Raw genomic sequence first — 56,547 nt, 5'->3', positions numbered from 1 at the left:
TATAGCCGGCAAGGGCCGCGCCATAGGCTTCCGGGTTGCGCAGCAGCGACGAAACCAGCGTGCACAGGCCAATCCAGACGGAGAGCGCCGTCACCAGCAGCCACGGATTGGTGCCGAAAACCGAGGTGATGCCGATCGCCGCAAGTCCACCGGCAAGCGTGCCGAGCAGCCGGTAAAAACCTTTCGCCAGCACCATGCCGGCAACCGGCTGGGCGACGATGAAGACCGTCATCATGGCCCATTGCGGGTGGTCGAGTTTCAGTGCGTAGGCGACGAGAAGCGCAATCAGACCGGCCGAAACGGTGCGCAGGGCGAAAATCCAATCCGAGCGGGTTGGCTGCGTCAGACCGGCAAATCTCGCGACAAAACCGTTGCGCAGCCGGTCCCAGGTCACACGCCCATCTCCGTATCTGGAAGAGCAGACTAGAACGGTGGACGCTTAGATATCCAGCACTTCCGTCGCGGCGAATTCGGCGCGTTCCTGGATGAAGCGGAAGCGCGCCTCGGGCTTGGTGCCCATCAGCGCATCGACCGTGTCCTTGGTCGCAGCCGCGGCATCGATCACGTCGACCCTGAGCAGCGTGCGCTTCCTCGGGTCCATGGTGGTTTCCTTGAGCTGCGAGGCCATCATCTCACCCAGGCCCTTGAAACGGCCGATCTCGACCTTGGCGCGGCCGGTGAACTCGGTGCGCAACAGCTCGTCCTTGTGCGCGTCGTCGCGGGCGTAGGCGACCTTGCCGCCTTGCCGGATCGAATAGAGCGGCGGCACCGCCAGATACAGGTGGCCGCCATTCACCAGGTTCGGCATTTCCTGGTAGAAGAAGGTGATCAGCAGCGAGGCGATGTGGGCGCCGTCGACGTCGGCGTCGGTCATGATGATCACGCGGTCGTAGCGCAAATCCTCGTCGCGATATTTCGAGCGCGTGCCGCAGCCGAGCGCCTGGATGAGATCAGAGATCTGCTGATTGGCGGCCAGCTTGTCGTTGCCGGCGCTGGCGACGTTGAGGATTTTGCCGCGCAGCGGCAGGACCGCCTGGCTGGCGCGGTCGCGCGCCTGCTTGGCCGAGCCGCCGGCCGAGTCGCCCTCGACGATGAACAGTTCAGCACCCGCCGCGGCATTCTGCGTGCAGTCGGCGAGCTTGCCGGGCAGGCGCAGCTTGCGCACCGCGCTCTTGCGCGACACTTCCTTTTCCTGGCGCCGGCGCACCCGCTCGTCGGCGCGGGCAATCACCCATTCCAGCAGCTTCGAGGCTTCCTGCGGATTGTCGGCCAGCCAGTGGTCGAAGGGATCGCGGATGGCGGTCTCGACGATGCGAATGGCCTCGATCGTCGCCAGCCGATCCTTGGTCTGGCCGACGAATTCCGGCTCGCGGATAAACACCGACAGCATGCCTGCCGCCGAGATCATGACGTCTTCGGAGGTGACGATCGAGGCGCGCTTGTTGCCGACGAGGTCGGCATAGGCGCGAAGCCCGCGCGTCAGCACATTGCGGAAGCCGGCCTCATGCGTGCCGCCTTCGCCGGTCGGGATGGTGTTGCAGTAGGAATTGATGAAGCCGTCGCCGCCGAACCAGGTCACCGCCCATTCGAGCGAACCGTGGCCGCCCTGCTTCTCGCTCTTGCCGGCGAAGATCTCCCGCGTCACCTGGAAATCGTCGCCGAGCGATGCCTTGAGGTAGTCCTTCAGGCCGCCGGGGAAATGGAACTCCGCCTTGGCCGGCGTCTGGTCCTTTTCCTTGATCAGCGACGGATCGCAGCTCCAGCGGATTTCGACACCGCCGAACAGATAGGCTTTCGAGCGCGTCATGCGATAGAGCCGCGCCGGCTCGAAGGCGGCGCCCTTGCCAAAGATCTGCTCGTCGGGATGGAAGCGGATCTTGGTGCCGCGTCGGTTGTGCACCTCGCCGAGCTGCTCCAGCCCGCTCACCGGAACGCCGCGCGAGAATCTTTGGCGGTAAAGCTGGCGCCCCCGCGCGACTTCGACCTCGAGATGGTCCGACAGCGCATTGACGACGGAGACCCCGACGCCGTGCAGGCCGCCGGAGGTCTCATAAACCTTGGAGTCGAATTTGCCGCCCGAATGCAGCGTCGTCATGATGACTTCGAGCGCCGGCTTCTTGAATTTCGGGTGCGGATCGACCGGGATGCCGCGGCCATTGTCGGTAACGGTCAGAAACCCGTCGGCCGAAAGCTCGACATCAATGAAGGTGGCGTGGCCGGCGACCGCCTCGTCCATCGAATTGTCGATGACCTCGGCGAACAGATGGTGCATCGCCTTGTCGTCGGTGCCGCCAATATACATGCCGGGCCGGCGCCGAACCGGCTCCAGCCCTTCCAGCACCTCGATGTCGGCGGCGCTATAGCCTTCGCTGCCATCCTTGGTCGCGGCAGGACGCTTTGTGGCCTGCACCAGCGGATCGGCCGGGCGCGCCGACGTCCGGGTTGGTTGCGGCTGCTTTTCCAGATTGCCGAAAAGATCGTTGTTGTCGTCCATGCCTGCCATAGAATCCGGTGCCGCGAATCACCCGCCGATACTGCCACGCTTTTCAGCGCCAAGCGACGGAAGTTCCTGTTACGTTCGGGGATTTAACCCCTTCTTATCCTAAAACCTTTCGATAACCAAGCCGGCGGAAATAGGTCCGCGCGGACGCTCCGGGATTCCTGAATCTTTAACAAAGCGGCCTAACGTGGGCCTCAACAAACAAAAGACCACATGCGTCAGGGGTTTAGTTGTGAGGGGCAAGGCCATAACGATGATCGGCATCGCCGCCGTTTTCGGCGCGATCTCGATCTTTGCCGCGGATTTCTGGGTCAAGAGCCAGGCCAAGGCAGATGCCGAGGAAAAGACGGCATCGATCCCGGCGCCCGTGACCCCAAAAGTTGAGTTCAAGACCATCGTCGTGGCCAACGCGCCGCTGCGTTACGGCATGGAACTCGACCGCGCGCAGCTCACCGAAATCCCGTGGTCGGAAGAGTCGGTGCCGCAGGGCGCCTTCACCACCATCAATTCCTTGCTCGCCGAAGGCAGCCGCGTGGTGTTGTCGCCGATCGAGATCAACGAACCGGTGCTGCTCAGCAAATTGTCCGGACCGAATGGCCGCGCGACGCTGTCCAACATGATGACGCCCGGCATGCGGGCGGTGACCATCCGCACCGACGAGATCGCCGGTGTCGGCGGCTTCGTGATGCCGGGCGACCGGGTCGACGTCGTGCTGACACGCGATGCAGGCGAAATCCAGGAAGTGGCCAAGAACGCGCAAGGCGCGGCCGGCTCCACAGTCACCTCCGAGATCGTCGTCTCCGACGCCAAGGTGCTGACCGTCGGGCAGGGCGCCGACCAGCGCCAGACCACGCCGCAGATCGCCAATTCCGTTACAATCGAGGTGACAACGGACGGTGCCCAGAAAGTGGCGCTCGCCCGCACCGTCGGCACCTTGTCGCTGTCGCTCCGCTCAGCCGCCGATGGTGGCACTGCCAAGGACGGCGTCACCACCATTTCATCCTTCGGCGGTTCGGTCGCGTCCGGCGTTCAGGCTGCGGCTGGCGCGCTGTTCACCGCCGCGACGAAGGAGCCTGAGAAGCCGAAATTCAAGACGATCATCGTGACGCGCGGCACGCAGGTCGAGGAATACCAGGTTCCTGCGCGGGACCAGCCATAACTGCCGGTGGGGACCGGGCGAGGGACGGGACAGATGTCGGGACTTCATGCATATCGGATGACGAAAGGGCTGCGCCCAATGCGGGCGCTTGCGATGGCGGCTTGCCTCGCCGCGGCCGCAATGCTCGGCCTCAGCGCGCCGGCCAAGGCCGACAATGACATCGTCTATGTGTCGTCGACCAAGAATGCGTCGATCAAGGTGGCCAAGGGCAAGCCGAAAACGATCATCACCAGTGCCGCCTTCTACCAGATCGTCATCGGCGATCCGGAGATCGCCAACGTCAACCCGCTGACCGACAAGTCCTTCTATGTGCTGGGCAACAATCTCGGCACCACCGGCGTTGCCCTGTTCGACGAGAACAAGCAGCTTGTCGGCACGGTCGACATCGAGGTGACCTTGGACACCGACCAGCTGGCCAGCACCATTCGCGCCAGCGTGCCGGATGCCAAGATCAAGGTCGGCTCGGCCAACGGCCGTGTCGTGCTGTCGGGCGAGGCCGATGACGCGGTCGCCGCCGAGAAGGCGAGCAAGATCGCCAGCCGCTTCTCCGGCAATGAGGAAGTGATCAATTCAGTCAACATCTCGTCCTCGCAGCAGGTTCAGCTCAACGTCCGCTTCGTCGAGATCAACCGCCAGGCCGGACAGGATCTCGGCGCCAAATACAGCGCCAATTTCGCTTACGGCCTTGGCGGGCGCGACGTCACCATCGAGCCGGGCACGGTGCCGGCGGCAGGCAATGGCGAGATCATCGGCCGGCTGCTGTCGAACGGCCTGTCGATCGACGTTGCCATCAAGGCGCTGGAGGAGCGCGGCCTTGCCAGGCGGCTGGCCGAGCCGAACCTGATCGCCCGGTCGGGCCAGACGGCAAGCTTCCTCGCCGGCGGCGAGTTCCCGATCCCGGTTTCCGAGGACAATGGCAAGATCTCCGTCAGCTACAAGAAATACGGCGTCAGCCTGGATTTCACGCCAACCGTGCTGAAGGACGGGCTGGTCAGCCTCGACATCGCGCCGGAAGTGTCCTCGATCGATGCCTCGGCCTCCTACAATATCGGTACGATCTCGGTGCCGGGCTTCATCGTGCGCCGCGCCAGGACGTCGGTCGACTTGAAGAACGGCCAGAGCTTCATGATCGCCGGCCTGCTGCAGTCGCAGAACGACATCACCACGTCGCGTCTTCCCGGCCTCGGCAAGCTGCCGGTGCTCGGCTCTCTGTTCTCGTCGAAATCCTATCAGCGGCGCGAGACTGACCTGGTGATCATCGTCACCCCCTATCTGGTCAAGCCGGTCGATCCGTCGAAGAAGTTGCTCGAGCCGACTGACGGCACGCAGCCGGCCAGCAATGTCGACTATTTCCTCAACAACACCGAAGAAGTGAAAGCGTCCGACGCCAACCGCGCCATGGCAATGGCCAGCGGCAGCACGGCCCAGTCGGCCCCGGTCACCACGGTCGGGCACTTCCTAGACCTGCCGAAGGATTGAAGCCATGCGCGTCGAACCATGCATTGCGCTGCTGCTCGCCGGCCTCGCCAGCGGCTGCACCAGCGACGACTATGTCCGCAGCGAGGGGACGACGACGGGCGCCGGCAACGCGCAGGCTGCCAATACGGCCATGCAGATGGTCGACCCCTGGAAATATGGCGTCCAGAACACCAGGCTGCTGGTGCCGGCGCAGCGCAGTGACGCCGCGGTGAACGCCGCCGATCAGGCGGCGGCCGCCAAGGCCGTGCAACCAACAGCGACAACCGATTGATTTGCCTGGTGATTTGACCGGGAATGACCTGACAGGCTGACAAATGGCAAGCGGCATCAAGACCAAGAAAATCCTGCTGGTGTCCAGCGACCGGACCTTTGTGCAGGATACGCGCATCGCGTTCGCGGCCTCGGAGGTGATCCAGCTTTCGACCGTGGAGAAGAACATTTCCGAACTGCGCGGCGAGGTCCAGGAAGCCGATTTCGGCGCGCTCATCGTCGACATGGATGCGGCAAAGCTGGAGGAGATCGAGTCGCTGCAGCGCATCATGCGCCGGCTCGAAGGCCGGGTTCCGGTCGTCGTCGTCACCCAGGAGTTCAACGCCGCCGCGGTCCGCATCCTGGTGCAGCTTCAGGTCGCCGACTTCCTGGTCAAGCCGATCACCACCGCCGATCTGGTGCGTTCGGTCGTGCGCGCGCTGCAAGGGCCGGGACGCGAGGAAAACACCGAGTCGCAGATCTACACCTTCATGCCGGCCGCCGGCGGCGTCGGCACCACGACGCTGGCGCTACAGACCGCCTTCCAGCTGCATCATTCGGTGACGCGCGGCGCGTCGACCTGCGTGGTCGACCTCAATTTTCAGCAGGGCGCCTGCGCCGAATATCTCGATCTCGAGCCGCGCTTCGACATCACCGAAATCGAGAACCAGCCCGAGCGCCTCGACCGGCAACTGCTCGACGTGATGCTGTCCAAGCATGCCAGCGGGCTCTGCGTGCTGGCGGCGCCGACGCGTCCGTCGGAAATGCGCTCGTTCAAGACCGATGTCGTGGTGCGCATGCTCGATCTCGTCTCGGCCTATTTCGACAATGTCGTCATCGACATGCCGCGGACCTGGTTTCCGTGGACGGAGACGGTTCTGCTTGGCTCCAACAAGCTCTACATCGTCGCCGAAATGACGGTGCCGTGCCTGCGCCACACACAGCGGCTGATCCAGGCGGTTTACGAGACGGCCGGCAAGGAGGTGAAGCCGAACGTCATCGTCAACCGTTTCGAGCAGAAGATGTTCGACAACGGCATCAAGCAGGCGGATGTCCAGGCAATCCTCGGCGAGCATTTCGTCGGCGGCATCGCCAACAATTATCGGCTTGTGCGCGAGGCGGTCGACCGCGGCGTGCCGCTGCACGAGATCGACCCGAACGCCAATGTCGTCAACGATCTGAAGAAGATCATCCTGCCGGAGGAAGCCGTCGCGACGCCGGAGAAATCACGCTCGCTGTTCGGCATCGGCAGGGGCCTCCTGAAGAGGAAAGCCGGATGACCAGTCGCTTCTCGACCTTGCAGAACCGTGACGTCCGTCCGCTGAAGCCGGCCGATGCGGGGCCGGTCGCACATCATGCGGTGGTCATTCCGACGATCCGCAAGGCGTTGCCGCCGAAACCGGATGCGACACCCGCCAAAAGCGCCAACAAGGTGCTCGACGCCCGCGTGCGCATTCACCGTATGCTGCTCGAGGAAATCAACCTTGTCGCGCTGGAGCGCCTGCCCAAGGAAGAGATGCGCCGGCAAGTGCAGGAATTCGTGTCGGAAAAGACCCGCCAGGAACGGATGGCGATCAACACCGTCGAGCTCGAGGCGCTGGTCGACGACATTGTCGACGAGATGGTCGGCCTCGGCCCGCTCGAGCCGCTGCTCAAAGACCCCGACATCAACGATATCCTGATCAACGGCCACCAGAACTGCTTCGTCGAAAAACGCGGCAAGCTGCAGCAGGTCCATATCCCGTTCAAGGATGAGGCGCATCTGTTGCGCATCATCAACAAGATCGTCGCCGCCGTCGGTCGTCGGGTCGATGAATCGCAGCCGATGGTCGACGCCCGTATGCTCGACGGCTCACGCTTCAACGCCGCCATCCGGCCGGTGGGCGTCGACGGGCCGCTGGTGTCGATCCGCAAGTTTTCCAAAAACAAGCTCGGCCTGCACAAGCTGGTCGAGTTCGGCGCCATCACCCAGAATATGGCCGAAGTGCTGGCCGCCGCCGTGCATGCCCGCAAGACCACCATCATCTCGGGCGGTACCGGCACCGGCAAGACGACGATGCTCAACGCATTGTCGGCCTTCATTCCGGAAGACGAGCGGCTGATCACCATCGAGGACGCGGCCGAACTGCAATTGCAGCAGCCGCATGTCGCCCGCATGGAAACGCGCCCGGCCAACATCGAAGGTCATGGCGAGCTGAAGCAGCGCGACCTGGTCAAGAATGCCCTGCGCATGCGCCCCGACCGCGTCATCCTCGGCGAGTGCCGCGGCGAGGAGGCCTTCGACATGCTGCAGGCGATGAACACCGGCCATGAAGGTTCGATGGCGACCATCCACGCCAACACGCCGCGCGACGCCATTTCACGCCTCGAGCAGATGCTGGGCATGACCGGCATGCCGATGACGGTGCAGTCGATCCGCAGCCAGATCGCCAGCGCGCTCGACCTTATCGTCCAGCTGACGCGCCTGTCCGACGGCAAGCGCAAGGTGACCAGCGTCGCCGAGGTGACCGGCATGGAAGGCGACGTCATCCAGATGCAGGAGATATTCCGCTTCGTGCGCACCGGCATGGAGGCCGACGGCACCATCCTCGGTCACTATGAGGCGACCGGCATTCGCCCGCGCTTTCTCGAGGATCTGCGCAATATGGGCATCGAATTCCCCGGCAGATATTTCGAACCCGGCCGGCCGCAGGAGTAGCGGCGTGTTCGAGAATTTCAGCCCGATCTATGTCGTCTATGCCGCGGCAGCGCTGACCGGCATCATGATCGCCGAAGGCTGCTATCTGCTTTATGCCGGCCGCAGCGATAAGCGGCTGGCGATCAACCGGCGCATGAAGCTGCAGGAAAGCAAGATCAGCCAGGAACAGGTGCTGATCCAGCTGCGCAAGGAGCGCGGCCTGGAAGCCGGCACGTCGCTGTTCTCGCCCGATCGTTTCCGCGCCTTGCGCACGCAGTCGGGCATGGTGATGCCTTTGCCGAGGTTCCTGACCATCACGACGGGCGTGGCGCTGGCGCTGATGCTCACCGTGCTCTGGTACGGCCTGCCGCTGCTGCTCGCCATCTTGTTGTTTGTGATGCTGGCAGCACTGCTGCCGGTGCTGGTGCTGCGTACCATGCGCAGCCGGCGGGTCAAGCGGTTCGGCGTGCAACTGCCGGAGGCGCTGGAACTGATCACGCGCGGCCTCAAGGCCGGGCATCCGGTTCCGGTGGCGATCTCCATGGTGTCGCGCGAGATGCCCGATCCGATCGGCAGCGAGTTCGGCGTTATCTCCGACGAGGTCACCTATGGGTCCGATCTGGTTTCGGCATTGAATTCACTGTTCGACCGGGTCGGCCAGGAGGATCTGCCGCTGTTCGTCACCGCGGTGTCGATCCAGACGAGTTCGGGCGGCAATCTGCGCGAGATCCTCGACGGGCTGTCGACGACGATCCGCGAACGCGGCAAGCTGCGCCGCAAGGTGCGCGCCATTTCGACCGAAGGCCGTATGTCGGCCTATATCCTGACGGCGGTGCCGGCGCTGCTCTTCACCGCCATCATGGTGTTGATGCCGCAATTCTATCAAAGCGTCTGGGATGTGCCGAAGACCTGGTATCTGCTGGGCGGTTCGGTGACATGGCTGATGCTGGGCAACATCATCATGTTCAAGATGTCGAACTTCCGGTTCTGACATGGAACAGGTGATCCAGTTCCTCGCCTCGCTGGCGCCGACGTCGATGATGCCGGTGGCTGCTTTGCTCCTGGCGGTGGGCGGTGGCGCGGTGGCGTGGCCGCTGGTGGTGGCCAAAGGCGACCGCAACGATCTCAAGCGCCGGCTCAAGGTCGATGACACGAAGGCTCCCGAGCAGGTCGAGGCGGCGCCGAAGAAAAGCCAGAGCGTCGTGCGCGAGAAGGCGGTGAAGCGGGCGCAGGAATTCTACGCCAAGAGCGATCCGGAAAATGTCGCCCGGCTGCGCATGAAACTGATCCAGGCGGGCTATATGGAGCCGCGCGCCGTCGGCACATTCTTCCTGATCCGCTTCGCCTGCCTCGTGGGCGCGGCGATCGGCGCGTTCCTGGTCAACCAGTGGATGGCGAGCGCCGATTCCACGGCGACCAGCCGCTGGACCTTCATCATCCTGTCGGGAGCCGCCGGCTATTTCGTGCCCGGCCTGGTGCTCAGCCAGAAGGTGCGGGAAAAGATGCGCGAATACCGCAACGGCTTTCCCGACTTCATGGATTTGATGATCGTCTGCTCAGATGCCGGCATGAGCATGGAAGCCGGCATCGAGCGCGTCTCGAAGGAACTGGCCAAGACCTATCCGTCGCTCAGCCAGAACCTGCAGCTGGTGTCGCTGGAACTGAGGGCTGGCCGCAGCCTCGACGATGCCTTGAAGGCGCTCGCCGATCGCCTCAGCCTGGACGAGGTGCGCTCCTTCGCCACGCTCCTGCAGCAGTCCAAGGAGCTCGGTACCAGCCTGGCCGGGGCGCTGCGCGTGTTCTCCGACGAAATGCGCCACAAGCGCATGTCGCTGGCGGAGGAAAAGGCACATGCCTTGCCGGCCAAGATGTCGGTGCCGGTGGTGGTATGCATCCTGCCGGTGGTGCTGATGATCGCCGTCATCCCGATCATCGTCAAAATGACTACCGCGCCGTAGATACGCCGGAGCCATCAGGCGACTTCCTGCGGTTACGCACTTCAATTAGCCCTGCCTGGATTTCGCGGGACCGGCCGGCGTGGCCGCTTCGGCAAAACCAGAGAATGAGTGATCAGCCAATGCGAATAGTCTTGTGCACCGTCTTCCTAAGCCTTGCCACGGCCGGCTTGTCGCCTGCGCAGGCTGCAGCCGGCGACTGCGGCGATGCTGCCACGCTGGTGCAGCAGGCCTATCCCAAGGCCCGAATGAGCGCCGACGGCGCCTCGTTCACACTTGAGCCCCACACCAGCATCTCCTTGACATCCCCACAATACGACTACGATACGCCAGGCCTGGTCTGCAAGATCTGGCCTGCCCATGACGATCTGCTGTTGGTTGCGGTGCCGCTGATCGACAGCGCCCAACCCAGCGACAGGCATGTCGGCGATGTGGAGATTCTGGTCGTCGACAGGAACAACCTGCAGGTGCGCCAGCGCCTGCTCCAGCCCGTGACCGACGATGCCATCGCCATCCGCAAGGTCGAATTCGATACCGGCCGCTATAGGCTGGCGCCCGAGATCACCGCCTTCGGCCTGAGCATCGACAGGGCAAACCATTCGCAGCCCAATCCCTTCAGAGAAACTGCCCTGCGGCTCTATGCCGTGGACGACGATGCCCTGCGATTGGTGCTCGACGGCCTGGTCGTGGCCGGCTTTGGCGGCGAAGGCGATGCCAGTTGCGCCGGATCCTTTCATTCCAGCCAGGTCAGCCTGGCGATGAGCCGGGCGAGCCATCACGGTTATCGCGACATCAGCGTGGTCGAGCGGACGGATACCGACGAACCCGCGATCGACAAGAATGGCGAGTGCCAGTCGCATCCCGGCAAATCGGTGACGCGGACCTACCGGCTGCGCTATGACGGCAGCCGCTATCCGGTTCCGGAGGCGCTCAAGGCGATGGAGCCCTGACAACGCGGCTGTTGCGGCCTGGTGGTTAATAGCTGGTGTGCCGGAAACCAAATTTTCAGCGCATTTCAGCACCGAAGCTTAATCGCTCTCCTGTACACATGATCCCAGAGAATGACCCGGTAAATCGGGCGATTGGGGCCAGGGCATGCGTCACAGAAGTTTCACGGCAATGGCCGCGCTAGCGGCCGTCTTGGCGGTCAGCGGTTGTACGACTGAGAACGTCGACAAGACCAAGACCACATCGATCCAACCGGCGGCAAAGGACGTCAGCACGTCCGACCTGGCGCAAGGCAAGGCGCAGTTCCGCGACGCCAACTACGGCCTTGCCGAACAGCATTTCCGCAAGGCTGTAGAGCTGAAGGCCGACAGTGCCGAGGGCTGGATGGGGCTGGCCGCGTCCTATGACGAGCTCGGCCGCTTCGACTTCGCCGACCGCGCCTACGACCAGTTGTTGAAGGTGGCCGGGCGCAAGCCGCAGATCGTCAACAATATGGGCTATTCGCAGCTGCTGCGCGGCAACAAGAAGAAGGCACGAGCCCTGTTGATGGAAGCAAGGGCCGGCATGGCTGACCCGACCGTTGTCAACGCCAATCTGGCGCTGCTCAACAAGGGTTGAAGCTTCGCAACCGTCGTTTGCGGTATCTGCCGCCATCTATCGACGGTTTGTAAACCCTGTCGGAAATTTGCACCGCAAGCCCGGCCAAAAACGGTATCTCGACGCGACTGCTCGCCTATGATGCGGTGCAACCGACGATCCCTGAAGGCTGTCGTTCACCCATGCTTGATTTCAGTTCGCTCCTGCTGGCAGCCGCGCTGTCAGGCACATGCCTGAGCATTACCATGTTTGCGATCTGGTTCACGGCGCCGCGCGCGCGCTTCGTGTTTACGGTGGCGTGCGGCATCCTGGTGCTTGTCGCCCATGTCATCGTCTTCTGGCGCTACACAAGGGAGCCCAATCCCTGGCTTTGCCAGGCAGCGCTGGTGCTGCTCAGCCTCGGTTTCCTTACCCTTTCGCTTTCGGCCATGCAGTATCTCGGCGTGCGCAATTACAGTCGCGCCGCCCTGCCGGCCCTGCTAGCGATGGCGATCTGCGCAGGCGTGACCTATCTCGGTTTCGACGGTGCCGGCTTCATCCTCACCTATGCGACGGTAACGGTGCTGCTCGCTTCGATCGGGGTGATGTTCTGGATCAAGGGCGGCGGTCATGATCGCGGCATTCTGCTGGTCGTCTCGGCGCTGAGCGGCGTTTGCGGGCTCTCCTTCGGGCTCTGCGGCGCGGTGCTTCTGGTCAAGGGCCAGTGGGTGCTCGGCGTCGCGCCCGACAATTGGGCCGAGCGGCTGAATTCCGTCGTCGCGGTCGCCTGCATGACGGCGCTCGGCGCGCTGACGCTGTCGCTGCACCATTTGCAGGCGCAGATCGAACTGAAGGCCGAGACCATGACCGACCCGCTGACCGGCCTGATGAACCGGCGGGCTTTGAACTCACTCTATGGCGAGCGCGTCTTCGGTCCGTTCATGTCGGTCGCCATGTTCGACCTCGATCATTTCAAGCGGACCAATGATGTCTATGGCCATCCGGTCGGCGACCGGGTGCTGTGCCGCTTCGCCGCGATCATCAAGAAGTATGACAGGGCCGGCGTCGACGCCTTCCGGCTGGGCGGCGAGGAATTCGCATTGGTCATGTCGCGGATGACCGAGGACAAAGCCTACGATCTCGCCAGCAAGATCGGCGTCGCTTTCGGTACGGAAGTGGTGCCGACGCCGCGCGGTCCGCTGCGCAGCAGCGTCAGCGGCGGCATCGGCTTTGGCGAGGAGGCCGGCAGCAGCCTCGACCACGTGCTGGCCGAGGCCGACAAGGCGCTCTACGMGGCCAAGAACGCAGGACGGAACCGCGTGCTTGTCCACGACCGCAAAAGCAAGGCCGACGGGCCGGCCTTGCGTTCTGCTTGATCCATTAGCTTTTCCGCAATTCCCAAGGGAAAGCGCTGCGCGCTTTTCCCGGGAAAACCGCGTCGCACTTTTCCTGGAATTGCTTGTAGCCTCTACTCGGCGGCGCCGAGATACTCCGACAGTGGCGGGCAGGAGCAGACGAGGTTGCGGTCGCCGGCGACATTGTCGATGCGCGACACCGGCGGCCAGTATTTGGCTGCTGTGTCGGCGTCGCCGGCGGGGTAGGCCGCTTCCAGCCGCGAATAGGGGTGGGTCCACTGGCCGGCAAGCGTTTCAGCCGCCGTGTGCGGTGCGTTGACCAGCGGGTTGTCCTCGAGCGGCCATTCGCCCTTCGCCACCTTTGCGGCCTCGCCAGCGATGGCGATCATCGCCTCGCAGAACCGGTCGAGCTCGCGCTTGGGCTCGGACTCGGTCGGCTCGACCATCAGCGTGCCGGCGACCGGGAACGACATTGTCGGCGCGTGGAAGCCGTAGTCGATCAGCCGCTTGGCGATATCGTCGACGCTGATGCCGGCGCTTTCCTTGAGCACGCGCGTGTCGAGGATGCATTCATGCGCGATGCGATCGTGCCTGCCCTTGTAGAGCAGCGGGAAGTGCGGCGCGAGCCGCGTCGCCACATAGTTGGCCGAGATGATGGCGGTCTCCGTCGCCTGCTTCAGGCCGGTGGCGCCCATCATGCGGATGTACATCCAGGTGATCGGCAGGATGGAGGCGCTGCCGAACGGTGCGGCCGACACGGCATGCGCCGAGCCTTCGGTGACGTGGCCCGGCAGATAGGGTTTCAGATGCGCCCTGACGCCGATCGGGCCGACGCCCGGACCGCCGCCGCCATGCGGAATGCAGAAGGTCTTGTGCAGGTTCATGTGGCAGACATCGGCGCCGATGTCGGCGGGCCGTGCCAGCGCGACCAGCGCATTGAGGTTGGCACCGTCGAAATAGACCTGGCCGCCATGCTCGTGGATAAGCGCGCAGAGGTGGCGCGCGCCTTCTTCGTAGACGCCGTGCGTCGAAGGATAGGTGAACATCAGTGCGGCAAGATTCTTCGAATGCTCGTTGGCCTTGGCCCGCATATCGTCCATGTCGATATTGCCATCCTCCAGGCAGCGCACGACGACGACGCTCATGCCGGCCATGGCCGCACTTGCCGGATTGGTGCCGTGCGCGGAGGAGGGGATCAGGCAGACGGTTCGATGGCCTTCACCGCGCGCACGGTGATAGGCGCGGATAGCGAGCAGGCCGGCATATTCGCCCTGGCTGCCAGCATTGGGCTGCAGGCTGACGGCGTCGAAGCCGGTAATCTCAGACAGCCAGCCCTCCAGTTCGCCGACCATGGCGCGATACCCCTGCGAATGGCTGGCCGGCGCGAAGGGATGCAGATTGGCGACGCTCGGCCAGCTCACCGGCATCATTTCGGCCGCCGCGTTGAGCTTCATGGTGCAGGAGCCCAGCGGGATCATGGTGCGGTCGAGCGCCAGATCCTTGTCGGCCAGCCGGCGCAGCAAGCGCATCATGTCGGTCTCGGAGTGGTTCTCGCGGAAGACCGGCTGGGTGAGGAATTCCTTGCCGCGCGGCTTGCCGGGCATCGCGCCTGTCTCGGCAGCACCAGGCTTGGCGCCGAACAGGGCGGCGATCGCCTCAAGATCAGCCTCGGTCGAGGTCTCGTCGAAGGCGATGCTGATGCGGTCGGCATCGATGACACGCAGCAACCGGCCATCCTTTTCAGCGGCAGCGTCGATCGAAGCTGCCTTGCCCTTCACCTCGGCCGTCACCGTGTCGAAGCGGCTTGAGCCGAGCACCGAAACGCCTGATGCCTTCAGGCCCACTGCGAGGCGGTTGGCGAGCTCATGGATGCGCGCAGCAATAGCCTGCAGTCCGGCGGGGCCATGCCAGATCGCATATGCCGTCGCCATGTTGGCGAGCAGCGCCTGCGCGGTGCAGATGTTGGAGGTCGCCTTGTCGCGGCGGATATGCTGTTCGCGTGTCTGCAGGGCGAGACGATAGCCTGGGCGGCCCTTGCTGTCGGTGGACTGGCCGACGAGGCGGCCAGGCATCAGCCGGGTCAATTTGTCGGAGACGGCGCAATAGGCGGCATGCGGGCCGCCAAAGCCCATCGGCACGCCAAAGCGCTGCATGGGACCTACGGCGATGTCGGCGCCGAGCTTGGCCGGCGCGTCAGTCAGCGTGAGCGCAAGCGGATCGGCGATAAAGACGACGACCGCGCCGGTAGCACGGGCCTTGTCGATCGCCGCCTTGTGGTCGCCATAGACGCCAAACGTGTCCGGCCAGGAGACGAGCAGGGCGGCGGTGTTGTCGTCGATGGTCTCGCCGTCGATCTCGATTCCGAGCGGCTCGGCGCGGGTGCGCACCACGTCCAGCGTCTGCGGGTGCGGTGTGCCGGCCAGCGCCACCTTGGTGCGCTTGTCGCGGTGATGGCGCAGCGCAATGCCGACCGCTTCGGCGACGGCAGTGGCTTCATCGAGCAGCGAGGCCGATGCCACCGGCAGGCCGGTCAATTCGGTGACCAGGGTCTGGAAGTTGAACAGCATTTCCAGGCGACCCTGGCTGATCTCGGCCTGGTAGGGCGTGTAGGCCGTATACCAGGCCGGGTTCTCGAACAGGTTGCGCTGGATGACCGGCGGCACGTGGACACCGTGATAGCCGGCGCCGATGAAGCTCTTCAGCACTGTGTTTTTTGCCATGGTCGCCGACAGTTCGGCCAGCGCCTCGGCTTCGCTCGCCGGTGCGGGCAGGGTCAGCGGCAGGTCGAGGCGGATCGACTGCGGCACGGCCTGGCTGATCAGCGTCTCGACCGAGGGGACGCCGATCACCGCAAGCATGGCTCTGACATCGTTGACATCAGGCCCGATATGGCGGGCCGAGAAGGGGATAAGTGCTGCGGTCATGGCAATAGTTCCTGATATCAACCGATATGGGCTTTGTAGGCGGCCTCATCCATGAGGCCGGCGAGCTGGCCTTCGTCGGCGAGCTTCATCTTCCACAGCCAGCCGTCGCCGGTCGCTGCCGAGTTGACCAGCGACGGGTCGGACGACAGCGTGCCGTTGGCGTCGGTGATCTCGCCATCGACCGGCGCATAGACGTCGGAGGCCGCCTTGACGGATTCGACGACCACGGCGGTATCGCCCTTGCTCAGCTTCGTGCCGATTTGCGGCAGTTCGACGAAGACGAGGTCGCCAAGCTGTTCCTGCGCATAGTCAGTGATCCCGACAGTGGCGATGCCGCCCTCGACGCTCAGCCATTCGTGATCTGCGGTGAAATAGGTTTTTGCCATCGGGATTTATCCTTTGCGGTAGCGATGAGGAGTGAAGGGCAAGGGGTTGATATCGATCGGGATTTTTGTCCCGCGAACGTCGGCGAAGAGTTTTGTGCCCGGCTTGGCCAGGGACGCCGAGGCATAGCCCATGGCGACGGGATGCCCTGCCGAGGGGCCGAAGCCACCGGAGGTGACATGGCCGGCCGGATTGGCGCCGGCATCGAACAGGGCAGCGCCGGCGCGCACCGGCTGGCGGCCCTCGGGCTTCAGGCCGACGCGCTTTTGCGCCGGGCCACGCTCCAGGATTGCCCGTAGCGCGTCAGCGCCGATGAAGGATCCGCTGGCACGTAGATCCTTGGGAATCGCCCACATCAGGCCGGCACTGGCCGGATCGATTTCCGGCGTAATGTCCTGGCCATGCAGGCAGAGCCCAGCCTCCAGCCGCAGCGAGTCGCGGGCGGCAAGGCCGATCCACAGCACGCGTTCATCTTCGAGCAATTTCGCAACCAGAGCCCGCGCATCCGCTTCCGGCAGGCCGATCTCGAAGCCGTCCTCGCCGGTATAGCCGGAGCGGCTCATGAACCAGTTCTGCTTCGGCTCGATGCCGTGCATGAACAGCAGCGAGCCGGTCTCGATGCCGGCCCGGGACAGGGCGGCCCAGGCTTCCGGACCCTGGATGGCCAGGAAGACGCGGTCGAGCGCATCGACCTTCACGTCGAAATCCGTCGCCAGAGCGCGCAGATGCTTCTCGTCCTCGACAGCATTGCCGGCATTGGCGACGACCATGCACCTGCTGTCGCCGAGCCGGGTGACGATCAGGTCGTCGATGATGCCGCCGGCTTCGTTGAGGAAAAAGGTGTATTTGGACTGGGAGATGTCGAGCGCGCCGGCATCGAGCGGGCAGGCGCGGTTGAGCAGGGACACAGTGCCGGGTCCGCTGACTTCGAACAGCTTCATATGCGAAATGTCGAACAGGCCGGCATGTTCGCGGGTGTGAAGGTGTTCCTTCATCACGCCGGCCGGATAGGTCAGCGGCATCGACCAGCCGGCAAAGGCGCCGAAGCGCGCGCCGGCTGCGCTGTGTAAATCTTCGAGGGGAAGGTGTTTGGTGTCGTCGCCCGTCATGTCATCTCCAGAGTCGCACGCAATCGGCCGCTGCTGGCGACCAGTCCGTGCCCCTCTGTCTGAAGCCTGAGAGACTCGCGCAACCGGAACTCTGTCGGCGACGCTTACACCTTCGGCGCGGGGGCAAGCCCCGACTTTCCAGAGTGTCTTTCCCGTCTACGGTTCTTTTGCCTGAGAGATTTCGGGCGATTTCCCCTTCGGCGGCAGCTCGCGCTGCTCTCTCCCGCAAACAGGTAGGACTCAGACCCTGAGCCCTCGACGCGCCATCCATAGCTTGTCGGCGACTCCTTGTCACCTGCCTGCGACATCAAAGGTGTTATCGATATTCAGGTGATGCCGGCCTGCAAACGCTGGCCTCCTGCGCTTCCGGTGCTCACGTAGTTGAGTACGCTCCGCTCCGGTTCTCGGAGACCATCATTTTCGTCTCGGCCTGACCTGAATCTCGATACACCTCACAGCGCTCTGGGTTAGCAAGCCTTCGCTAACCACGCCGTTTGCCGGTTTTTCAAGACACTGCTGATAGTTTGGGAGCAATGACCCTCTGGGGATGCAGCGGACGGGGACTGGCAGATGGGCGAACGGATCGGGAGCGCGCCGGTGGCGGGGCTGAGTGCGAAGGACCGCATCACGGCGCAAGATGTCGCCATGCTGCGTCGCGAGGTGTTCGCCGATGGTGTGGTCAGCCGTGGCGAGGCCGAGGCGCTGTTCGCGCTCGACGCGACGGCAACGGACAAATGCCAGGAATGGCCGCCCTTCTTCGTCGAAGCGGTCACCGATTACATCGTCCACCAGGAAAAACCGGCCGGTTATATCTCGCAGGACAATGCCGACTGGCTGATCCAGACGATCTCGCGCGACGGCATGGTCGACAGTCTCACCGAGCTGGAGCTGCTGGTGCATGTGCTGGAAAAGGCGAAATCATCGCCCGGCCGGCTGTCCGCCTATGCACTGGAACAGGTCGCCCATGCGGTGGTCGACGGCAAGGGGCCGCTGATGCTGGGCGGTGCGCTGGTTCCCGGACTGATCGCCAAGGCCGAAGTCGACCTGTTGCGCCGCATCCTTTATGCCTATGGCGGCGACGGCAACATCGCCATCACCCGCAGTGAGGCCGAGGTGCTGTTCAGGATCAACGAGCAGACTTCCGCCGCCGGGAATGATCCGTCCTGGAACGAACTGTTCGTCAAGGCGATCGCCAATTTCGTCATGTGTTCGGCCGGCTACGAAGCGCCGACGCGCGAGGCTGCCTTGCGCCGTGACAGCTTCTTCGAACAGGCCGAACCCGAAATCGGCGGCTTTTTCAGCCGAATGCTGTCAGGCGGGCTCGCCGGCATCATGGAAGCCTATCGCTCGCCCGGTGATATCGAGGCCGAGTGGGAATCGAAGAATCGCGCCGCTGAGGCACTTGCCCGCCGCGCCGAAACGATCGACGCCGGCGAGGCGAAATGGCTGGCCGAGCGCATCGGCACCGACCGCCCGCTGCACGACAATGAGCGCGCTCTATTGACGCTGATCAAGCACGCTTCGCCGGAGATCCATCCGGCGCTCAAGCCACTGCTCGACAAGGTGGCCTGACCGACCAGCGTCGCCGCTCGATTTTGGCAAGCCGGACAACACCCTGTCAGTTTCGACAGGGTTCTTCGGCGATGAATCTGCTCTACCGTTGAGTGGGGACGTCCACTCTTGGGGAGAACACCACATGAACATGCTTCGTAACGTGCTTGCTCTTGCATGTGCCGTCGGCCTTGGCTCGACGGCTTCCGCCGGCGGGATCACGCCGGAAAAACAGGCCGACGCGCGCACCAAAGTCGAGACGGCGGTCGCGTTGGCCAACATCGCCAAGGCCGACAAGGACGGCGAGGCGATGCTGGTTGCGGCCAGGATGCTGGCCGAGGCGGGGCCGGTGGCCGAGCAGGGCGCCAAGATGACGGACGGCAAGCCGACATTCATCGACGCCGGCAAGATGGCGGCGATGGCCAAGGAACTGGGCGCCGACGCAACGAAGGCGGATGCCGTTGCAAGCATGGCCACGTCAGGCGAACAGGCCCGCAGCGACGGCTACTGGTACTATAGCTGCGATTCCTACAACAATTGTCAGTGGATTTACGCCGGCTATTGAGCGGGGCCAGGGCCAGGGCGTAACCGGTCGGCTCGCGGTCCTCCATGGGCCGACCGGCATTTTCGGCGTGAAGTTCAAATACCGCCATACCAATCGTAGCCATTGTCTTCCCAGTAGCCACCGCGGCCGCCACCGACATTGGCAAAGCTGTCGACGAGCTCAATCTTGTAGAGATATTTCGGCATCTTGTAGCCGAGCTGGCGTTCGACGCGAACGCGCAGCGGCGCGCCGTTCTCGACCGGCAATGGCTTGCCGTTGAGGCCATAGGCGAGGATCGTCTGCGGATGACGGGCGTCGATCAGGTCGATCGTGCCGTAATATTTGATCTCGCCGGAGAGCGAGCGGTCGATCGTGTCGAGGCAATGGAACATGACGTAGCGCGCCTCAGGTTTGACCACAGCCTGGTCCAGCACGAGCGACAGCGGCGTTCCCGTCCATTTGGCGATGCAGCTCCAGCCTTCGACGCAGTCATGCCGGGTGATCTGGGTGCGGCTCGGCATATTCTGCAGCTGCTCGCGGCTGAGCGACAGCGGCTTTTCAACCAGGCCCGTCACTTCCAGCCGCCAGTCGGCGAAATTGTTGGCGAGCAGGCCTTTGTAGGTGTCGTCGTCGGGCGCGGTGACACCGTTCGGCCGCTGCGGCTGGCGGATGTCGGCCTCGGTAAATTCCGGCGCCAGCGCGTCGCGGCCGGCAAGCAGGCGCTGGGCGCGATAGGTCAGGCCGTTGGCGTTTTCGAGGAAACTGCGCAGGCCATCGCCCATGCCCAGCTGGCTGTCGAAGGCATCGCAACCCGACAGCATGATGCCGGAAACGCCGAGGCTGGCGCCGGTCAGGAATTTGCGGCGGCTGATCTGGAATTTGGCCATCTTACGCACTCCTCTCGGTGTCGCCGTGCGCAGGCGGGTCGGTGCGGTACCAGCCGGTGATGATCGAGCGCAGTTCGTTTATCGGGCCGGCGGCCAGGATCATCAGCATGTGGATGATGAAAAACCCGACCAGCAGCACCATCACCGTGAAATGGATGGTGCGCGCCGTCTGCCTTCCGCCGAGCACCTCGTTCAGCCAGGGCAGCACCGAGTTCATGCTCGGCGACATGGCAAGGCCGGTGATGATCATCAGCGGCAACAGCACGAACAGCACGCCGCCATAGGCCATTTTCTGCAACGTGTTGTATTCGCGGGTGTGGTGAAACCTGAGCTTGGCGTGGTCGATGATGTCCTGCGGCAAGCGCTTGAGGTCATCCAGGCGCGGCGCCAGATCGCGGCGCAGGTGGCCGTTGACCAGGCTGGCGACCAGCCAGACGACCAAGGTGGTGGTCAGTATCCAGGCGAAGAAGAAATGCACGACGCGGGCGGTGCCGAGGTCGTAATAGGACGGGATCGTCGCCCAGGACGGGAAGGCGCGCGAGGTCTGTTGACCGGCCGGGCCTGACCAGCCGAGCACGCCGGTGGTGTCGAAACGATGGCCGAAGATTTCGGTATAGCCGCGCGGACCAGTCGCGGTGTTTTCGGCGCCGATGGCAAAGACGGTGTTGTTGTAGCCAAAGCCGGATTGCTTGCCGATGTAGAGCTGCGGGCGGGCGTTGAAGATCTGCAGGCCGGACAACAGCATGAAGAACAGCGAGATGGCCCACAGCCAGTGCGTCAGACGCGTCCAGCGCGACTGCCGGTAGATCAGCGTCGTAACCTTCGGCGTAGTGGCATCAGCCCCGATGCTGGACTGGGTCATGGCAACGGATTCCATATTTCCTGGTCTCCTGGCTGCGCGATCTCGCGCTTGTCGTTCTCCTCCCAATACGTCGCTATCGAAAGCGATGTTTCATGCGATCACGTTTTTATTACGGGCACGGATTTACGGCGGGCTCGGATTACCGAGGCTGACGGCGAGATTGACCACGGCAGCGACGATGACCGTGTTGAAGAAGAACGACAGGATCGAATGGACAAGCACGACGCGGCGCATGTGTGAGGTCGTGATCGCTGTGTCGGCCGTCTGCGCGGTCATGCCGATCACCGTTGCGAAATAAAGGAAATCCCAGCCTTCGGGCCGTTTGCTGCCGGGAAAATCGAGGCCGCCCACCGGCATTTTCTTCTTGGTTTCGGTATCGATCGCATCGCCGTCCATCCAGTAGACGTGCGCGTAATGAAGTGCGGCCATGGCATGGATGGTGAACCAGCCAAGCGGGATCGACAGCATCGCGATACCCAGCTCGATGGGGTCGCGGTCCTTGTGGTTGATCAGCAGGAACAACAGGACAATGGCGATGCTGACGACGCCCAGCGTGATGGCAAAAATGCTCAGCACCGGCAGGTCGACCTCGCGCGCATTCTTGCTGAGATAGCGGCCGGACAGCAGCGGCATCTTGGCGAGGACGAGCGCAATGAAGACGACGAAGAAGGCGTCGGCAGCGACCGAGACGGAATAGGCAAGCGGCAAGCCCGCGATCAGCGCGATAACCAATGCCGGCAGACCGACGCAGGCCGACACCAGGAATTGCTTGTGCCGGTGCAGCGGGTTCGTGATGGGGATATCTGTCGCCATAGTCCGGCCCCTGGTGCCGTTTCTAGCCCGGTGTGACGGATTTCAGCGCGCGCCGCAAGATACGGTCGAGTTCGCCCAGGAAGCGCGAGCGGTCCTGCGGTGCGAAGCTGGCATTGTAGCCCTTGCTCTCGCCGGTCTCGCGCAAATGCTGCTTCAAATCGCGCATCGCCACCGCCATGCCGATGGTTTCGGGCGTGAAAGGGCGCCCGGTTGGCCCAAGCACATGGGCGCCCAGCGCCACGGCGCGGGCGGCAAGCGGAATGTCGGCGGTGATCACGATGTCGTTGGATTTCGCGTTGTCGACAATCCAGTCGTCGGCGGCGTCAGCACCCTTGGAAACGACGACGTTGCGGATCATCGGATCGCGCGAGGGACGAAGCCCGCCATTGGAGACGTAAGTGACGACGACGCCGTGGCGCTCGGCGACCTTTTCGACCTCGGCTTTCACCGGGCAGGCGTCGGCGTCGACGTAGATAGCAGGTGCGGGCATTGTCTCTCCAAACGAACATGGGGCCGGCATGTTACCCGGCCCCATGCCAGAAATCTCGTAGTGTCAGGCCGGCAGCGCGCCCGACTTCTTCGCCGTCCAGGTGGCGATATAGTCCATCAGGCCGGGATTGAGGCAGTCATAGGGTTCGAGCCCGATCGACTTCAACTGGGAGCGAATGCCGTCCATGCGCTTGGGGTCGATACCGGATTCGATGATCGACGAGACGAAAGCCGTGAAGCCCGGCGGTGACCAGCCATCTTCCTCAAAACGCTCGGGATGGATGAAGGACAGGCCCTTGAACGGATGGTCGCGCTCGACCGGCCCGTGCATGTGGACGCCACAGCCGGTGCAGGCATGGCGCTGGATGAGGGCAGAGGGATCGACCACTTTCAGCTTGTCGCCATTCTCGGTGACGGTGACGTCGCCGGTGCCGGCGACCGCCACGACCGAGAACACGGCGCCTTCTGGTTTCCAGCATTTGGTGCAGCCGCAGGCGTGGTTGTGGGCGATCTGGCCCTTGACCTTCACCTTGACCGGCTTGCTGGTGCAGGCGCAGACCAGCGTGCCGCCGGCAAAGCTCGCGCTTTCCTTGGGCAGCCCATTGTCGATTTTCGGATGCAGTTTTTCCGGCATTTTCTTCCTCCCTTGTTGAACCCGTGCAACTTCAGTCGCTGGCCCTTCGGTCGGCGGCTTTCTCCTCAGTAAACGACGACGCTTCGGATCGACTTGCCCTCGTGCATGAGGTCAAAGCCCTTGTTGATGTCTTCCAGCTTCAGCAGATGAGTGATCATCGGGTCGATCTGGATCTTGCCGTCCATGTACCAGTCGACGATCTTCGGCACATCGGTGCGGCCGCGCGCGCCGCCGAAGGCGGTGCCCATCCAGGTCCGCCCGGTGACCAGCTGGAACGGCCGGGTCGAGATCTCCTGGCCAGCACCGGCGACGCCGATGACGACAGACTTGCCCCAGCCGCGATGCGAGGCTTCCAGCGCCTGGCGCATCACCTTGGTGCTGCCGGTGCAGTCGAATGTGTAGTCGGCGCCGCCGATCTGGTCGGCGCCGCGCTTGGTCATGTTGACGAGGTGAGGGACGATGTCGCCATCGATCTCCTTCGGATTGACGAAATGCGTCATGCCGAAGCGCTCGCCCCACTCCTTCTTGTCGTTGTTGAGATCGACACCGATGATCATGTCGGCGCCGGCCAGCTTCAGGCCCTGGATGACATTGAGGCCGATGCCGCCGAGGCCGAAGACGACGGCGGTCGCACCTTGCTCGACTTTGGCCGTGTTGATGACTGCGCCGATGCCGGTGGTGACGCCGCAGCCGATGTAGCAGATCTTGTCGAAGGGGGCGTCGGGGTTGACCTTGGCCAGCGCGATCTCGGGCAGCACGGTGAAGTTCGAGAAGGTCGAGCAGCCCATATAGTGAAAGATCTTGTCCTTGCCGATCGAGAAGCGTGACGAGCCATCGGGCATCAGTCCCTGGCCCTGCGTAGCGCGGATGGCGGTGCACAGGTTGGTCTTGCGCGACAGGCAGGACGGGCACTGCCGGCATTCCGGCGTGTAGAGCGGGATGACGTGGTCGCCTTTCTTGACCGAGGTGACGCCCTTGCCGACATCGACGACGACGCCGGCGCCCTCATGGCCGAGGATAGCCGGGAACAGGCCTTCGGGATCGGCGCCCGACAGTGTGAACTCATCGGTGTGGCAGATACCGGTCGCCTTGATCTCGACCAGCACCTCGCCATCGCGCGGGCCGTCGAGGTCGACCTCCATGATCTCCAGCGGCTTTCCGGCGGCGACTGCAACTGCGGCGCGGGTTTTCATCAGGCAGTTCCTCCCAAGGCGATTGGTCTTCAGGCTTTCAGGATTTTTATACTGTTTCAACCCGATTTGGCGACCAAATATGGCGCAAATCTTGGCCCAGTCGTCGGCGATCCCGACCTTCGTCTCGCGGCACGGGCCTGGCATGCCGGAAGTGTCTTGATGAGGTGCGCGGTCGGGCGGTGCTTGAGCCCGGCTGCCGAAGCCCATAAGAAGGACGAAAGACCCGAGGAAACGCCTTCGATGTTCACGAAAATCCTGATCGCCAATCGCGGCGAGATAGCTTGCCGCGTGATCAAGACGGCGCGCAAGATGGGGATTGCCACCGTCGCGGTCTATTCCGACGCCGATCGCGACGCCGTGCATGTCGAAATGGCCGACGAAGCCGTGCATATCGGGCCGTCGCCCGCCGCGCAAAGCTATCTCCTGCCGGAAAAGATCATCGCTGCCTGCAAGGAGACGGGGGCGCAAGCCGTGCATCCCGGCTACGGCTTTCTGTCGGAGCGGGCCGCCTTCTGCGAGGCGCTGGAGAAGGAAGGCATCGTCTTCATCGGCCCAAAACCCAAGGCGATCAAGGCGATGGGCGACAAGATCGAGTCGAAGAAGTTCGCCAATGCCGCGAAGGTTTCCACAGTGCCCGGCTGGCTCGGCGTCATCGAAAATGCCGACCATGCCGAAAAGATCGCCGGCGAGATCGGCTACCCCGTGATGATCAAGGCCTCGGCCGGCGGCGGGGGCAAGGGCATGCGCATCGCCTGGAGCCAGTCGGAAGTGCGCGACGGTTTTGATCGGGCGCGCTCGGAGGCGAAAAGCTCGTTCGGCGACGACCGCGTTTTCATCGAGAAATTCGTCGTCGATCCGCGCCATATCGAGATCCAGGTGCTGGCCGACGCGCATGGCACAGCGCTCTATCTCGGCGAGCGCGAATGCTCGATCCAACGCCGCAACCAGAAGGTCGCGGAAGAAGCGCCGTCGCCGTTCCTCGATGCCAAAACCAGGAAGGCGATGGGCGAGCAGGCCGTGGCACTGGCCAAGGCCGTCGACTATCAGAGCGCCGGCACCGTCGAGTTCATCGTCGATGCTGAAAAGAACTTCTATTTCCTTGAAATGAATACACGATTGCAGGTCGAGCATCCGGTGACGGAGCTCATCACCGGCATCGATCTGGTCGAGCAGATGATCCGCGTTGCCGCGGGCGAAAAGCTCGGTATCAAGCAAAGCGACGTCAAGCTGAACGGTTGGGCGGTGGAAAGCCGGCTCTATGCCGAGGATCCCTATCGCAACTTCCTGCCGTCGATCGGCCGGCTGACGCGCTACCGGCCTCCTGAGGAGGGTACTTTTGGCGCCATAGTCATCCGCAATGACACCGGTGCCACTGAAGGCTCCGAGATTTCGATGTTTTATGACCCGATGGTGGCAAAGCTTTGCACCTGGGCGCCGACGCGTATCGAGGCGATCGATGCCATGTCGGAGGCGCTCGACAGTTTCGTCGTCGACGGCATCGAACACAACATCCCGTTCCTGGCGGCACTGATGCAGCATCCGCGGTGGCGCGAGGGGCGGATATCGACCGGCTTCATCGCGGAGGAATATCCCGACGGCTTTGCGCCGATCGTGCCCGACGCAGACGAAAAAGCGGTGCTGGCGGCAATTGCCACCGCGGTCGAGCTTCTGCGTCGCGACCGGCTCGATCGCTTAAGCGGGCGGCTGGCGCCGCATTCGGGCGCGCTCAAGCGCGACTGGGTGGTGAAGATCGGTGAGGATTACCTCCAGGCTTCGATCCTGGAAGGCATGATCTCCATTCCGATGGAAATCGACCTGTCGGTCGATGGCGGCAAGGCGATGACGGTGACGTCCGACTGGCGGCCGGGCGATCTGATCTGGCGCGGCACGGTCGGTGGCCGGAAAGTCACAGCGCAGATCCGGCCACTGCCGAATGGCCTGCGCATCGCCTGGAAAGGCATGTCGGTGAACGCACGCGCCATGCTGCCCCGCACGGCGGAGCTGGAACGGCTGATGCCGGAGAAGGTGGCGCCGGACACGTCCAAGATGCTGCTTTGCCCGATGCCTGGCCTGGTCGTGTCGATTGCGGTTGCCGAAGGGCAGGAGGTCAAGGCGGGCGAAACGCTGGCCGTGGTCGAGGCAATGAAGATGGAAAACGTGCTGCGCGCCGATCGTGATCTAGTCGTGTCGAAACTCAACGCCAAGCCGGGCGACAGCCTTGCGGTCGACGCAGTGATCATGGAGTTCGCCTGAGAATTCGACGTGGAGATTTGGACATGGCGAAGCTCGTCTTTGGAATGAACCAGTCCCTGGATGGCTATGTCGATCATGATCATGATGAGATGAAGACGAGCCCCGCGCTGTTCGATCACTGGATCCGGCACGTACGCGATCTCTCCGGCAGTGTGTATGGGCGGCGCATGTATGAGACGATGCGGTACTGGGATGAAGACCGTCCCGAATGGGGCACGGCGCAACGCGATTTCGCCGCGGCGTGGCGGCGCCAACCAAAATGGGTCGTGTCGCGTTCGCTGAGATCGGTCGGTCCCAACGCGACCTTGGTCGAGGGTGACCTGGAGAAAGTGGTACGCGGGTTGAAGGCTCAACTGCCTGGAGAGATTGCCGTTTCCGGGCCGGATCTCGCGCAAAGCCTCACCGATCTAGGTCTGATAGATGAATACAGGCTCTACCTCCACCCTGTCGTGCTTGGCCACGGCAAGCCATTCTTCGCCGGCCCGAGGCCACCGCTGCGCCTAGTGTCCACCGACCGCGTTGATGAGGACGTAATCAGGCTGACATACGTTCCTGCTTGATCGCGTGGATTTCCCGGCAAGACACTGGCGAGGCGCGTACGGGTAGCCGCCGTGGAGCATCGTAGTTTTGGGGGACGGAGGGTCGTTTCGCTGGCAGTCGGTGCGGCGGGCGACTAGATTAGCCTCAAACCGAGATTCTCAAACACCAGCAGGGCCTGACCGGGTGGCAGACGCAACAACGACACGCGATCCGTTGAAAAAGGAAGCCATTGAAAGGGCAAGCCGGCCCGAAAGGCCGGCGCGGCCGTTCATCCATCTGCGCGTGCATTCCGCGTACTCGCTGCTCGAAGGCGCCTTGCAGGTCGCCGCCGTTGTCGGTCATGCCGTCAAGGACGAATGCCCGGCCATTGCCATTACCGACACCAACAATCTGTTCGGCGCGCTGGAATTTGCCCAGAAAGCGGTGAAGGAGGGTGTTCAGCCGATCATCGGCTGCCAGATCGATCTCGCTTTTTCCGGCGAGACCAGTGACGCGCAGCGCGACCGTCGCCGCAGTGGGCCGGATATTCATGCCGTGGTGCTGATCGCCGCCACCGAGGCCGGCTACGCCAATCTGGTCAGACTGGTCAGCCAGGTCTATCTGGAGACGCCGCCGGGCGAGGCGGTTCATCTGACGACCACGATGTTGGAGGGCCATAGCGATGGCCTGATCTGCCTCAGCGGCGGCCCGCGCGGCCCGATCGGCCGGGCGCTGAAGGAAGATCGCCGCGACCTCGCCGAAGCGCGGTTGCTGGCGCTCAAGGCGCTGTTTGGCGACCGGCTCTATGTCGAACTGGACCGTGTCTCCGGCTATGACCGCGCCATCGAGAAATCGACAGTCGATCTTGCCTATGTCCATGATTTGCCGCTGGTCGCCACCAATGAGGCGTTCTTTTCCGCCCGCGACGACTATGACGCGCATGACGCGCTGATCGCGATTGCCGAGGGTTCGGTCGTCGCCGCCGACAACCGCCGCCGGCTGACATCGGACAATTTCCTGCGCAGCCAGGCCGATATGGCAAGGCTGTTCGCCGACCTGCCGGAAGCGATCGACAACACCGTCGAGATCGCGCTGCGCTGCTCCTATTATCCCAAGAACCGCAACCCGATCCTGCCGCGCTTTACCGGCGGCGACGTCGCCGACAATGAGTTGGCGCTGAAGGCCGAGGCAGACGAACTGCGCCGCCAGGCCCAAGAGGGGCTGGAGGCGCGGCTGGCGGCGCATGGACCTACCGCCGGTTATACGGTCGAGCAGTATCGCGAGCGGCTCGATTTCGAGCTTTCCATCATCGAGAAGATGAAATTCCCCGGCTACTTCCTGATCGTCGCCGACTTCATCAAATGGGCGAAGGCGCAAGGCATTCCGGTCGGGCCGGGCCGCGGTTCAGGCGCCGGATCGCTGGTTGCCTATTCCACCACCATCACCGACATCGACCCGCTACGCTTCTCGCTGCTGTTCGAGCGCTTCCTCAATCCCGACCGCGTGTCGATGCCCGACTTCGACATCGACTTCTGCCAGGACCGGCGCGAAGAGGTGATCCGCTACGTCCAGCAGAAATACGGCCGCGACCAGGTGGGACAGATCATCACCTTCGGTACGCTGCAGGCGCGCGCCGTGCTGCGCGACGTCGGCCGCGTGCTTCAGATGCCGTACGGCCAGGTCGACAAGCTGTCCAAGATGGTGCCGCAAAACCCGGCCAATCCGGTGAAGCTTGCGGACGCCATTGCCAACGAGCCGCGCTTTGCCGAGGAGGCGGAGAAAGAGCCGATCGTGCAGACGCTGCTCGATATGGCGCAGAAGCTGGAAGGGCTCTACCGGCACGCTTCGACGCACGCCGCCGGCATCGTCATCGGCGACCGGCCTTTGTCGGAACTGGTTCCGATGTACCGCGATCCGCGCTCCGACATGCCGGTCACCCAGTTCAACATGAAATATGTCGAGCAGGCCGGGCTGGTGAAGTTCGACTTCCTCGGCCTGAAGACGCTGACCGTGCTGGAGACGGCGGTCAAGCTGATCCGCCGCCGCGGCATCGAGATCGACCTGGCGACGATCCCGCTCGACGACCCCGACACCTACGCCATGCTGTCGCGCGGCGAAGTGGTCGGCGTGTTCCAGGTGGAAAGTGCCGGCATGCGCAAGGCGCTGATCGGCATGCGGCCCGACTGCATCGAGGACATCATCGCGCTGGTGGCGCTCTACCGCCCCGGTCCGATGGAGAACATCCCGACCTACAACGCCAGAAAGCATGGCGAGGAGGAGATGGCCTCGATCCATCCCAAGATCGATCATCTGGTGAAGGAGACGCAAGGCGTCATCGTCTACCAGGAACAGGTCATGCAGATCGCGCAGGAGTTGTCGGGCTATTCGCTTGGCGAAGCCGACCTTCTGCGCCGCGCCATGGGCAAGAAGATCCGCGCCGAGATGGACAAGCAGCGCGAGCGCTTCGTCTCGGGCGCCGTCGAGCGCGGTGTCGGCAAGCCGCAGGCCGACTTCATCTTCGATCTTTTGGCCAAGTTCGCCGACTACGGCTTCAACAAATCGCACGCCGCAGCTTATGCCGTGGTTTCCTACCAGACGGCCTATCTCAAGGCGCATTACCCGGTCGAATTCCTGGCGGCGTCGATGACGCTCGACATGGGCAACACCGACAAGCTCGCCGATTTCCGTCAGGATGCGCTGCGCCTCGGCATTGAGGTGGTGGCGCCGTCGGTGATGACCAGCTTCCGCAATTTCGAAGTCGGCGAGAACCGCATCTATTATTCTCTTGCCGCGCTGAAGGGCGTTGGCGACGCGGCGGTCGAACACATTGTCGCGATGCGCGGCGAAAAGCCGTTCAAGAACCTCGCCGATTTCTGCGAACGGGTCGACCCGAAGATCGTTGGCAAGCGCGTCTTCGAAAGCCTGATCATGGCCGGTGCGCTCGACTGCTTCGGTCACGACCGCGCCCAGATGATGGCCGGTGTCGAGCGGATGATGGGGCTGGCCTCGCTGGCGCAGCAGAACGCCGTCTCCGGCCAGGCCGACATTTTCGGCGCGTCGCTGGGTGCGCAGCAGCAGGCGCTCAACCTGCCTCAGACCGATCCGTGGCTTGCCGCCGACCGGCTGCACCGCGAATTCCAGGTGGTCGGCTTCTATCTCTCGGCGCATCCGCTCGACGAGTACAAGGCCGCCCTGCAGAAGATGCGGGTGCAGAACTGGGGCGAGTTCTCGGCTGCCGTCAAACGCGGGGCTGCCGCCGGGCGGCTCGCCGGCACCGTCACCACCAAGCAGGAGCGCAAGACCCGCACCGGCAACAAGATGGGCGTCATCGCCTTTTCCGACACGTCGGGCCAGTATGAAGCCGTGCTGTTTTCCGAGGGGCTGGCGCAATATCGCGACCTGCTCGAGCCTGGCCGCTCGGTAGTGATCACCGTTTCGGCCGAAGACAGGCCGGAGGGCGTCAATCTGCGCATCCAGACGGTGCAGTCGCTGGAGGATGAGGCGAGCCGCATCCAGAAGGCGCTGCGCATTTTCGTGCGCGATGCGGCCCCCATCGGCATGCTGGCCGGCCAGTTGGCCGTGAAGGGCGAAGGCCAGGTCAGCTTCGTGCTGATCAAGGAGGCCGGGCAGGGCGAGGTCGAGATCGAATTGCCCAACCGCTACCGCATCTCGCCGCAGGTCGCCTCTGCGATGCGCGCGGTGCCGGGTGTGGTGGAAGTGGAGTTGGTCTAGCCATTTTCGGCAAAAGCCAGTTTACCGCCAAGGGGATCGTCTATAGCTTCGACCCGTGGGCACCGTCTCATCGAACCGATAGCCAGAAGCCAAACCGCTGAGGTGGCACCGTCCATCGAGCGGAGCGGGTTTCAATCTTCGAGGTTTACGATGAATGACGCCAAAGCCATCCGTTTCGGCCGTGTCGCCGCCATGCTGCCTGTCACTGACATGCAAAGGGCCACCGCCTTTTATTGTGGCGTGCTCGGCTTTGCCAAGACATTCGAGAATGGCAATCCGGTTGGCTTCATGATCCTGGAGCGCGACGATGCCGAGTTGCATCTGACCCTGCAAAAGGATCACCGGGCGGTGCATTTCAACGTTGCGCACATGATGGTCGATAACGTCGACGCCATGCACGATGCATGCAAGACGCACGGTCTGCGCATCGTCAAAGGTCTTCGCGATCATGACTATGGCCTGCGCGCCTTCGTCTTCGAGGACCCCGATGGCAACCGCATCGACGTCGGCCAGCGCATCGCGACGTAACGCTGTTCTGGGCCTGACATCGCGGCCTGTAGGGCCAGCGTGGCTGGCATGGTTGAAGTGAAGCTCCTTTGAACCAAATGCGTTGAGCACGAACTTCAAAGGGAATGCACACTCATGCCCAGCCGCGAACGCGTTGAAGCCTTCCTCAAGGAGGTGGTCGAAGGCAGCCATGTCAAGGCGATCGCCGATTTCTACCATGACGATGCGACCATGCAGGAGAATCTCGGTGTCCCGCGGCGGGGCAAGGAAACGCTGATGGCGCATGAGCAAGCCGCACTCGACCGAATTGAGAAGATGCACACGCATCCGGTTCAGACCTTCCTGGTCGATGGCGACCATGTCGCCATCCGCTGGACGTTCGACCGTGTCGACAAGGCTGGCACCGTGCGGCGGCTGGAAGAGGTGGCCGTGCAGCGCTGGCGCGGCGATCGGATCGCCGAGGAGCGGTTCGTCTATGATACCGCCTCGGCATGGCGCCTTGTCGGGCCTGACGGCAAAGTCGTGGAAGGCTGACGACGTTCACCGGCCAGCCAACGCCTACTGGACGTCCTCGGCCGCGGACGCTACGCACTGGAGATGAAAGCGGACAAGGACGGATTGCAGCAAAGCTCAGCCGTGGCGCGGCTGCGCGACAGGCTGCGCAAGCTCTATCACGGGCATACGCCTGCGGCTTTCCGTTTCCAACTCGCGGCCGTCACCATCGACCTCGCCATCATCGCCTTCTTCATCGCCACGCCCGTTCTTCAGGACAAGCCGTCCTTCCTGTGGCTCGATTACTCCGTGGCGGTGCTGGTCGCAGCCGATCTGATTGCCCGGCTGCTCGCCTGCACCGACATGCTGCGGCTGATGAAACAGCCGACATTCTGGATTGATGCCTTCATCCTGTTGACGCTGCTGATGCCGACGGCGCTGGCAAACCTGGCGTTCCTGCGCATCCTGCGACTGTGGTCGCTGTCGCGCAGCGGCTCGCTGTGGCGGCATTTCGAGATGCGCGGGCTAAAACCCTGGCGCGAGGCAAGCCATGCGGTCATCAACCTGTTGACCTTCCTGTTCGTCATCACCGGCTTCGTCTACACCTTCTTCTTCCGCACCGGCGCCGGCCTCGAGAACTATGTCGATGCGCTGTATTTCACCGTCGCCACGGTGACGACGACCGGGTTCGGCGACATCGTGCTGCCGGGGATCGCCGGCAAGCTGACGGCAATCGTCACCATGATCATCGGCATATCGCTGTTCGTCCGGCTGGCGACGGCGATTTTTCGGCCGGCCAAGGTGTTCTTTCCCTGTCCGCAATGCGGCCTGCAGCGGCACGAGCCGGACGCTGTTCATTGCAAGGCCTGCGGTCACTTGCTCAACATACCTGATGAGGGAAGCTGAGTAACGGCAGCGCTATGACGCGGCGACTTCGGCAGGTTTTGGCGCCTTGCGCTGCAGGTTGAGCAGGTTGCCCATGAGGATCAGCAGGGCGCCGCCGGCGGTGAAAATGTCGATCTGCTCGCTGTAGAGCAGCCAGCCGACGAGCGCCGACAGCGGCACGCGCAGGAAATCCATTGGCGAGATGATGGTGGCGTCGGCATAGACCAGCGCTCGGGCCAGGCAGAAATGCGATGACATGCCGGTGAAGGCGATGACGAAAATCCACGGCCAGAGCGCCAGTGAGGGATTGCTCCATTCATAGAGCGCCGGCACGAGCCCGACTGCCGACTGGATGACCAGCATCCAGAAGATGATGCGCACGACACTGTCCGTGCGCGTCAGCGATTTGACCAGCACCAGCGAAATGCCGAAGCAGACAGCGGCGCCGAGAACCACGAGATGGCCCGGATCCATGGCGCCGACGCCGGGGCGCACGATGACCACCACGCCGATCAAGCCGAGCACGATCGCCGCCAGCCTTGGCCGCGACAGTTTCTCGCCAAGGAAGCTGACGGCCAGGATGGCGGTCCAGATCGGCGTGGTGAATTCGATCGAGATCAGCACCGCAAGCGGGATCAGTGTCAGCGCATAGAGCCAGGCCGCCTGGCCGGTATAGTGGATGACGTTGCGGGCGGTATGGGCCAGCGGCCGCTCGGTCCGCATCGCCGCAAAGCCGCCGCTCATCATCACCAGCGGCAACAGGATGAAAAAGCCGATCACCGAGCGCAGTTCGAGCACCTGGAAGACGTTGAGCTCTGCGGTCGTGGCGCGGCCGGCGACCGACATCGCCAGGAACGACGTGATCGACAGCGCCATCCAGAAGGCGGCCTTGGGGATCGAGGGAGCAGGGGCCATCCGCGCTATTTCGCAAGACGGCGGCCGCGCCGCAACCGTTAGCCGAGGCATTCGACTGGGCCAGCGGGGCGGTGTAGAAAACGGCTGTAAAAAAACGGTCACGTCTAAGGCGGAACCTGCCGGCGGGCGCTCGTTTCGAGTCCACACTTTCGGCCATCCCTTGGGGGAGTTGCCGCCTGGTGATCGCGAGAGGGGGATTCTGGATGAAATCAGTCGTCGGCTTGCTGATCGCCGCCTGTCTTTTGTCGGCGACAGCGGCACATGCCGACGAAGCGAGCTTTCTGCGCTCGCTGCAAGGAAAATTTGCCGGCAAAGGAGCTGTCAGGATCAGGACGAATTCGCCTGTCATGTACATTTCCTGCACCTTCACGTCGGATGCGACGGACACCTCGCTCTCGCTGGACGGCACCTGCCGCGCCATGATGATCATGACACGCGAAATCCGCGCCGACCTGACGATCAGCGGAGCGACCTACAGCGGCACCTATGTCGGATCGAAAAGCGGACCGGCGGCGCTCAGCGGCAGCCGCACCGGCGATGCAATCAACCTCGACATCCGCTGGGCAAAGATCGTCAACGGCGATCGCGATGCCCAGATGACCGTCGAAAAGGTCGGCGCCGACGCCATGCGCCTGACCGTGACCGACGTCGATCCCAAGACCGGCAAAACGGTGGTGACAAGCAGGATCGATCTCAACCGAAGCTGAAAGCTCCACTCGTGCCGTGCTGGGCGATGCATCGACGGGGCCAGTCGCGTTGCAGAACAGTCATGTTGGAAGGAACCCGACGCCGCGGCAGGCGTTGACTCCCGGTGTCTGCCAATTCCTGGACGTACTGTCTTTGGATATCAACGGGGGAGAGGTTCCGATGAAATCATTGGCGCGATTTCTGCTAGCCGGTTGCCTGATGACTGCAAGCGGCGCAGCCCATGCCGACGAGGCCAGTTTTCTGAGTTCCCTGGACGGGAATTTCGCCGGCAAGGGGACAGTCAAGGTCACCACCGACGCACCGACGGTAAACGTCTCCTGCACCTTCAATTCCGATGCGACGTCGACCTCATTGTCGCTTGACGGCAACTGCCGCGGTCTTGTCGTGGTGACGCGCGCCATCAGCGCGGATCTGAAGGCCAGCGGGGCGAAATACACCGGCGTCTATGTCGGATCGCGCACCGGGCCGGCACAGCTCGCCGGCAGCCGCTCTGGCAATGCGATCAATCTCGGCATCAGCTGGGCGAAGGAGGTCAATGGCGATCGCAAGGCGCGGCTGACGGTCGAGAAAACCAGCGGCGACGGAATGCGCCTGACTGTTACCGACGTCGATCCGAAAACGGGCAAGAGCGTGGTGACGAGCCGCATCGATCTGCGGCGCATTTAAGCCGTATTACTCTTCGATCGGCTCGGGCGGGTTGGCGTTGCGGCCCTTGCCGAAGGTGTAGCCGGTTTCCACCGCCTTCTTGCCGAACTTGTCGCGCAGCGCGTCGATGGCGCTCTCGGCCATGGCGCGCTTGCGCGAGCCGACATCGACGAGATCGGGCGGATCGGCCTTCTCGTCGTCCGAGAGATCGCTGACGCCGATGCCGAGCAGCCGGTATTTCGTGCCGTCCGCTTCCTTGCGCAGCAGGTCGAGCCCGGTTTGGAAAATCCGGTCGGCCAGCCTTGTCGGGTCGCCGAGCTGGCGGTTGCGGGTGCGCAGCTTGAAATCCTGCGTCTTCAGCTTGAGCACCACGGTGCGCCCGGCAATGCCTGACTTCTTCAGCCTGGCCGAGACCTTTTCAGACAGCCCCCGCAGCACCGGAACCAGCTCGGCCATTTCGGCAATGTCGGTGTCGAAAGTGGTTTCGGCCGAGACGCTTTTTGCATCCTGGTCGGGGTCGACACGGCGGTCATCCTGGCCGCGCGACAGATGGTAGAGCCGGGTGCCCATCACGCCATAGCGGCGCATCAGATCGGCGCGCTCCATGCGCTGCAACTGGGCGATGGTGCGGATGCCGTCGCGTTCGAGCGTCGCGGCAAAGGCCTTGCCGACGCCCCAGATCAGCGTCACCGGCTGCTCGGCCAGGAAACCCAGCGCCTCGGCTTCGCCGATCACCGAAAAGCCGCGCGGCTTGCGGAAATCGGACGCAACCTTGGCCAGGAACTTGCAGTAGGAGAGACCGGCCGAAACGGTGATGCCAATCTCTTTTTCGACGGTCAGCGCAAAGCGCGCCAGCACCACGGCCGGCGGCATGCCGTGCAGGCGCTCGGTTCCGGCAAGGTCCAAAAATGCCTCGTCGATGGAGAGCGGCTCGACCAGCGGCGTCAGCGCCTGCATCAGCGCGCGCACCTCGCGGCCGACGCGGACATATTTTTCCATATTGGGCGGGATGACGACCGCCTCCGGACAGGCTTCGAGCGCCTTGAACATCGGCATTGCCGAGCGCACGCCCTTGATGCGAGCGATGTAGCAGGCGGTGGAGACGACGCCGCGCTTGCCGCCGCCGATGATCAGCGGCTTGTCCTTCAGCGCCGGATTGTCACGCTTTTCGATCGCCGCATAGAAGGCATCGCAATCGATATGGGCCAGATGCAGCCGGTAAAGCTCGGGATGGCGGGCGAGCCGCGGGCTGCCGCAACGCTCGCAACGCCTGACATCGCTGCGCTGAAAGGTCAGGCAGTCGCGGCAGAAACCGTGCTCGGGATTGTTGACAGGGGCCGCCATCGCTGCGAACATAAAGAGAACAGATGCAATGGTACGTCAGGACGGAAGCCGCCACAAGCGGTTAGCCGGGAGAGAACTCATGAGCACGACCATAGCGCCGCTGGCGCCAGAATTATGGGCGGATTTCGAGGATCTCTTCGGAAAGCAGGGCGCCTGTTACGGCTGCTGGTGCACGCATTTCCGGATGGCGCCGGCGGTGCGGCGCGCCAGCGACAAGCAGCGCAACAGGGATCATATCAAGGCGCGCATCGAGGCTGGACCGCCGCCGGGGCTTTTGGCTTTCGAGGATGGCAAGGCGGTCGGCTGGATGCAGATCGGTCCGCGCGCCGACGTGCCCGAATGGAACAATCGGGGCAGGGGCTCGGCGCCGGTCGATCCGGCAGACGCCGCCGACGCGAGCGTCTGGGCGATCTCCTGCTTCTTCATTCGCGCCAGTGCGCGCGGAAGGGGCATCAGCCATCGCCTGGTCGAAGGTGGTATCGCCTTTGCCCGCCAGAACAGAGCACGGCTGGTCGAGGCCTGTCCGATCGATGTGTCGCGCGATTCGCGTTCGATCGGGCTGTTCGTCGGCTCCTCGCGCGTGTTCGAGAAAGCGGGCTTCGAGCGGCTTGTCGAACGCAAGGCCGGCCGGCCGCTGATGCGGCTGGTGTTGTAGCCAGCAATGCAGCAAGGTCTTGTCTTGCGGCTGTGATGGTATTTCCCTACCAGTGGCAGAAACGGCTTTGACGGCCGCAATAGAGTGGAGGATCGATATGAAGCGCGTTTTGCCATTTGTTTTGCTTCTTGCCTGCAGTGCGCCGGCGTTTGGCCAGACGGTCGACAGCCAGGGCGCCAAGCGGCTCACCGACAATCTGGCGCACTATTTCAGCAAGAAGCCGTTCGACATTGGATTTGTAAAAGTCTCGGTCGAAGGCGACGCATACAAGCTCGCATTCGATTTTAAGCCGCTCGTGGAACTCCTAGCAAAACAGGATGGTCTGAAGCTCGATCTCACCCCTTATGCGCTGTTGGCCAAACCACGCAGTGATGGCGCGTGGGATGTCTCAGGCAATCTGGCGCCGGAAGGGTCGATGGAATTCAACGGCCCCCAGGGCCTGCAAAGCATGAAGATGTCTATCAAGGGCGGGAAGTTCGTCGGTGTCTACGATACTGAACTGGCGACTTTCAGCAGCGCCACGTCGTCACTGGAAGGCATGACGATGACGTCTCAGGACGCCAGGCAGCGCACGGAGATGAGTTCTGGTGCTGGAACCGCCACAATGAGCGGTACCAAAGGCGCAAATGGCGGTGTCGATTTCAACATGGCTCAAAAGATCACCGACTTTGCCGAGTCGATCACGATGGACAACCCAAACGGCGGGCAGCAAATCTCGCTGACAGTAAAGTCGCCGGAATTATCGGTAGACGCAAAAGGCAAGGGTCTGCGGACGAAGCCCATTCTGGACCTGTTGGCCTTCGCCGTAGACAACGAGGACGAGACGAAGATGAAGGCCAACCAGGCCGAACTCAAATCGCGCCTCCTGGCCGCGCTGCCGGTGTGGGAGCGGATCGATGGGGCTTACAGTTTCAAGGATTTCGGCGTCGGCAGCCCGGTCGGCAGTTTCGGCGCGGCCAATGTGGCTGTTGCTTTCGGTATGGACGGCGTCGCCCGCAGCGGGACGATCAGCTACGGGATCAAGGCATCGGGGCTGTCGATACCGCAATACCTTGTTCCCGCATGGGGTGTCGCGCTTTTGCCGACCGACGTCGATCTCAATTTCGGCGGCGCCAATATCGATCTCGACACAATGGCCAAGAAGGCGATCGAAGCATTCGACCTCAACCAGAACCCACCGCTGTCGGAGGAATTCGGGGAGGGCCTTAAGAAAGATTTCCTGGCGAACGGCCCCAAGGTCGTCATTGGCCACAGCACGGTCAAGGGTGGCGGTGCGGAAATCGCGCTGGAGGGCGACATGACGTTTCCCGATGGTGAGAAGCCCGATGCCAACGTGACCATCGACGTCGCCGGCTACGACAAGATCGTCGCGGCCCTGCAGGAGGCGGCGAAGACGGACCCGCAGGCGTCGCAGGCTTTCACCGGGGCGCTGGCCATCAAGGGATTTGCCAAGACGCTGCCGGACGGCCGTATCGAATGGGTGATCAACGCCAGGCACGACGGCTCGGTGTCGGTCAACGGCGCCATGCTGAAGGGGCCTGATCCGGTCGTGGAAGACAACGCCGATCCGGGTGCCATTCCTGGGACAGCAACGAAGCCCTGAGGTACTCAGGAGCGTCTACTCAAAGCCCGAGCGCTCTGGCGATCTTCGGCGCCGCGTCGCGCCAGTCTTCGACCGAGACGATGTCGTCGGGCACCGGCGGCAGGAAGGCGCGCAGCGAATTGTCGGCCATCAGATGGAACAGGTGCGCATCGGCGACGGAATTGCGCGCCGAGATGAGGTTCGACGGCTGGTCGTCGACAAAGGCCACCGGCCGCCCCTTGCTGCCGCGCAATTTCGCTACCGCCGGTCCCTTGGCCATTTCGGTGGTCAACAGCGGATAGGGCAGCCCAAGCGCATCGAGATGGGCGCGGCGTGCCGCACGGTGGCGGTGCGGCATGGCGGTCAAAAGGACGATTTCGGCGCGGTCGCCGAGACTGGCAAGCGCCTGCTCGGCGCCGTCGGTGACGCTCTGCCAGTCGGCCTGCGCGTCGAAGAAATCGTCAAGCAGTGCCGTTACCTCCGGCTGCTCGATCAGCCGGCCGCTCGCCGTTTCGGCGATGTTGCCGGTGAGGCGGAAGGAGGCCAGCGTGAGCCCAAAGCCGCGCGATTTCAGGAAATGCGGAAACGGCCGGATGAATTCGAGCACGACATCGTCGACGTCGAGGATCAGCAGAGGCCGGTCGTCGGATGCAAGTTCGGCGATCTGGCGTGCCGTCTCGGGATCGTCGCTCATGTCGAATGCTCATGGTCGTCGCCGCCAAGCGGCAGCGCGCGCAACGCCTTGCCGACTGTGGCCGGCGGTGTGCCGGTTTCCTCGGCAAAACGCAGCAATGTCGGCTCGTGGGCCAGCATGAACTGCAGGACGCCGGCAAGGAATCCCGGTTCGGCTGCGGCGCGCCGGATGGCGGACGCCTCGATGCCGGTGATGGCCAGGAAGCGCGGCAGGAGTTCGGGGTCGGCGGCGACGAAGCCCAGTGCCTTCACGGCAATGGTTTCCGCCTCCTCGCGCATTGACGCTGCGTTTGCCATCACTACCTTCTGGTTTGCGGAGATGAGTCTCTTTTCCGCAGTAATCGCTAGCGTCGCTTGCGGCAAGCCACCGCCCCAATCCAATGTGGTTTTCGAGGTGGAATCCGAGTGGCTTTTTACAGCTGCGGGTTTCCGTTTCGTCAATCATATTGCCCTAGAGTGAAGGAGGGTTTGGTGTGCTCCCACAAGGACGCATGACGGCAGGCTTCGGGCAGAAGCCGGCCGGGACGGGAAATCGATGCCTAAGAAGGTGATGATCGTCGAGGACAATGAGCTGAATATGAAGCTCTTTCGGGACCTCATCGAAGCCAGCGGTTACGAGACGGTGCGCACGCGCAACGGCCTCGAGGCGCTCGATCTGGCGCGCCAACACCGGCCGGACCTGATCCTGATGGATATCCAGCTGCCGGAAGTATCAGGCCTGGAAGTGACGAAATGGCTGAAGGAGGACGACGACCTCCATTCCATTCCGGTGATTGCCGTCACTGCCTTCGCCATGAAGGGCGACGAGGAACGCATTCGCCAAGGGGGCTGCGAGGCATACATCTCCAAGCCGATCTCGGTGCCGCGTTTCATCGAAACCATCAAATCCTATCTGGGCGATGCCTGATGTGCATACCCGTCCGAGCCGGAGCCTTGTGAAATGACTGCGCGGATCCTCGTCGTCGACGACATCCCTGCCAATGTCCGGCTGTTGGAGGTTCGGCTGCTGGCCGAATATTTCGAGGTGCTGACGGCGTCCAACGGGCCGGACGCGATCGAGACCTGCGAAAACGGCAAGGTCGACGTCGTGCTGCTCGACGTGATGATGCCCGACATGGACGGGTTCGAAGTCTGCAGGCGGCTGAAGAGCGATCCGGCGACGTCACACATCCCCGTGGTCATGATCACCGCACTCGACCAGGTTGCCGACCGGGTGCGCGGCCTTCAGGCCGGCGCCGACGATTTCCTGACCAAGCCAGTCAATGATTTGCAGCTGATGACACGGGTCAAGAGCCTGGTCAGGCTGAAGTCGCTGACCGACGAGTTGCGCCTGCGCGCCTCGACCACCCGCAACATCGGCATTGAGGCGCTGTTGAGCCGCAGCTTCACGTCCGAGTACGCGACGCCGAAGGTGCTGTTGATCGACGAGCGCAAATCCTCCTTCGAGCGTATCCAGAAAATGCTGCGGAGCAGCGCCGAACTCGATATTGCCACCGATCCGCAGTCCGGGTTCTTCCAGGCTGCCGAGGCGCCGTATGAGTGCGTGCTGATCTCGACCGGTTTTGCCGATTTCGATCCGCTGCGGCTCTGTTCGCAATTGCGCTCGCTCGATCGCACCCGCTTCCTGCCGATCATCCTGCTTGCCGAAGAAGGCGAGGAGGGCCGCATCATCCGCGGCCTCGAACTCGGCATCAACGACTATCTGATGCGGCCGATCGATCAGCAGGAACTGATGGCGCGGCTGCGCACGCAGGTCCGCCGCAAACGTTACAACGACCAGCTCCGCGCCAGCGTCACCCAGACCATCGAGATGGCGGTGACCGACGGGCTGACCGGTCTGCACAACCGCCGCTACCTCGACAGCCATCTGCAGACGCTGTTCGATCGTGCCGTGGCGCGGCGGCGGCCCTTGTCGGTGATGATCACCGATCTCGACCGCTTCAAGACCATCAATGACGCGCATGGCCATGACGGCGGCGACGACGTGCTGCGTGAATTCGCCCGGCGGCTGCGCAAAAATGTCAGGGGTATCGACCTTGCCTGCCGCTTCGGCGGCGAGGAATTCGTCGTGGTGATGCCGGACACCGACGCTACGGTGGCGGAAAATGTTGCGGAGCGCATTCGCGCTGAAATCGCCCAATTGCCGTTTGCCATCGGTCATGAAGGCAAGGCGATCGAAGTCACGGTCAGCGTCGGCGTTTCGTCGGTGGTGAATGGCGCGGACACGGTCGCGGCGCTGATGAAACGCGCCGACGTGGCGCTCTACGAAGCCAAAAGCGGAGGCCGCAACCGCGTCGTCGCCAAGGCGGCGTAGGCTAGACCACCGATTATGCAGTCAATCGAACAGGGTTAGGAATTTACCTTAATCCAAGCGATTCGGGAGGCTTGGTTAAGAAACTATTGATTTTCAACCATTGTTGCGCAAATGTGCACTGCGAGATCAAAGGCGATGCGGGCACGAGGGTAGACAGCCGCATCGCTCCGACGAATACCCCATGATGCTCAGGTCCGCCGCATCTCCTGGGTCCGTGGGGTCGGCCGGCCGGCGCTGGCACATAGTGGCCTCCTCGTACCGCTGCCATACGCCGACCGGCCCCCTTTTTGCCAAAAATCACTTGAACCCTCCACATCAGGCTGCGGAGGATTCTGGCTTTTCAGAGCCTGCAAAACAAAAACGCCGCCCCGAAGGACGGCGTTTTAAAGACGTGTGGAAAACCAGATTACTTGATCTTGGTTTCCTTGAACTCGACATGCTTCTTGGCGACCGGGTCGTACTTGCGGAAGGACAGCTTGTCCGTCTTGGTACGGCTGTTCTTGCTGGTCACGTAGAAGAAACCGGTGTCGGCGGTCGACAGAAGCTTGATCTTGATGTTTGCGGCTTTGGCCATTGTATCAGTCCGTTATGTTCGTGGGGTTTTGGCCGCTGGAGCGGGGGAAAACACCCGGACGCGGGAAACTTGGCGCGACACATAAAGAACGTGCCCGGAAAGTCAAGCCCGGCGCGCTCGTTGTGTCTCAGTCAGGCCGCCCTTTGGCCTGAAATCACGCGCTTTGCGCTATCGGCGCTGCCGCTTTCTTCCAGTCGCCGGTGGTGTTCCACCAGCGATTCGGATTGGCGCGGTCGTCCAGTCCCTTGGAGCGGCTGGCAAGGATCGGCTGGATGCGGATCACCGGCTCCTGGTAGGAATGCGCCTGGAAAATAGCCTCGACGACGCGGGCGGCGAGCACCTGGTCATCGGGCAGTTCGAACGAGACCTCGACCGTGCCGGGGCGGCGGCGCAATTCAGTTTCGGCGCCGGCGGCGGCACCTTCAAGCGGCCGGTAGCGTTCGATGCCGTGCGCCGTTTGATAGGCGTTGCGATCGTATTTGCCCATGGCGAGCGGGGCGATCGCGACCACGGCGTCCATGATGCGATCGACATCGGCTGCCGGGGCCTGGAAGCTGACAAGCAGCAGAAGCGTCATGCGCAGAGATGTGGTTTCAAAGCCGCTGTCGATCATCGCCGTATCCTCAAACTCGGGTGTTTTGGGACACCCTTTTAGCTGAGGCCTGCTGACACGGTTCTGTCAGCAGCCGTGTCTTTGCGCTGTGTAAAGGCGCTTGCTGCCGTGGTTTACAACAGGAGCTTGCGGATCAGCCTGACACTGACCAGGGCGATGTAGGCGCCGAAGAACAGGCCGAGCGACCAGCCGAAGCCGGAGGGCCCGAAAGCATCCATGCCGATGCCGATCGCCTGTGGTCCCAACACCATGCCGACACCGTAGCACAGCACGAAGGCGGCGTTGGCCGAAGCCAGCTCATGGCCGGAAAGCTGGGAGCCGAGATGGGCAAGGCCGATCGTGTACATGGCGGCGACGACACCGCCCCAGACGAACAGAAGGGCCGCCATCAGGTGCCAATTCTGGGCGAAGAACGGCATGAAGATGGTGCCGGCAAGCCCAACGGTGGCGCAGGCCAAAAGCAGATATCGGCGGTCGCTGACGCGGTCGCTGATCATGCCGATCGGGATCTGCAGCAGCACGTTGCCGAGGCCGATCATGGTGAGCAGCAGGGCCGCATCCGCTTCGGAATAGCCGATGCGGCTGCCATAGACCGGGAATAGCGCAAAGCCGCCGGTTTCGACGGCGCCGAACACCAGGACTGCGGCGGTCGCCGTCGGCACCAGCCAGATGTAGCGCAGGAAGTGGCTTGTCTCGCCGTCGACCACAATGGTCGGGCTTTCGTTGCGCGCTGCCAGCACCGGTATCGCGGCCAGCGCCACCAGGACGATGATGACGCCGAACGGCCTGAAGCCGGTGCTGCCGATATGGGCGAAGATCCACGGCCCGGCGGCAAAACCGAGCGACAGCACGGTGGCGTAGATGCCGAGCACCAGGCCGCGCCGGCGCGGCGGCGCCGATGTGCTGATCCAGAACTCGGACAGGATGAACAGCACCGTGAGCGCAATGTGCAACACGATGCGCAGCGGGAACCACATCCAGAAGTCCGGGGCGAAATGGAAACCGACAAAGGCCAGCGCGCCGGCGGCGATCATGGCAACCATCGTCCAGGCGACGCCGAAGCGCATCGCCAGCGGCGTGGCCAGCGGGGCGCCGGCGATCGAGGCGAGGCCGGCGACCGCAGTGTTGAGGCCGATCATCGACGCCGAATGGCCGCGTGTCTCCAGAATGACGCTGAGCAGCGGCATGCCGAGGCCGATGGCGATGCCGACGACGCTGATGGACGAGATCGCAGCCACCATCGGTAGCCAGTGTACGCGTTCGTCGCCCTCTTCTTGGGTATCGACCGTCATGTGATGCCTGAATACTCGATGCTAGAAAATTTCGGGGCTAAAGAACTTCGCGAACGAAGCGGTTGCGGACAAGCCGATAGAACGGAACGGCCCCACCGGGTCGCAGGCCCGGATCGTCGGCAAGCCGCTTTTCCAGGTCCTGCAGGACCGTCCGGGTGATGTCGGGAATATCGGCCTCTCTGGCCTTGGCCAACGGCAACCAGACCAGTTCTTCCAGCTCATTGGTCGGACCGCCGCCCGGCAGCTCGACGGCGACATCGCTGCGCCAGGCGCTGAAGAAGCGGGTGTCGAAACGACGCACCCGATTGGGCGGGGTAATGGCGCGGGCGATGAAGCGCAGCGGCGCCAGCGAAGGTTGCACGCCATGCTCGACAAAGCCCTGCCAGTCGCGCTTGTCGGTTGCGAAGGCGCCTTTCTTGCCGATGAGCAGGCCGGCTTCCTCATAGGTCTCGCGGATGGCCGAGAGCGCGATGGCGCGGGCCCGCGATGGGCTGATGCGGCCGACACTGGCGGTGAGTTTGGTTTCTTCCTCAGGATAAAGCGATGTGGCGACGGCGATGCGGCTGTCGGCCGGATCGGTGCGGCCGCCGGGGAAGACGAATTTGCCGGGCATGAAGGCGTGGCCGGCATGACGCCGGCCCATCAGCACTAGAATCTCGTCGCCCTTGCGGTCGAGCAGGATCAAGGTGGCGGCATCGCGAGGACGTATGGGCTGGCCGCTATGGGCGGCCGCGCCACGGTCCATCCTGCTGACTTCCGCCTTGGTCATACCTTCCATGGCGCAGGACCTAGCGGAAACTTCTGGCAAACGAAAGTGGCCTTTCACGGTCGGCATGTTGCGCCAGGCGGCATTGCCCGATGCCGGTCAGGTTCCAGGACGTGACTCGGTTCCGTCCTTTTCGCCGCCGAAGCCGTGCATATAGAGCGCCCATTGCAGTCCGATGACGGCGCCCTTGACCGGTTGCAGCAAGACGAGAGACAAAACGATGGTCAGCGGCACCCAGATGGCGATGTGCTGCCACATGGAGAGCGTCGAGGTCGCCTCGACGGCCATGAAGGCGCCAAGCACGATGTGGCCGACAATGACGATGACGAGATAGGCCGGCAGGTCGTCGGCGCGATGGTGGTAAAGCTCCTCGCCACAGACGCTGCATTTGTCGACGCTCTTGGTGAAGCCGGCAAACAGTTTGCCTTCGCCGCAATGCGGGCAGCGGCCAAGCGCGCCGCGCTTCATCGCCGTCCACAGCGGGCGGGCGACCCGGCCCGAATGATGTTCGCCGCCGAAAACCTGTTCCTGGATACCCAGTTCGCCTGCCATTATCGTCTCCTGCCGCGCGACCCCGGGCGCGATTGCGACGCGCGGGCGCGGCCTTTTGCCTTGTGAAACGACCTTTTGGAGCCGGGCAGGGGCTTCGGGTCGGTCAGCATCTCGAAACGCATCGCGCCGGCCATCGGCGCCACCTCGATCAGGCGAACCTCGACGCGGTCGGCAAGCTGATAACCCTTGCCGGTGCGCTCTCCGAACAGCGATCGCGCGGTTTCGTCGTATATATAGTAATCGCCGTTCAGACTTGACACCGGAATGAAACCATCCGCACCAAACTGCGGCAATTGGACAAATAGTCCTGATTTGGTGACGCCGGAGATGCGCGCGTCAAACCGGTCATCGATGCGCTCGGCGAGATAGGCGGCAATCAGCCGGTCGACCGTGTCGCGCTCCGCCGCCATGGCGCGGCGCTCGGTGCCGGAGATCAGCACCGCCACGTCTTCCAGCCGCGCCTCCTCATCCTGCGTCAACCCGCCCGGGCCAAGCCCGAGTGCGGCAATCAGTCCGCGATGCACGATCAGATCGGCGTAGCGGCGGATTGGCGAGGTGAAATGCGCGTAGCGCTTCAGGTTGAGGCCGAAATGGCCGATGTTCTTGGGCGAGTATTCTGCCTGGCTCTGCGAACGCAGCACCACTTCGTTGACCAGCGCCTCATTGTCGGCGCCGCGCACGCGATCGAGAATGCCGTTGAACTGGGCGGGCCGCATCTGCGCACCGCGTGCCAGCGACAGGCCGAGCGACTGCAGAAACTCGCGCAGCGATTCCTGCTTGGCCAGCGACGGCGCATCATGGACGCGGTAGGCCAGCGCCTGCTTCTTCGCCTCGAGCGTCTCCGCTGCGGCGACATTGGCCTGGATCATGAATTCTTCGATCAGCTTGTGGGCATCGAGCCGTTCCGGAACGATGACGCGGTCGACGGTGCCGTCCGGCTTCAGCATGATCTTGCGCTCAGGCAAATCGAGCTCAAGCGGCTGGCGGCCGTCACGGCCGCGCTTGAGGATCGCGTAGGCGTCCCACAGGGGCTTCAGCACCGTGTCGAGGATCGGCCCGGTCTTGTCGTCCGGCACGCCGTCGATCGCCGCCTGGGCCTGCGGGTAGGCAAGCTTGGCCGCCGACTTCATCATGACGCGGTGAAAGGTGTGGCGCAATTTGCGGCCATCGGCCGAGAAAGTCATGCGCACAGCAAGCGCCGGACGATCCTGACCTTCGCGCAGCGAACAGAGGTCATTGGAGATGCGCTCGGGCAGCATCGGCACAACGCGGTCGGGGAAGTAGACCGAATTGCCGCGCTTCAGGGCTTCGCGGTCGAGTGCGGTACCATAGCGGACATAGGCCGCGACATCGGCAATCGCCACCGTGGCGATCACACCGCCGGGGTTCTTCTCGTCGAGATCGGGCGTGGCGAAGACGGCGTCGTCATGGTCCTTGGCGTCGGCCGGGTCGATGGTGACCAGCGGCAGGTCGCGCCAGTCCTCGCGGTGATCCATGGTCGCCGGCTTGACGGCTTCGGACTCGGCGATGACGTCGGCCGGGAAGATGTGAGGAATGTCATGCGCGTGGATGGCGATCATCGAGATCGCCTTTTCGCCGGTCAGCGAGCCCAGCACCGCCAGCACTTTCGCGCGTGGCAAACCATAACGGGAGGCCCGCGCCGGCTCGACCTCGACCAGGTCGCCGTTTTTGGCGCCGTTCTGGAATTCCTTGTCGACGATCAACTCGGGCTGGCGCCGTTCGACCGGCTCGATGCGGAAAGTGCCGTCTTTAAGGATGCGGAAGACGCCGAGCACGGCATCGGTCCGCTTCTCGAAAATCTTCATCACGCGACCCGTATAGGCGGGTCCGGTCGGTTCATCGGTCGGGAAGGTCTTGGCCAGCACGCGGTCGCCAATGCCCGGCTGCGGGCCATTGCCGCCGCGCGAGACGCGGATCGAGACGACGGGCGGCTCGCCCGGGCCGACGGCCTCGGCCGGATGCGCCAGCAGAATGCCGTCGCCGTCGCGGCCAAAAATGTCGAGTATGGCGACATGCGGCAAGGCGCCGACGCGGGCGAGCCGCTTGCGCTCCTTGGTGAGCACGCCTTCGTCCTGCAGGTCGCGCAGGATATCCTTCAGCCAGATGCGATCGTCGCCACGCAAGGCAAACGCCTTGGCGATGTCGCGCTTTCCCGAGCGGTCGGGATTTTCGGCGATGTAGCGCAGGATTTCGTCACGCGAGGGCCGGTAGTCATCCTTGACCTTGGCCCTGGTGTCGGCGGTGCGTGGATCGCCGTGGCTTCTACCGGTGATCCTGCGCGCCACGCTGCTATCCCTTTTTCTTCGTCGCCGGCTTTTTGGTTGCCGACTTCTTGGCTGTGGTTTTCTTGGCTGCAGGCGCCTTGGCCGCTGCGGCCTTGCGGAACGGTTTCTTGCCGCCGCCGCCCTTGGCTTCCTTCTCGGCAATCAGCGCCAGCGCGTCCTCAACGGTCACCGACTGCGGATCCTTGCCCTTGGGCAGCGTCGCATTGACCTTGCCGTAATTGACGTAGGGGCCGTATTTGCCGTCGCGCACGACGATCTTGCCGCCGCCATCGGGATGGTCGCCCAGCTCCTTCAGTGCAGCGGCCGTGCCGCCATTGCGGCCGCCCTTGCCCTTCAACTGCTTCTCGGCGATCACGGACACGGCGCGGTTGAGGCCGATCGAGAACACATCCTCGATGCTGTCGACATTGGCGTAGGTGCCGTCATGCAGCACGAACGGCCCGTAACGGCCGAGCCCGGCGGAGATCATCTTGCCGCTCTCGGGATGCTTGCCGACATCGCGCGGCAAAGAGAGCAGAGCGAGCGCTTTCTCATGGTCGATCGAGTCGGGTGTCCAGCCCTTGGGCAGGCTGGAGCGCTTGGCTTCCTTGCCGTCGCCGCGCTGGATGTAGGGGCCGAAGCGGCCTGAGCGCAGCGTGATTTCCTCTGCCGTGTAGGGGTCCTTGCCCAGCACCTTGGTGCCGTCCTCGCCGCCGCCATTCTCGCCATTCTGGTTGGCGGCGTCGCCAAGCTGGCGGGTGAAGGAGCATTCCGGATAGTTCGAGCAGCCGACAAAGGCGCCGAACTTGCCGAGCTTCAGCGACAGATTGCCGGTGCCGCATTTCGGGCAGATTCTAGGATTTGAGCCGTCTTCCCGCGCGGGAAACACCAGCGGCGCCAGTTCCTCGTTCAGCGCGTCGAGCACGTCGGTGACGCGCAGTTCCTTGATGTCGGCGACGGCGCCGGAAAAATCCTTCCAGAAGTCGCGCAGCACATCCTTCCAGGCGAGCTTGCCGTCGGAAATCTCGTCGAGCTTTTCCTCGAGCGATGCGGTGAAGTCATATTCGACATAGCGCTCGAAGAAGCTTTCGAGGAAGGCTGACAACAGCCGGCCCTTGGCCTGCGGCACCAGACGGCGCTTGTCGATGGTGACGTAGTCGCGGTCTTCCAGCGTCTTCAGGATCGCGGTGTAGGTCGACGGACGGCCGATGCCGAGCTCTTCCAGCTTCTTGATCAGCGTCGCCTCGGAGTAGCGCGGCGGCGGCTCGGTGGTGTGCTGGGTGGCGTTGATCGCGTCGCGCCTGAGTTGCTCGCCGGCGCGGATCTCGGGCAGACGGCGGTTTTCCTCGTCTTCCGCGTCGTCGTCCTTCTGGTCGGTGTAGGCGGCGATGAAGCCGTCGAAGCGCACGACCGAACCGACGGCGCGAAGTTCCGCCGTGCGGGCGCCGTTGACCGCCTCGATCTCGACCGTGGTGCGCTCGATTTCGGCCGACTGCATCTGGCTGGCAATGGCGCGCTTCCAGATCAGCTCGTAAAGCCGCAGCTGGTCGGAATCGAGATACTGCCTGACCGATGCCGGCGTGCGCATGAAATCGGTCGGGCGGATCGCTTCGTGCGCTTCCTGAGCGTTCTTGGCCTTGGTCGTGTACTGACGCGGCCTTTCCGGCAGATATCTTGCGCCGAATTCCTTGGCGATAGCGTCACGTGCGGCATCGATCGCCTCCGGCGCCATCTGCACGCCGTCGGTTCGCATGTAGGTGATCAGGCCGGTGGTCTCGCCGCCGATCTCCATGCCTTCATAGAGGCGCTGCGCCACCTGCATGGTGCGCGTGGCCGAAAAGCCGAGGCCAGAGGAGGCCGCTTGCTGCAGCGTTGAGGTGGTGAAGGGCGGGCCGGGATTGCGGCGGGTCGGCTTGGCTTCCACCGACAGCGCCTTGAACGTCGCGCCCTCGAGCATGCCCTTGATATCGTCGGCCTGCGCCTTGTTGGCGATGTCGAGCTTCTGCAGCTTCTTGCGCTCGAAGGCGGTCAGCCGCGCCTCGAAAGTTTCGTTGCGCGGCGTGCCCAGTAGAGCAGCGATCTGCCAGTATTCCTCGCGGATGAAGCGTTCGATTTCGGATTCGCGGTCGCAGACCAGGCGCAGCGCCACCGACTGGACGCGGCCGGCCGAACGGGCGCCGGGCAATTTGCGCCACAGCACCGGCGAGAGCGTGAAACCGACGAGATAGTCGAGCGCCCGGCGGGCGAGATAGGCATCGACCAGCGGCCCGTCGATCTGGCGCGGATTGGCCATCGCTTCCAGCACCGACGATTTGGTGATGGCGTTGAAGACGACGCGGCTGACCGGCTTGTCTTTCAGCGCGCGCTTCTGCTTCAGCACTTCCAGCACATGCCAGGAAATGGCTTCGCCCTCGCGATCCGGGTCGGTGGCGAGGATCAGGCCGTCGGCGTCCTTGACCGCCTTGGCGATGTCGGCGAGCCGCTTGCCCGACGCGGTGTCGACCGCCCAGGACATGGCGAAATCCTCGTCCGGACGCACCGAGCCATCCTTGGCCGGCAGATCGCGGACGTGGCCGAACGAGGCCAGAACCTTATAGTTCTTGCCGAGGTATTTGTTGATTGTCTTTGCCTTGGCCGGCGATTCGACGACGACGACGTCCATGAGTTCTCATATCAGCTGTGGTGCGGCAGAAGGATTCCGCTGCGCGCGACGAAATCTCGTTCTATTTGCCGCTCACATGGCCGCGCTTTTGCATCCGGTCAAGGGGAGGCGGCCAAATTGCCGACACGTCCGCAGCAATACACTCTTAGAGTGTATGGAGAAAATCACAGAATTCGAGGACATGCGGTTTGGGCGCCAAGTCTTGCGCAAACGACTCGGGATTGCGCGCCGGTCCGTTCTTGCGAGGCGCCGAAAAAACGAAAACTGGCCGCCGGGTCCTTCGAGCCGGCAGCCAGCTGGGTCCCGCCGATCGGGCGGAGTAGGTGCTCGAAAGATCAGTCGGCCTTGACGATGTGCCAGACCTCGCCGACGCCGTCGCCGGTGACGTCACCAGCCTTCTTGTCCTTGATGAAGGTGTAGACCGGCTTGCCGTCATAGGCCCACATCTTGGTGCCGTCGGTGCGGTCGACGATGGTCCATTCGTCATCGGCCTTGGCGCCGGCTTCGGCCTTCAGCGGCGGCCAGTTGGTGGCGCATTTGTCGTAGCAATTGGTCTTGCCCTTCTCGTCCTTGTCATAGGTGTAGAGCGTCATGCCATTGGCGTCGGTGTAGATCTTGGTGCCGTTGACTTCGGCTTCCTTCCACGCTTCGGCGGCAAAGGATGCGGCGGTGCTGAGCAAAAGCGCGGCCAGGCCAACAGTGATCGTTTTCATGGAAATCTCCCTGGACTATCCGAAGAAGCGCGCAGAAATCGCGGCTTCGCTCTGTGAACGCTTGGCGAGGGGCGTTTCTTCCCTGGCCTGGTCATCTGACGATCTGCCGGTAACAATTCTTCCAGCGGGGCCGTACCTGTAGCCAAATGCCACACGATGGTGATTGGCGTACATGGTTTTGCGTCGCTATATCGGCGCCAGCGAATCTGGAGTTTCGGGATGGCATTGGACATCGGCTATGTCAGCGCGGTCGGAGCAGGGGCGATTTCGTTCCTGTCGCCTTGCGTGCTGCCGCTGGTGCCACCCTATCTCTGCTACATGGCCGGCGTGTCGGTCGACGATTTTCGCGGTGACAATGCCGGCGTCACCGCGAAGGCCGGCGCGCGCGGCGCGCTCATCTATTCCTCGCTCGCCTTCGTGCTCGGCTTCTCCACGGTGTTCGTGGCGCTCGGCGCCGGCGCCTCGACCATCGGCCACTGGCTGCGTGTCTGGCAGGAGCCGCTGGCGATGGCCGCCGGCGCGCTGATCATCCTGATGGGCCTGAATTTCCTCGGCATATTGCGCATTCCGCTTCTGTCGCGCGAGGCGCGCTTCCAGTCGCAGGGCAAGCCGGCCAGCATGGTCGCCGCCTATGTCATGGGACTGGCCTTCGCCTTCGGCTGGACGCCGTGCATCGGCCCGGTGCTCGGGCCGATCCTGACGCTCGCCGGTGGCCGCGAGACGGTGGGCGAGGGCGCACTCCTGCTCGCCGCCTATTCGCTCGGCCTCGGCATACCGTTTCTGATCGCCGCTTTGTTTTCCGGCGCCTTCATGCGCTTCCTCGGCAAATTCCGCGTCCATCTCGGCCGCGTCGAAAAGGCCATCGGCGCGCTGCTGGTCGTGGCCGGCGTGTTCTTCCTCACCGGCGGCGTGCAGACAGTGTCCTACTGGCTGCTGGAGACTTTCCCGGTGCTGGGTCGGCTGGGGTAGGTGCTCAAAAGTGGTGTTGTCAGACTACTTGGCATCGGCCTTTCGATCCCAACATCAGTAATGATCCCCTCAAGTGAAGATTGATCGAAAATTCATTGTTGGTGTTTACCTCAATGCTAACTCTAGGTTCCATGAGATAGAGTATGCATTGCTATAGAGCTGTTCACAAGGCGTTGAGATCGCCTCGGCCAAAATCTCTCCTGCATTTAGCGACGGAGGGTTGTCGTGGCGCATCCATCTACCCTGCTTCGAAATCGCGGCAGATTTTTTCTGACTTCCTGCGGGTAAAATCCAGTGTGAATTCGACCGCTGTGGTACGAACTTCTGCTTGGGTGTGGAAATGTAGCGGCGCGAGCGCATTGGGGGTTGGCACACGGCAACACGCGACCAACTCTACGAACGGTGAACAAGCACGGGGATGTTGCTGTGCGTCAGCACCTTGAGCGTTACGCTTCCGAGCAGCACTGCCGATATCCCACTTCGCCTATGTGATGACATGACGATGAGATCGCAGCCCCTGGCTTCAGCCGTTTCGATGATAGCTGCGAAGCAATGCTCCTGCTTGATGTGGACAGTCTCGAAGGACACCTGACTGGCTGCCGCGACGGCTGCGGCGGAAGCGAGATACTCCTCCGCCTTTCCATGCAAAAACTTATGAATGAATTCGGCCGCCCCAGGGATCTCGACGACTGGCGTGGGGTCGGATGCGACCGAATGCAACGGGGCTTCCACCGTAAGAATAGTTACTTGTGCGTTCAGGGCCGCGGCGAGGCCAACGCCGTGCGCAACGGCATTCTGGGATCTTTCCGAGCCATCGGTGGGGATCAGGATATGATGATACATCTTGTGCCACACGGATCGAATGCAATGTCCCCAAAGTCGGGCAACAGCCAATTATGCCACATCATTCGTGCGGATCGTAGCTTGCGTCCGCGCAGCGGCCAAAGCCAGCATGGAGCAATGCCCTTTTCGTTGCGACTTATGGGCTTGGCAGCCGTTGGCGTTGCCGTGGCCGACAAATGCCCGGACAGTGCCCCTTCAGGCCTGACTGGTGCGCCTATATACCGGCAAGGCATGCCCCACACGACAGCTTACTATGGTCGTTGGTAGGGAGGGGCCGGTCCAGGTTTGCGGCACGGGAGGGGGTACCCTTTCAGAGTTACCTTGTCAGCTGCTCTACGATCTCACCGGAATTTAACCGCATTGGTGCAGCATGGCGCCGGATGCTACCTATCTTTCGATTCCTGATCCCTTTTCATATGGTTGTCCTTCATGAGCCAGAGATCCTGCCTGTCCGTCATCCTCGCCGCCGGCGAAGGCACGCGCATGAAGAGCGCGCTGCCCAAGGTGCTGCACCAGATTGCCGGGCTGCCAATGGTTGCGCATGTGGTGAAGGCGGCGGAAGCCGCCGGTGCCGGCAGCCAGGCGCTGGTTATCGGCCATGGCGCCGACGAAATGCGCAAGGCGGCGGCGAAATTCGCGCCGAAGGCCGAGACTTTCGTGCAGGAGAAGCGGCTCGGCACAGCGCATGCCGTGCTGGCCGCGCGCGAAGCAATATCAAAGGGTTATGACGACATTCTCGTGATGTTCGGCGACACGCCGCTGATCGATGCCGAAGCGCTGACCAATGCGCGGCAAAAGCTGGCCGACGGGGCTGCCGTCGTGGTTGTCGGGTTTCGTCCGCCCAACCCGACCGGCTACGGTCGGCTGCTCGAAAAGGGCGGCAAGCTCACCGCCATTCGCGAGGAGAAGGACTGCAGTACCGAGGAGAAAAAGATCGGTTTCTGCAATGCCGGCATGATGGCGGTAGCCGGCGCTCATGCGCTGAAGCTGCTCGACCAGGTCGGTAACAAGAATGCCAAGGGCGAGTATTATCTGACCGACATTGTCGAGATCGCCAGTGCGCAAGGCCTCGATGTCGTCGCCACCGAAGCCAGCTTCGAGAGCGCGCTCGGCATTAACAACCGCGCCGAACTGGCGCAGGCGGAAGGCATCTGGCAGCTGCGCCGACGGCACGAGACCATGCTGTCGGGCGTAACGCTGATTGCGCCGGAAACCGTGTATTTCTCACACGACACCGAAATCGGCGCCGATACCATCGTCGAACCCAATGTCTGGTTCGGCCCGGGGGTGAAGATCGCCGGCGGCGCCAAGATCCACGCCTTCAGCCACATCGAGGGTGCCACCATTGCCTCCAACTGCGATGTCGGGCCGTTTGCGCGGCTGCGGCCAGGTGCCGATCTTAGGCAGAAGGCCAAGGTCGGCAATTTCTGCGAGGTCAAGCAGGCGGTTGTCGAAGAAGGCGCGAAGGTCAATCATCTGACCTATATCGGCGATGCCCGTGTGGGTGCGGGCGCCAATATCGGTGCCGGCACCATCACCTGCAACTATGACGGCTACTCGAAATTCTTCACCGACATCGGCGAAGGCGCGTTTATCGGCTCGAACTCGTCACTGGTGGCGCCGGTCACCATCGGCAAGGGCGGCTACATCGCCTCGGGCAGCGTCATCACCGAAAGCGTGCCCGACGATGCGCTGGCCTTCGGCCGCGCCCGCCAGAAGACCATTCCTGGCAAAGGCAAAGAGCTGCGCGAGCGGTTCGCTTCGGCTGCAGCGGCGAAGAAGAAGTCCGCTGACCATTAGGACCCTGGCGATCAGTCGATAGCAGCCTCGCCAAAGCTGGCCGTCACCTCGATCCGGCCGACAATCGCCTGTTGAAATCGGCGAGGTCTTCAGCCGGAATCCAGTATTCCAGATGCGCCCTGCTGCCGGCATGTTCGACCTTGTAACGGTCGAGGAAGCTTTTCAGCACGTCGAAGCGGGTGACGAAACCCGAGCCGCTCGCCGGCACGTTCCAGTCGCGGGCGATCTGCGTCGCATAGGCCTCTGTTAGAACCGGATAGAAAATCGGCTGATCGGGCAGGCGCGGCGGGAATTCGCGCATCCCCGACGCCTCGATCAGTTCCAGTTCCTTCGGTCCGACAGGACGCCAGAGTGTGACAGTGGCTTGGCTCATCATGGCCGGACCTTAGCCAGATATTGCGAGAACGAGAACCAGACGCCTGAAAAAATCGAGCAATTGCAGTAACCGGATTGCAAGAGCGGCCTGACATGGTGCATCGGGTTGAGAAGCGTCCGTTACATCGGACGAAACGCAAAGTGACTTTCGCGGCGGGCCGGCAATCCCTAGATAGCGCTGGTTTTCCATTGGGATTCGGGGGCAGGCGCATGTGCGGTATCGTCGGAATTGTCGGCCAAAGCCAGGTCGCGCCGCTCATTGTCGATGCGCTGAAGCGGTTGGAATATCGCGGTTATGACTCAGCCGGGGTCGCCACCGTCGAGAAAGGCGCGCTTGGCCGCCGCCGCGCCGAAGGTAAGCTGATCAATCTCGAACGCCGGCTGAAGGACGAGCCGCTCGACGGCACCATCGGCATCGGCCACACGCGCTGGGCAACGCATGGCGTGCCCAACGAGACCAATGCGCATCCGCATTTCTCCGATGGCGTTGCCATCGTCCATAACGGCATCATCGAGAATTTCGCCGAGTTGCGCGACGAGTTGATCCGCGACGGCTATGCCTTCTCGTCGCAGACCGACACCGAGGTTGTGGCGCATCTGGTGGCGCGCGAACTGGCCAAAGGGCTGAAGCCGATCGAGGCGGCGCACGCGGCGCTGAAGCGGCTGGAAGGCGCCTTTGCGCTGGCGATCATGTTCACGGGCGATGAGGATCTCATTGTCGGCGCCCGCAATGGCCCGCCGCTCGCCGTCGGTCATGGCGAAGGCGAGATGTTTTTGGGCTCCGACGCCATCGCGCTCGCCCCGTTCACCAATTCCATCACCTATCTCGAAGACGGCGACTGGGCGGTGGTGCGCCGCGACGGCGTCACCATCTTCGACATCGACGGCAACAAGGTTGCTCGCAAGCGCCAGCAGTCGCTGTCGACCAGCTTCATGGTCGACAAGGGCAACCGCCGCCACTTCATGGAAAAGGAAATCCATGAGCAGCCCGAAGTGATCTCGCACACGCTGGCGCATTATGTCGATTTCGTCTCCGGCGTCTCGAAGCCGCTGGAGCTGCCGTTCGATTTTGCCAAGATCGGTCGGCTGGCGATCTCGGCCTGCGGCACCGCCTATCTCGCCGGCCTGATCAGCAAATACTGGTTCGAGCGCTATGCGCGGCTGCCGGTCGACATCGACGTCGCCTCGGAATTCCGCTATCGCGAGATGCCGCTGTCGGCTGATGACGCCGCCTTCTTCATCTCGCAGTCAGGCGAAACCGCCGACACGCTGGCGTCGCTGCGGTATTGCCGCAAGGCCGGGATGAAGATCGGCGCCGTCGTCAATGTGCGCGAATCGACCATGGCGCGCGAATCCGATGTCGTGCTGCCGACGCTGGCCGGTCCGGAGATCGGCGTCGCCTCGACCAAGGCTTTCACCTGCCAGCTGTCGGTGCTGGCGTCGCTGGCGGTGCGCGCCGGCGTGGCGCGCGGCACGATCTCGAAGGACGAGGAAAAGACGCTGGTGCGCGCGCTTTCGGAGGCGCCACGCTACGCCAACCAGGTGCTGAAGCTCGAGGAACAGATCGAGCG

General features: G+C 63.1%; 51 protein-coding genes, 1 pseudogene and 1 riboswitch (1 of these 53 only partly in view). Of the genes and pseudogenes, 27 read left to right on the top strand and 25 right to left on the bottom strand.

The features are described from left to right. On the bottom strand, window positions 1-394 hold the beginning of the coding sequence (locus tag AC1DZ8_RS18860) for an FUSC family protein (protein WP_477308366.1). Its footprint begins 1,676 nt before the window's first position; 394 of the gene's 2,070 nt are visible here — the first part of the coding sequence; its start codon is at window positions 392-394; the stop codon falls past the left edge of the window. Between the two features lie 45 nt (window positions 395-439). After that, a complete protein-coding gene (parE, locus tag AC1DZ8_RS18855; protein WP_477308368.1) occupies window positions 440-2,494 on the bottom strand; it encodes a DNA topoisomerase IV subunit B in 2,055 nt (684 codons plus the stop codon). 259 nt (window positions 2,495-2,753) lie between these two features. Here parE and cpaB point away from each other — a divergent pair, with 259 nt between their 5' ends. From cpaB to AC1DZ8_RS18805, 10 genes are all read left to right on the top strand, one after another. Beyond that, window positions 2,754-3,659 (top strand): Flp pilus assembly protein CpaB, encoded by a 906-nt coding sequence (cpaB, locus tag AC1DZ8_RS18850; RefSeq protein WP_477308370.1) that lies wholly within the window; start codon window positions 2,754-2,756, stop codon window positions 3,657-3,659. Between the two features lie 78 nt (window positions 3,660-3,737). Continuing rightward, window positions 3,738-5,138 carry a type II and III secretion system protein family protein gene (locus AC1DZ8_RS18845; RefSeq protein ID WP_477308372.1) on the top strand — a complete coding sequence of 467 codons (1,401 nt, stop codon included), beginning with the start codon at window positions 3,738-3,740 and terminating at the stop codon, window positions 5,136-5,138. A gap of 4 nt (window positions 5,139-5,142) precedes the next feature. Then, the gene (locus AC1DZ8_RS18840) at window positions 5,143-5,409 is read left to right on the top strand and encodes a hypothetical protein (RefSeq protein WP_477401412.1); all 267 of its coding nucleotides are present in this window, start codon (window positions 5,143-5,145) and stop codon (window positions 5,407-5,409) included. Window positions 5,410-5,452: 43 nt separating this feature from the next. Further along, a complete protein-coding gene (locus AC1DZ8_RS18835; protein WP_477308376.1) occupies window positions 5,453-6,667 on the top strand; it encodes a CpaE/TadZ family protein in 1,215 nt (404 codons plus the stop codon). Then, window positions 6,664-8,085 (top strand): CpaF family protein, encoded by a 1,422-nt coding sequence (locus tag AC1DZ8_RS18830; protein WP_477308378.1) that lies wholly within the window; start codon window positions 6,664-6,666, stop codon window positions 8,083-8,085. Before AC1DZ8_RS18835 ends, AC1DZ8_RS18830 begins: the two co-directional genes overlap by 4 nt. Before the next feature lie 4 nt (window positions 8,086-8,089). After that, window positions 8,090-9,055: a type II secretion system F family protein gene (locus AC1DZ8_RS18825; RefSeq protein ID WP_477308380.1), complete on the top strand. Its 966-nt coding sequence runs from the start codon at window positions 8,090-8,092 to the stop codon at window positions 9,053-9,055. 1 nt (window position 9,056) lies between these two features. Next, complete coding sequence (locus AC1DZ8_RS18820) at window positions 9,057-10,022, top strand: type II secretion system F family protein (protein WP_477401409.1); 966 nt, start codon at window positions 9,057-9,059, stop codon at window positions 10,020-10,022. A gap of 119 nt (window positions 10,023-10,141) precedes the next feature. Continuing rightward, window positions 10,142-10,969 (top strand): PA3715 family protein, encoded by an 828-nt coding sequence (locus AC1DZ8_RS18815; protein ID WP_477308384.1) that lies wholly within the window; start codon window positions 10,142-10,144, stop codon window positions 10,967-10,969. A gap of 169 nt (window positions 10,970-11,138) precedes the next feature. Continuing rightward, a complete protein-coding gene (locus AC1DZ8_RS18810) occupies window positions 11,139-11,585 on the top strand; it encodes a hypothetical protein (protein WP_477308386.1) in 447 nt (148 codons plus the stop codon). Window positions 11,586-11,746: 161 nt separating this feature from the next. Continuing rightward, window positions 11,747-12,919, top strand: coding sequence for a GGDEF domain-containing protein (locus AC1DZ8_RS18805; protein ID WP_477401406.1), 1,173 nt, complete (start codon window positions 11,747-11,749; stop codon window positions 12,917-12,919). Window positions 12,920-13,011: 92 nt separating this feature from the next. Here the strand turns inward: AC1DZ8_RS18805 and gcvP are convergent, their stop codons facing one another. From gcvP to gcvT, 3 genes are read right to left on the bottom strand one after another with little or no spacing between them, the layout of a single operon-like run. Next, window positions 13,012-15,822 carry an aminomethyl-transferring glycine dehydrogenase gene (gene gcvP, locus AC1DZ8_RS18800; RefSeq protein ID WP_477308390.1) on the bottom strand — a complete coding sequence of 937 codons (2,811 nt, stop codon included), beginning with the start codon at window positions 15,820-15,822 and terminating at the stop codon, window positions 13,012-13,014. Between the two features lie 17 nt (window positions 15,823-15,839). Next, window positions 15,840-16,208, bottom strand: coding sequence for a glycine cleavage system protein GcvH (gene gcvH / locus AC1DZ8_RS18795; RefSeq protein WP_454574138.1), 369 nt, complete (start codon window positions 16,206-16,208; stop codon window positions 15,840-15,842). Window positions 16,209-16,214: 6 nt separating this feature from the next. Next, complete coding sequence (gcvT, locus tag AC1DZ8_RS18790; RefSeq protein ID WP_477309304.1) at window positions 16,215-17,315, bottom strand: glycine cleavage system aminomethyltransferase GcvT; 1,101 nt, start codon at window positions 17,313-17,315, stop codon at window positions 16,215-16,217. 149 nt (window positions 17,316-17,464) lie between these two features. After that, window positions 17,465-17,551, bottom strand: a riboswitch (glycine riboswitch). A gap of 334 nt (window positions 17,552-17,885) precedes the next feature. On the opposite strand from gcvT, the gene AC1DZ8_RS18785 reads away from it, so the two are divergent. Both AC1DZ8_RS18785 and AC1DZ8_RS18780 read left to right on the top strand, forming a co-directional pair. Beyond that, the gene (locus AC1DZ8_RS18785; RefSeq protein WP_477309303.1) at window positions 17,886-18,887 is read left to right on the top strand and encodes a hypothetical protein; all 1,002 of its coding nucleotides are present in this window, start codon (window positions 17,886-17,888) and stop codon (window positions 18,885-18,887) included. A 124-nt stretch (window positions 18,888-19,011) separates the two neighbouring features. Further along, the gene (locus AC1DZ8_RS18780; protein ID WP_477309302.1) at window positions 19,012-19,431 is read left to right on the top strand and encodes a hypothetical protein; all 420 of its coding nucleotides are present in this window, start codon (window positions 19,012-19,014) and stop codon (window positions 19,429-19,431) included. A gap of 74 nt (window positions 19,432-19,505) precedes the next feature. Here AC1DZ8_RS18780 and AC1DZ8_RS18775 read toward each other — a convergent pair whose 3' ends face one another. From AC1DZ8_RS18775 to AC1DZ8_RS18750, 6 genes are all read right to left on the bottom strand, one after another. After that, complete coding sequence (locus AC1DZ8_RS18775) at window positions 19,506-20,297, bottom strand: molybdopterin-binding protein (RefSeq protein ID WP_477309301.1); 792 nt, start codon at window positions 20,295-20,297, stop codon at window positions 19,506-19,508. Between the two features lies 1 nt (window position 20,298). Continuing rightward, entirely contained in the window at window positions 20,299-21,159 is an 861-nt protein-coding gene (locus AC1DZ8_RS18770; RefSeq protein WP_477309307.1) for a cytochrome b/b6 domain-containing protein, read from the bottom strand. Window positions 21,160-21,282: 123 nt separating this feature from the next. Continuing rightward, on the bottom strand, window positions 21,283-21,972 hold the full coding sequence (locus AC1DZ8_RS18765; protein WP_477309300.1) for a DUF1345 domain-containing protein: 690 nt from the start codon (window positions 21,970-21,972) through the stop codon (window positions 21,283-21,285). A gap of 22 nt (window positions 21,973-21,994) precedes the next feature. Beyond that, the gene (locus AC1DZ8_RS18760) at window positions 21,995-22,462 is read right to left on the bottom strand and encodes a YaiI/YqxD family protein (RefSeq protein WP_477309299.1); all 468 of its coding nucleotides are present in this window, start codon (window positions 22,460-22,462) and stop codon (window positions 21,995-21,997) included. A 63-nt stretch (window positions 22,463-22,525) separates the two neighbouring features. Continuing rightward, window positions 22,526-23,095 (bottom strand): S-(hydroxymethyl)glutathione synthase, encoded by a 570-nt coding sequence (gene gfa, locus AC1DZ8_RS18755; protein ID WP_477309298.1) that lies wholly within the window; start codon window positions 23,093-23,095, stop codon window positions 22,526-22,528. Window positions 23,096-23,160: 65 nt separating this feature from the next. Then, window positions 23,161-24,288 carry an S-(hydroxymethyl)glutathione dehydrogenase/class III alcohol dehydrogenase gene (locus AC1DZ8_RS18750; protein ID WP_477309297.1) on the bottom strand — a complete coding sequence of 376 codons (1,128 nt, stop codon included), beginning with the start codon at window positions 24,286-24,288 and terminating at the stop codon, window positions 23,161-23,163. A gap of 240 nt (window positions 24,289-24,528) precedes the next feature. Between AC1DZ8_RS18750 and AC1DZ8_RS18745 the strand changes: the two genes are divergently transcribed. From AC1DZ8_RS18745 to AC1DZ8_RS18720, 6 genes are all read left to right on the top strand, one after another. Beyond that, complete coding sequence (locus tag AC1DZ8_RS18745; RefSeq protein ID WP_477309296.1) at window positions 24,529-26,541, top strand: acetyl-CoA carboxylase biotin carboxylase subunit; 2,013 nt, start codon at window positions 24,529-24,531, stop codon at window positions 26,539-26,541. A gap of 23 nt (window positions 26,542-26,564) precedes the next feature. Beyond that, window positions 26,565-27,101 (top strand): dihydrofolate reductase family protein, encoded by a 537-nt coding sequence (locus AC1DZ8_RS18740; protein ID WP_477309295.1) that lies wholly within the window; start codon window positions 26,565-26,567, stop codon window positions 27,099-27,101. A gap of 193 nt (window positions 27,102-27,294) precedes the next feature. Further along, entirely contained in the window at window positions 27,295-30,792 is a 3,498-nt protein-coding gene (gene dnaE / locus AC1DZ8_RS18735) for a DNA polymerase III subunit alpha (protein ID WP_477401530.1), read from the top strand. Between the two features lie 150 nt (window positions 30,793-30,942). Continuing rightward, entirely contained in the window at window positions 30,943-31,320 is a 378-nt protein-coding gene (locus tag AC1DZ8_RS18730; protein WP_477309294.1) for a glyoxalase superfamily protein, read from the top strand. A gap of 114 nt (window positions 31,321-31,434) precedes the next feature. Next, window positions 31,435-31,833, top strand: a complete 399-nt coding sequence (locus AC1DZ8_RS18725; RefSeq protein WP_477309293.1) for a nuclear transport factor 2 family protein — start codon at window positions 31,435-31,437, stop codon at window positions 31,831-31,833. 63 nt (window positions 31,834-31,896) lie between these two features. Beyond that, the gene (locus AC1DZ8_RS18720) at window positions 31,897-32,697 is read left to right on the top strand and encodes a potassium channel family protein (RefSeq protein ID WP_477309292.1); all 801 of its coding nucleotides are present in this window, start codon (window positions 31,897-31,899) and stop codon (window positions 32,695-32,697) included. A gap of 12 nt (window positions 32,698-32,709) precedes the next feature. On the opposite strand, the gene AC1DZ8_RS18715 is transcribed toward AC1DZ8_RS18720, so the two are convergent. Beyond that, window positions 32,710-33,591 carry a DMT family transporter gene (locus AC1DZ8_RS18715; RefSeq protein WP_477309291.1) on the bottom strand — a complete coding sequence of 294 codons (882 nt, stop codon included), beginning with the start codon at window positions 33,589-33,591 and terminating at the stop codon, window positions 32,710-32,712. 203 nt (window positions 33,592-33,794) lie between these two features. Between AC1DZ8_RS18715 and AC1DZ8_RS18710 the strand changes: the two genes are divergently transcribed. Then, entirely contained in the window at window positions 33,795-34,298 is a 504-nt protein-coding gene (locus AC1DZ8_RS18710; protein WP_477309290.1) for a hypothetical protein, read from the top strand. A gap of 160 nt (window positions 34,299-34,458) precedes the next feature. Then, complete coding sequence (locus tag AC1DZ8_RS18705; protein ID WP_477309289.1) at window positions 34,459-34,965, top strand: hypothetical protein; 507 nt, start codon at window positions 34,459-34,461, stop codon at window positions 34,963-34,965. 6 nt (window positions 34,966-34,971) lie between these two features. Here AC1DZ8_RS18705 and AC1DZ8_RS18700 read toward each other — a convergent pair whose 3' ends face one another. Continuing rightward, window positions 34,972-36,300: a DNA polymerase IV gene (locus AC1DZ8_RS18700; RefSeq protein WP_477309288.1), complete on the bottom strand. Its 1,329-nt coding sequence runs from the start codon at window positions 36,298-36,300 to the stop codon at window positions 34,972-34,974. Between the two features lie 67 nt (window positions 36,301-36,367). On the opposite strand from AC1DZ8_RS18700, the gene AC1DZ8_RS18695 reads away from it, so the two are divergent. Beyond that, the gene (locus tag AC1DZ8_RS18695; protein WP_477309287.1) at window positions 36,368-36,943 is read left to right on the top strand and encodes a GNAT family N-acetyltransferase; all 576 of its coding nucleotides are present in this window, start codon (window positions 36,368-36,370) and stop codon (window positions 36,941-36,943) included. A 97-nt stretch (window positions 36,944-37,040) separates the two neighbouring features. Continuing rightward, window positions 37,041-38,546: a hypothetical protein gene (locus tag AC1DZ8_RS18690; RefSeq protein WP_477401399.1), complete on the top strand. Its 1,506-nt coding sequence runs from the start codon at window positions 37,041-37,043 to the stop codon at window positions 38,544-38,546. 19 nt (window positions 38,547-38,565) lie between these two features. On the opposite strand, the gene AC1DZ8_RS18685 is transcribed toward AC1DZ8_RS18690, so the two are convergent. Together AC1DZ8_RS18685 and AC1DZ8_RS18680 are read right to left on the bottom strand one after the other, a co-directional pair. Further along, complete coding sequence (locus tag AC1DZ8_RS18685; RefSeq protein ID WP_477309285.1) at window positions 38,566-39,219, bottom strand: hypothetical protein; 654 nt, start codon at window positions 39,217-39,219, stop codon at window positions 38,566-38,568. Next, a complete protein-coding gene (locus tag AC1DZ8_RS18680) occupies window positions 39,216-39,515 on the bottom strand; it encodes a DUF3572 domain-containing protein (RefSeq protein ID WP_477309284.1) in 300 nt (99 codons plus the stop codon). Before AC1DZ8_RS18680 ends, AC1DZ8_RS18685 begins: the two co-directional genes overlap by 4 nt. A 238-nt stretch (window positions 39,516-39,753) precedes the next feature. Here AC1DZ8_RS18680 and AC1DZ8_RS18675 point away from each other — a divergent pair, with 238 nt between their 5' ends. Beyond that, window positions 39,754-40,125 carry a response regulator gene (locus AC1DZ8_RS18675; protein ID WP_023667574.1) on the top strand — a complete coding sequence of 124 codons (372 nt, stop codon included), beginning with the start codon at window positions 39,754-39,756 and terminating at the stop codon, window positions 40,123-40,125. A gap of 33 nt (window positions 40,126-40,158) precedes the next feature. Next, window positions 40,159-41,532 (top strand): PleD family two-component system response regulator, encoded by a 1,374-nt coding sequence (locus tag AC1DZ8_RS18670; RefSeq protein WP_477309283.1) that lies wholly within the window; start codon window positions 40,159-40,161, stop codon window positions 41,530-41,532. 406 nt (window positions 41,533-41,938) lie between these two features. Here the strand turns inward: AC1DZ8_RS18670 and rpmG are convergent, their stop codons facing one another. From rpmG to AC1DZ8_RS18630, 8 genes are all read right to left on the bottom strand, one after another. Next, the gene (gene rpmG / locus AC1DZ8_RS18665; RefSeq protein ID WP_006201775.1) at window positions 41,939-42,106 is read right to left on the bottom strand and encodes a 50S ribosomal protein L33; all 168 of its coding nucleotides are present in this window, start codon (window positions 42,104-42,106) and stop codon (window positions 41,939-41,941) included. A 154-nt stretch (window positions 42,107-42,260) separates the two neighbouring features. Next, window positions 42,261-42,719 carry a YqfO family protein gene (locus AC1DZ8_RS18660; protein ID WP_477309282.1) on the bottom strand — a complete coding sequence of 153 codons (459 nt, stop codon included), beginning with the start codon at window positions 42,717-42,719 and terminating at the stop codon, window positions 42,261-42,263. Window positions 42,720-42,832: 113 nt separating this feature from the next. After that, window positions 42,833-44,011, bottom strand: coding sequence for an MFS transporter (locus AC1DZ8_RS18655; protein ID WP_477309281.1), 1,179 nt, complete (start codon window positions 44,009-44,011; stop codon window positions 42,833-42,835). A 37-nt stretch (window positions 44,012-44,048) separates the two neighbouring features. Next, window positions 44,049-44,789, bottom strand: coding sequence for an NUDIX hydrolase (locus tag AC1DZ8_RS18650; RefSeq protein ID WP_477401396.1), 741 nt, complete (start codon window positions 44,787-44,789; stop codon window positions 44,049-44,051). An 87-nt stretch (window positions 44,790-44,876) separates the two neighbouring features. Continuing rightward, window positions 44,877-45,329, bottom strand: a complete 453-nt coding sequence (locus AC1DZ8_RS18645) for a DUF983 domain-containing protein (RefSeq protein ID WP_477309279.1) — start codon at window positions 45,327-45,329, stop codon at window positions 44,877-44,879. Next, the gene (gene rnr, locus AC1DZ8_RS18640; protein ID WP_477309278.1) at window positions 45,329-47,635 is read right to left on the bottom strand and encodes a ribonuclease R; all 2,307 of its coding nucleotides are present in this window, start codon (window positions 47,633-47,635) and stop codon (window positions 45,329-45,331) included. The genes AC1DZ8_RS18645 and rnr overlap by 1 nt, the downstream gene beginning before the upstream one ends. Window positions 47,636-47,639: 4 nt before the next feature. Then, complete coding sequence (gene topA / locus AC1DZ8_RS18635) at window positions 47,640-50,276, bottom strand: type I DNA topoisomerase (RefSeq protein WP_477309277.1); 2,637 nt, start codon at window positions 50,274-50,276, stop codon at window positions 47,640-47,642. Between the two features lie 335 nt (window positions 50,277-50,611). Beyond that, window positions 50,612-50,989: a COG4315 family predicted lipoprotein gene (locus tag AC1DZ8_RS18630; protein ID WP_454574111.1), complete on the bottom strand. Its 378-nt coding sequence runs from the start codon at window positions 50,987-50,989 to the stop codon at window positions 50,612-50,614. Between the two features lie 219 nt (window positions 50,990-51,208). Between AC1DZ8_RS18630 and AC1DZ8_RS18625 the strand changes: the two genes are divergently transcribed. Continuing rightward, entirely contained in the window at window positions 51,209-51,958 is a 750-nt protein-coding gene (locus tag AC1DZ8_RS18625; protein ID WP_477311115.1) for a cytochrome c biogenesis CcdA family protein, read from the top strand. 393 nt (window positions 51,959-52,351) lie between these two features. Here the strand turns inward: AC1DZ8_RS18625 and AC1DZ8_RS18620 are convergent, their stop codons facing one another. Beyond that, entirely contained in the window at window positions 52,352-52,801 is a 450-nt protein-coding gene (locus AC1DZ8_RS18620) for a universal stress protein (protein ID WP_477311117.1), read from the bottom strand. Window positions 52,802-53,230: 429 nt separating this feature from the next. Here AC1DZ8_RS18620 and glmU point away from each other — a divergent pair, with 429 nt between their 5' ends. Next, complete coding sequence (glmU, locus tag AC1DZ8_RS18615) at window positions 53,231-54,601, top strand: bifunctional UDP-N-acetylglucosamine diphosphorylase/glucosamine-1-phosphate N-acetyltransferase GlmU (RefSeq protein ID WP_477311119.1); 1,371 nt, start codon at window positions 53,231-53,233, stop codon at window positions 54,599-54,601. An 11-nt stretch (window positions 54,602-54,612) separates the two neighbouring features. On the opposite strand, the pseudogene AC1DZ8_RS18610 reads toward glmU, so the two are convergent. Further along, window positions 54,613-54,977 (bottom strand): annotated as a pseudogene (locus AC1DZ8_RS18610) (ADP-ribosylation/crystallin J1). 209 nt (window positions 54,978-55,186) lie between these two features. On the opposite strand from AC1DZ8_RS18610, the gene glmS reads away from it, so the two are divergent. Continuing rightward, the coding region (gene glmS / locus AC1DZ8_RS18605) for a glutamine--fructose-6-phosphate transaminase (isomerizing) (RefSeq protein WP_477401392.1) at window positions 55,187-56,547 on the top strand (1,361 nt) is incomplete at its 3' end.

This window comes from Mesorhizobium sp. P2_F7, from assembly GCF_056403695.1.
This window is presented reverse-complemented; position numbering and strand designations above follow the sequence as displayed.

Excerpts from the sequence above, each read along its gene's own strand:
- parE (WP_477308368.1), bottom strand. The coding sequence starts at position 2,494 with ATGGACGACAACAACGATCTTTTCGGCAATCTGGAAAAGCAGCCGCAA.
- cpaB (WP_477308370.1), top strand. The coding sequence starts at position 2,754 with ATGATCGGCATCGCCGCCGTTTTCGGCGCGATCTCGATCTTTGCCGCG.
- AC1DZ8_RS18845 (WP_477308372.1), top strand. The coding sequence starts at position 3,738 with ATGCGGGCGCTTGCGATGGCGGCTTGCCTCGCCGCGGCCGCAATGCTC.
- AC1DZ8_RS18840 (WP_477401412.1), top strand. The coding sequence starts at position 5,143 with ATGCGCGTCGAACCATGCATTGCGCTGCTGCTCGCCGGCCTCGCCAGC.
- AC1DZ8_RS18835 (WP_477308376.1), top strand. The coding sequence starts at position 5,453 with ATGGCAAGCGGCATCAAGACCAAGAAAATCCTGCTGGTGTCCAGCGAC.
- AC1DZ8_RS18830 (WP_477308378.1), top strand. The coding sequence starts at position 6,664 with ATGACCAGTCGCTTCTCGACCTTGCAGAACCGTGACGTCCGTCCGCTG.
- AC1DZ8_RS18820 (WP_477401409.1), top strand. The coding sequence starts at position 9,057 with ATGGAACAGGTGATCCAGTTCCTCGCCTCGCTGGCGCCGACGTCGATG.
- AC1DZ8_RS18815 (WP_477308384.1), top strand. The coding sequence starts at position 10,142 with ATGCGAATAGTCTTGTGCACCGTCTTCCTAAGCCTTGCCACGGCCGGC.
- AC1DZ8_RS18810 (WP_477308386.1), top strand. The coding sequence starts at position 11,139 with ATGGCCGCGCTAGCGGCCGTCTTGGCGGTCAGCGGTTGTACGACTGAG.
- gcvP (WP_477308390.1), bottom strand. The coding sequence starts at position 15,822 with ATGACCGCAGCACTTATCCCCTTCTCGGCCCGCCATATCGGGCCTGAT.
- gcvH (WP_454574138.1), bottom strand. The coding sequence starts at position 16,208 with ATGGCAAAAACCTATTTCACCGCAGATCACGAATGGCTGAGCGTCGAG.
- gcvT (WP_477309304.1), bottom strand. The coding sequence starts at position 17,315 with ATGACGGGCGACGACACCAAACACCTTCCCCTCGAAGATTTACACAGC.
- AC1DZ8_RS18785 (WP_477309303.1), top strand. The coding sequence starts at position 17,886 with ATGGGCGAACGGATCGGGAGCGCGCCGGTGGCGGGGCTGAGTGCGAAG.
- AC1DZ8_RS18780 (WP_477309302.1), top strand. The coding sequence starts at position 19,012 with ATGAACATGCTTCGTAACGTGCTTGCTCTTGCATGTGCCGTCGGCCTT.
- AC1DZ8_RS18775 (WP_477309301.1), bottom strand. The coding sequence starts at position 20,297 with ATGGCCAAATTCCAGATCAGCCGCCGCAAATTCCTGACCGGCGCCAGC.
- AC1DZ8_RS18770 (WP_477309307.1), bottom strand. The coding sequence starts at position 21,159 with ATGACCCAGTCCAGCATCGGGGCTGATGCCACTACGCCGAAGGTTACG.
- AC1DZ8_RS18765 (WP_477309300.1), bottom strand. The coding sequence starts at position 21,972 with ATGGCGACAGATATCCCCATCACGAACCCGCTGCACCGGCACAAGCAA.
- AC1DZ8_RS18760 (WP_477309299.1), bottom strand. The coding sequence starts at position 22,462 with ATGCCCGCACCTGCTATCTACGTCGACGCCGACGCCTGCCCGGTGAAA.
- gfa (WP_477309298.1), bottom strand. The coding sequence starts at position 23,095 with ATGCCGGAAAAACTGCATCCGAAAATCGACAATGGGCTGCCCAAGGAA.
- AC1DZ8_RS18750 (WP_477309297.1), bottom strand. The coding sequence starts at position 24,288 with ATGAAAACCCGCGCCGCAGTTGCAGTCGCCGCCGGAAAGCCGCTGGAG.
- AC1DZ8_RS18745 (WP_477309296.1), top strand. The coding sequence starts at position 24,529 with ATGTTCACGAAAATCCTGATCGCCAATCGCGGCGAGATAGCTTGCCGC.
- AC1DZ8_RS18740 (WP_477309295.1), top strand. The coding sequence starts at position 26,565 with ATGGCGAAGCTCGTCTTTGGAATGAACCAGTCCCTGGATGGCTATGTC.
- AC1DZ8_RS18730 (WP_477309294.1), top strand. The coding sequence starts at position 30,943 with ATGAATGACGCCAAAGCCATCCGTTTCGGCCGTGTCGCCGCCATGCTG.
- AC1DZ8_RS18725 (WP_477309293.1), top strand. The coding sequence starts at position 31,435 with ATGCCCAGCCGCGAACGCGTTGAAGCCTTCCTCAAGGAGGTGGTCGAA.
- AC1DZ8_RS18720 (WP_477309292.1), top strand. The coding sequence starts at position 31,897 with ATGAAAGCGGACAAGGACGGATTGCAGCAAAGCTCAGCCGTGGCGCGG.
- AC1DZ8_RS18715 (WP_477309291.1), bottom strand. The coding sequence starts at position 33,591 with ATGGCCCCTGCTCCCTCGATCCCCAAGGCCGCCTTCTGGATGGCGCTG.
- AC1DZ8_RS18710 (WP_477309290.1), top strand. The coding sequence starts at position 33,795 with ATGAAATCAGTCGTCGGCTTGCTGATCGCCGCCTGTCTTTTGTCGGCG.
- AC1DZ8_RS18705 (WP_477309289.1), top strand. The coding sequence starts at position 34,459 with ATGAAATCATTGGCGCGATTTCTGCTAGCCGGTTGCCTGATGACTGCA.
- AC1DZ8_RS18700 (WP_477309288.1), bottom strand. The coding sequence starts at position 36,300 with ATGTTCGCAGCGATGGCGGCCCCTGTCAACAATCCCGAGCACGGTTTC.
- AC1DZ8_RS18695 (WP_477309287.1), top strand. The coding sequence starts at position 36,368 with ATGAGCACGACCATAGCGCCGCTGGCGCCAGAATTATGGGCGGATTTC.
- AC1DZ8_RS18690 (WP_477401399.1), top strand. The coding sequence starts at position 37,041 with ATGAAGCGCGTTTTGCCATTTGTTTTGCTTCTTGCCTGCAGTGCGCCG.
- AC1DZ8_RS18685 (WP_477309285.1), bottom strand. The coding sequence starts at position 39,219 with ATGAGCGACGATCCCGAGACGGCACGCCAGATCGCCGAACTTGCATCC.
- AC1DZ8_RS18680 (WP_477309284.1), bottom strand. The coding sequence starts at position 39,515 with ATGGCAAACGCAGCGTCAATGCGCGAGGAGGCGGAAACCATTGCCGTG.
- AC1DZ8_RS18675 (WP_023667574.1), top strand. The coding sequence starts at position 39,754 with ATGCCTAAGAAGGTGATGATCGTCGAGGACAATGAGCTGAATATGAAG.
- AC1DZ8_RS18670 (WP_477309283.1), top strand. The coding sequence starts at position 40,159 with ATGACTGCGCGGATCCTCGTCGTCGACGACATCCCTGCCAATGTCCGG.
- rpmG (WP_006201775.1), bottom strand. The coding sequence starts at position 42,106 with ATGGCCAAAGCCGCAAACATCAAGATCAAGCTTCTGTCGACCGCCGAC.
- AC1DZ8_RS18660 (WP_477309282.1), bottom strand. The coding sequence starts at position 42,719 with ATGATCGACAGCGGCTTTGAAACCACATCTCTGCGCATGACGCTTCTG.
- AC1DZ8_RS18655 (WP_477309281.1), bottom strand. The coding sequence starts at position 44,011 with ATGACGGTCGATACCCAAGAAGAGGGCGACGAACGCGTACACTGGCTA.
- AC1DZ8_RS18650 (WP_477401396.1), bottom strand. The coding sequence starts at position 44,789 with ATGGAAGGTATGACCAAGGCGGAAGTCAGCAGGATGGACCGTGGCGCG.
- AC1DZ8_RS18645 (WP_477309279.1), bottom strand. The coding sequence starts at position 45,329 with ATGGCAGGCGAACTGGGTATCCAGGAACAGGTTTTCGGCGGCGAACAT.
- topA (WP_477309277.1), bottom strand. The coding sequence starts at position 50,276 with ATGGACGTCGTCGTCGTCGAATCGCCGGCCAAGGCAAAGACAATCAAC.
- AC1DZ8_RS18630 (WP_454574111.1), bottom strand. The coding sequence starts at position 50,989 with ATGAAAACGATCACTGTTGGCCTGGCCGCGCTTTTGCTCAGCACCGCC.
- AC1DZ8_RS18625 (WP_477311115.1), top strand. The coding sequence starts at position 51,209 with ATGGCATTGGACATCGGCTATGTCAGCGCGGTCGGAGCAGGGGCGATT.
- AC1DZ8_RS18620 (WP_477311117.1), bottom strand. The coding sequence starts at position 52,801 with ATGTATCATCATATCCTGATCCCCACCGATGGCTCGGAAAGATCCCAG.
- glmU (WP_477311119.1), top strand. The coding sequence starts at position 53,231 with ATGAGCCAGAGATCCTGCCTGTCCGTCATCCTCGCCGCCGGCGAAGGC.